This window comes from Amycolatopsis sp. NPDC051061, from assembly GCF_040682935.1.
Lineage (GTDB): Bacteria > Actinomycetota > Actinomycetes > Mycobacteriales > Pseudonocardiaceae > Amycolatopsis.
On record NZ_JBFBBZ010000060.1, the window covers coordinates 1 to 53,084 of the forward strand.

At 71.4% G+C, this 53,084-nt stretch carries 59 protein-coding genes and 3 pseudogenes; 38 read left to right on the top strand and 24 right to left on the bottom strand.

Annotated features, from left to right (window positions below; all coding sequences use genetic code 11):
- Positions 1 to 183: 183 nt before the first annotated feature.
- The gene (locus tag AB0N03_RS44965; protein WP_364386320.1) at positions 184 to 1,158 is read right to left on the bottom strand and encodes a bile acid:sodium symporter family protein; all 975 of its coding nucleotides are present in this window, start codon (positions 1,156 to 1,158) and stop codon (positions 184 to 186) included.
- A 95-nt stretch (positions 1,159 to 1,253) separates the two neighbouring features.
- Here AB0N03_RS44965 and AB0N03_RS44970 point away from each other — a divergent pair, with 95 nt between their 5' ends.
- On the top strand, positions 1,254 to 2,087 hold the full coding sequence (locus AB0N03_RS44970; protein ID WP_364386322.1) for a LysR substrate-binding domain-containing protein: 834 nt from the start codon (positions 1,254 to 1,256) through the stop codon (positions 2,085 to 2,087).
- On the opposite strand, the gene shbA is transcribed toward AB0N03_RS44970, so the two are convergent.
- Both shbA and AB0N03_RS44980 read right to left on the bottom strand, forming a co-directional pair.
- Entirely contained in the window at positions 2,084 to 2,680 is a 597-nt protein-coding gene (gene shbA / locus AB0N03_RS44975) for an RNA polymerase sigma factor ShbA (protein WP_364386424.1), read from the bottom strand. The two genes, AB0N03_RS44970 and shbA, sit on opposite strands and share 4 nt — an antisense overlap.
- 146 nt (positions 2,681 to 2,826) lie before the next feature.
- Positions 2,827 to 3,315: a sigma-70 family RNA polymerase sigma factor gene (locus AB0N03_RS44980; protein ID WP_364386324.1), complete on the bottom strand. Its 489-nt coding sequence runs from the start codon at positions 3,313 to 3,315 to the stop codon at positions 2,827 to 2,829.
- 159 nt (positions 3,316 to 3,474) lie between these two features.
- Here AB0N03_RS44980 and AB0N03_RS44985 point away from each other — a divergent pair, with 159 nt between their 5' ends.
- Positions 3,475 to 4,107 carry an endonuclease gene (locus AB0N03_RS44985; protein WP_364386326.1) on the top strand — a complete coding sequence of 211 codons (633 nt, stop codon included), beginning with the start codon at positions 3,475 to 3,477 and terminating at the stop codon, positions 4,105 to 4,107.
- 193 nt (positions 4,108 to 4,300) lie between these two features.
- Positions 4,301 to 4,564, top strand: coding sequence for a WhiB family transcriptional regulator (locus AB0N03_RS44990; protein ID WP_364386328.1), 264 nt, complete (start codon positions 4,301 to 4,303; stop codon positions 4,562 to 4,564).
- Between the two features lie 206 nt (positions 4,565 to 4,770).
- On the opposite strand, the gene AB0N03_RS44995 is transcribed toward AB0N03_RS44990, so the two are convergent.
- On the bottom strand, positions 4,771 to 5,757 hold the full coding sequence (locus AB0N03_RS44995; RefSeq protein ID WP_364386330.1) for an RNA polymerase subunit sigma-70: 987 nt from the start codon (positions 5,755 to 5,757) through the stop codon (positions 4,771 to 4,773).
- Between the two features lie 175 nt (positions 5,758 to 5,932).
- On the opposite strand from AB0N03_RS44995, the gene AB0N03_RS45000 reads away from it, so the two are divergent.
- Positions 5,933 to 6,673: an SDR family NAD(P)-dependent oxidoreductase gene (locus AB0N03_RS45000; RefSeq protein ID WP_364386332.1), complete on the top strand. Its 741-nt coding sequence runs from the start codon at positions 5,933 to 5,935 to the stop codon at positions 6,671 to 6,673.
- Between the two features lie 198 nt (positions 6,674 to 6,871).
- On the top strand, positions 6,872 to 8,071 hold the full coding sequence (locus tag AB0N03_RS45005; RefSeq protein ID WP_364386334.1) for an LCP family protein: 1,200 nt from the start codon (positions 6,872 to 6,874) through the stop codon (positions 8,069 to 8,071).
- A gap of 4 nt (positions 8,072 to 8,075) precedes the next feature.
- On the opposite strand, the gene AB0N03_RS45010 is transcribed toward AB0N03_RS45005, so the two are convergent.
- From AB0N03_RS45010 to AB0N03_RS45040, 7 genes are all read right to left on the bottom strand, one after another.
- Positions 8,076 to 9,266, bottom strand: coding sequence for an acyl-CoA dehydrogenase family protein (locus AB0N03_RS45010; RefSeq protein WP_364386336.1), 1,191 nt, complete (start codon positions 9,264 to 9,266; stop codon positions 8,076 to 8,078).
- Position 9,267: 1 nt separating this feature from the next.
- A complete protein-coding gene (locus tag AB0N03_RS45015) occupies positions 9,268 to 10,179 on the bottom strand; it encodes a 3-hydroxyacyl-CoA dehydrogenase NAD-binding domain-containing protein (RefSeq protein ID WP_364386338.1) in 912 nt (303 codons plus the stop codon).
- On the bottom strand, positions 10,176 to 10,922 hold the full coding sequence (locus AB0N03_RS45020; protein WP_364386340.1) for an acetoacetate decarboxylase: 747 nt from the start codon (positions 10,920 to 10,922) through the stop codon (positions 10,176 to 10,178). Before AB0N03_RS45020 ends, AB0N03_RS45015 begins: the two co-directional genes overlap by 4 nt.
- A gap of 1 nt (position 10,923) precedes the next feature.
- Positions 10,924 to 11,670: a crotonase/enoyl-CoA hydratase family protein gene (locus tag AB0N03_RS45025; protein WP_364386342.1), complete on the bottom strand. Its 747-nt coding sequence runs from the start codon at positions 11,668 to 11,670 to the stop codon at positions 10,924 to 10,926.
- A 13-nt stretch (positions 11,671 to 11,683) separates the two neighbouring features.
- On the bottom strand, positions 11,684 to 12,838 hold the full coding sequence (locus AB0N03_RS45030) for a CoA transferase (protein ID WP_364386344.1): 1,155 nt from the start codon (positions 12,836 to 12,838) through the stop codon (positions 11,684 to 11,686).
- Positions 12,839 to 12,955: 117 nt separating this feature from the next.
- Positions 12,956 to 13,861: a LysR family transcriptional regulator gene (locus AB0N03_RS45035; RefSeq protein ID WP_364386346.1), complete on the bottom strand. Its 906-nt coding sequence runs from the start codon at positions 13,859 to 13,861 to the stop codon at positions 12,956 to 12,958.
- Between the two features lie 130 nt (positions 13,862 to 13,991).
- Entirely contained in the window at positions 13,992 to 14,528 is a 537-nt protein-coding gene (locus tag AB0N03_RS45040; protein WP_364386348.1) for a helix-turn-helix domain-containing protein, read from the bottom strand.
- A gap of 80 nt (positions 14,529 to 14,608) precedes the next feature.
- Between AB0N03_RS45040 and AB0N03_RS45045 the strand changes: the two genes are divergently transcribed.
- Positions 14,609 to 15,013: an ester cyclase gene (locus tag AB0N03_RS45045; RefSeq protein WP_364386350.1), complete on the top strand. Its 405-nt coding sequence runs from the start codon at positions 14,609 to 14,611 to the stop codon at positions 15,011 to 15,013.
- 116 nt (positions 15,014 to 15,129) lie between these two features.
- Here AB0N03_RS45045 and AB0N03_RS45050 read toward each other — a convergent pair whose 3' ends face one another.
- The 5 genes from AB0N03_RS45050 to AB0N03_RS45070 form a co-directional block, all read right to left on the bottom strand.
- A complete protein-coding gene (locus AB0N03_RS45050; protein ID WP_364386352.1) occupies positions 15,130 to 16,518 on the bottom strand; it encodes a HAMP domain-containing sensor histidine kinase in 1,389 nt (462 codons plus the stop codon).
- Positions 16,515 to 17,201 (bottom strand): response regulator transcription factor, encoded by a 687-nt coding sequence (locus tag AB0N03_RS45055; RefSeq protein ID WP_364386354.1) that lies wholly within the window; start codon positions 17,199 to 17,201, stop codon positions 16,515 to 16,517. Before AB0N03_RS45055 ends, AB0N03_RS45050 begins: the two co-directional genes overlap by 4 nt.
- 45 nt (positions 17,202 to 17,246) lie before the next feature.
- Positions 17,247 to 17,441 (bottom strand): hypothetical protein, encoded by a 195-nt coding sequence (locus AB0N03_RS45060; protein ID WP_364386356.1) that lies wholly within the window; start codon positions 17,439 to 17,441, stop codon positions 17,247 to 17,249.
- Positions 17,438 to 17,842: a hypothetical protein gene (locus AB0N03_RS45065; protein WP_364386358.1), complete on the bottom strand. Its 405-nt coding sequence runs from the start codon at positions 17,840 to 17,842 to the stop codon at positions 17,438 to 17,440. Before AB0N03_RS45065 ends, AB0N03_RS45060 begins: the two co-directional genes overlap by 4 nt.
- 65 nt (positions 17,843 to 17,907) lie before the next feature.
- Entirely contained in the window at positions 17,908 to 18,459 is a 552-nt protein-coding gene (locus tag AB0N03_RS45070; protein ID WP_364386360.1) for a TetR/AcrR family transcriptional regulator, read from the bottom strand.
- A 23-nt stretch (positions 18,460 to 18,482) separates the two neighbouring features.
- Between AB0N03_RS45070 and AB0N03_RS45075 the strand changes: the two genes are divergently transcribed.
- The 7 genes from AB0N03_RS45075 to AB0N03_RS45105 all read left to right on the top strand — a co-directional run bounded on the left by AB0N03_RS45075 (position 18,483) and on the right by AB0N03_RS45105 (position 23,332).
- On the top strand, positions 18,483 to 18,923 hold the full coding sequence (locus AB0N03_RS45075; protein WP_364386362.1) for an SRPBCC family protein: 441 nt from the start codon (positions 18,483 to 18,485) through the stop codon (positions 18,921 to 18,923).
- 66 nt (positions 18,924 to 18,989) lie between these two features.
- Entirely contained in the window at positions 18,990 to 19,565 is a 576-nt protein-coding gene (locus AB0N03_RS45080) for a TetR/AcrR family transcriptional regulator (protein WP_364386426.1), read from the top strand.
- A 40-nt stretch (positions 19,566 to 19,605) separates the two neighbouring features.
- The gene (locus tag AB0N03_RS45085; RefSeq protein ID WP_364386364.1) at positions 19,606 to 19,977 is read left to right on the top strand and encodes a helix-turn-helix domain-containing protein; all 372 of its coding nucleotides are present in this window, start codon (positions 19,606 to 19,608) and stop codon (positions 19,975 to 19,977) included.
- Positions 19,978 to 20,062: 85 nt separating this feature from the next.
- On the top strand, positions 20,063 to 20,782 hold the full coding sequence (locus AB0N03_RS45090; RefSeq protein WP_364386366.1) for a M50 family metallopeptidase: 720 nt from the start codon (positions 20,063 to 20,065) through the stop codon (positions 20,780 to 20,782).
- A 44-nt stretch (positions 20,783 to 20,826) separates the two neighbouring features.
- Positions 20,827 to 21,591 carry an isocitrate lyase/phosphoenolpyruvate mutase family protein gene (locus tag AB0N03_RS45095; RefSeq protein ID WP_364386368.1) on the top strand — a complete coding sequence of 255 codons (765 nt, stop codon included), beginning with the start codon at positions 20,827 to 20,829 and terminating at the stop codon, positions 21,589 to 21,591.
- A gap of 30 nt (positions 21,592 to 21,621) precedes the next feature.
- Positions 21,622 to 22,623, top strand: coding sequence for an aminotransferase class V-fold PLP-dependent enzyme (locus tag AB0N03_RS45100; protein ID WP_364386370.1), 1,002 nt, complete (start codon positions 21,622 to 21,624; stop codon positions 22,621 to 22,623).
- A 112-nt stretch (positions 22,624 to 22,735) separates the two neighbouring features.
- Positions 22,736 to 23,332 carry a hypothetical protein gene (locus AB0N03_RS45105; protein WP_364386428.1) on the top strand — a complete coding sequence of 199 codons (597 nt, stop codon included), beginning with the start codon at positions 22,736 to 22,738 and terminating at the stop codon, positions 23,330 to 23,332.
- A gap of 359 nt (positions 23,333 to 23,691) precedes the next feature.
- Here the strand turns inward: AB0N03_RS45105 and AB0N03_RS45110 are convergent, their stop codons facing one another.
- Positions 23,692 to 24,624 carry a ferritin-like domain-containing protein gene (locus AB0N03_RS45110; RefSeq protein ID WP_364386372.1) on the bottom strand — a complete coding sequence of 311 codons (933 nt, stop codon included), beginning with the start codon at positions 24,622 to 24,624 and terminating at the stop codon, positions 23,692 to 23,694.
- Between the two features lie 108 nt (positions 24,625 to 24,732).
- On the opposite strand from AB0N03_RS45110, the gene rimP reads away from it, so the two are divergent.
- The 7 genes from rimP (at position 24,733) to AB0N03_RS45145 (ending at position 31,463) form a co-directional block, all read left to right on the top strand.
- Positions 24,733 to 25,266 carry a ribosome maturation factor RimP gene (gene rimP / locus AB0N03_RS45115; RefSeq protein ID WP_364386374.1) on the top strand — a complete coding sequence of 178 codons (534 nt, stop codon included), beginning with the start codon at positions 24,733 to 24,735 and terminating at the stop codon, positions 25,264 to 25,266.
- A complete protein-coding gene (gene nusA, locus AB0N03_RS45120) occupies positions 25,263 to 26,309 on the top strand; it encodes a transcription termination factor NusA (RefSeq protein ID WP_364386376.1) in 1,047 nt (348 codons plus the stop codon). Before rimP ends, nusA begins: the two co-directional genes overlap by 4 nt.
- Before the next feature lie 140 nt (positions 26,310 to 26,449).
- Positions 26,450 to 26,701 carry a YlxR family protein gene (locus AB0N03_RS45125; protein WP_364386430.1) on the top strand — a complete coding sequence of 84 codons (252 nt, stop codon included), beginning with the start codon at positions 26,450 to 26,452 and terminating at the stop codon, positions 26,699 to 26,701.
- 77 nt (positions 26,702 to 26,778) lie between these two features.
- Entirely contained in the window at positions 26,779 to 29,766 is a 2,988-nt protein-coding gene (infB, locus tag AB0N03_RS45130; protein WP_364386378.1) for a translation initiation factor IF-2, read from the top strand.
- Positions 29,767 to 29,846: 80 nt separating this feature from the next.
- Positions 29,847 to 30,140 carry a DUF503 domain-containing protein gene (locus AB0N03_RS45135; RefSeq protein ID WP_155545954.1) on the top strand — a complete coding sequence of 98 codons (294 nt, stop codon included), beginning with the start codon at positions 29,847 to 29,849 and terminating at the stop codon, positions 30,138 to 30,140.
- Positions 30,141 to 30,149: 9 nt separating this feature from the next.
- Positions 30,150 to 30,635 carry a 30S ribosome-binding factor RbfA gene (gene rbfA, locus AB0N03_RS45140; protein ID WP_364386380.1) on the top strand — a complete coding sequence of 162 codons (486 nt, stop codon included), beginning with the start codon at positions 30,150 to 30,152 and terminating at the stop codon, positions 30,633 to 30,635.
- Between the two features lie 3 nt (positions 30,636 to 30,638).
- A complete protein-coding gene (locus AB0N03_RS45145) occupies positions 30,639 to 31,463 on the top strand; it encodes an alpha/beta hydrolase-fold protein (protein ID WP_364386382.1) in 825 nt (274 codons plus the stop codon).
- On the opposite strand, the gene AB0N03_RS45150 is transcribed toward AB0N03_RS45145, so the two are convergent.
- Together AB0N03_RS45150 and AB0N03_RS45155 are read right to left on the bottom strand one after the other, a co-directional pair.
- Positions 31,455 to 32,078, bottom strand: coding sequence for a class I SAM-dependent methyltransferase (locus AB0N03_RS45150; RefSeq protein WP_364386384.1), 624 nt, complete (start codon positions 32,076 to 32,078; stop codon positions 31,455 to 31,457). The genes AB0N03_RS45145 and AB0N03_RS45150 overlap by 9 nt on opposite strands.
- Entirely contained in the window at positions 32,075 to 32,617 is a 543-nt protein-coding gene (locus AB0N03_RS45155) for a helix-turn-helix domain-containing protein (RefSeq protein ID WP_364386386.1), read from the bottom strand. The genes AB0N03_RS45150 and AB0N03_RS45155 overlap by 4 nt, the downstream gene beginning before the upstream one ends.
- Positions 32,618 to 32,785: 168 nt before the next feature.
- Between AB0N03_RS45155 and AB0N03_RS45160 the strand changes: the two genes are divergently transcribed.
- Both AB0N03_RS45160 and AB0N03_RS45165 read left to right on the top strand, forming a co-directional pair.
- Complete coding sequence (locus AB0N03_RS45160) at positions 32,786 to 33,013, top strand: hypothetical protein (protein WP_364386388.1); 228 nt, start codon at positions 32,786 to 32,788, stop codon at positions 33,011 to 33,013.
- A gap of 20 nt (positions 33,014 to 33,033) precedes the next feature.
- Positions 33,034 to 34,182 carry an SPFH domain-containing protein gene (locus AB0N03_RS45165; protein WP_364386390.1) on the top strand — a complete coding sequence of 383 codons (1,149 nt, stop codon included), beginning with the start codon at positions 33,034 to 33,036 and terminating at the stop codon, positions 34,180 to 34,182.
- 27 nt (positions 34,183 to 34,209) lie between these two features.
- Here AB0N03_RS45165 and AB0N03_RS45170 read toward each other — a convergent pair whose 3' ends face one another.
- Complete coding sequence (locus AB0N03_RS45170) at positions 34,210 to 35,241, bottom strand: SAM-dependent methyltransferase (RefSeq protein ID WP_364386392.1); 1,032 nt, start codon at positions 35,239 to 35,241, stop codon at positions 34,210 to 34,212.
- A 25-nt stretch (positions 35,242 to 35,266) separates the two neighbouring features.
- Between AB0N03_RS45170 and AB0N03_RS45175 the strand changes: the two genes are divergently transcribed.
- Together AB0N03_RS45175 and AB0N03_RS45180 are read left to right on the top strand one after the other, a co-directional pair.
- Entirely contained in the window at positions 35,267 to 36,256 is a 990-nt protein-coding gene (locus AB0N03_RS45175; RefSeq protein ID WP_364386394.1) for a bifunctional oligoribonuclease/PAP phosphatase NrnA, read from the top strand.
- 193 nt (positions 36,257 to 36,449) lie between these two features.
- The gene (locus tag AB0N03_RS45180; RefSeq protein WP_364386432.1) at positions 36,450 to 37,769 is read left to right on the top strand and encodes an MATE family efflux transporter; all 1,320 of its coding nucleotides are present in this window, start codon (positions 36,450 to 36,452) and stop codon (positions 37,767 to 37,769) included.
- An 88-nt stretch (positions 37,770 to 37,857) separates the two neighbouring features.
- Here the strand turns inward: AB0N03_RS45180 and AB0N03_RS45185 are convergent.
- Positions 37,858 to 38,499 (bottom strand): annotated as a pseudogene (locus AB0N03_RS45185) (SDR family NAD(P)-dependent oxidoreductase).
- A pseudogene (locus AB0N03_RS45190) lies at positions 38,447 to 38,686 on the bottom strand (SDR family NAD(P)-dependent oxidoreductase); the annotation flags it as partial. The pseudogenes AB0N03_RS45190 and AB0N03_RS45185, both read right to left, overlap by 53 nt.
- Positions 38,687 to 38,816: 130 nt before the next feature.
- Here AB0N03_RS45190 and AB0N03_RS45195 point away from each other — a divergent pair.
- The 12 genes from AB0N03_RS45195 (at position 38,817) to AB0N03_RS45250 (ending at position 49,894) form a co-directional block, all read left to right on the top strand.
- Positions 38,817 to 40,142 carry an MFS transporter gene (locus AB0N03_RS45195; RefSeq protein ID WP_364386396.1) on the top strand — a complete coding sequence of 442 codons (1,326 nt, stop codon included), beginning with the start codon at positions 38,817 to 38,819 and terminating at the stop codon, positions 40,140 to 40,142.
- A gap of 44 nt (positions 40,143 to 40,186) precedes the next feature.
- Positions 40,187 to 41,092, top strand: coding sequence for a tRNA pseudouridine(55) synthase TruB (gene truB, locus AB0N03_RS45200; RefSeq protein ID WP_364386398.1), 906 nt, complete (start codon positions 40,187 to 40,189; stop codon positions 41,090 to 41,092).
- 28 nt (positions 41,093 to 41,120) lie between these two features.
- Entirely contained in the window at positions 41,121 to 42,104 is a 984-nt protein-coding gene (locus AB0N03_RS45205; RefSeq protein ID WP_364386400.1) for a bifunctional riboflavin kinase/FAD synthetase, read from the top strand.
- A 184-nt stretch (positions 42,105 to 42,288) separates the two neighbouring features.
- A complete protein-coding gene (locus AB0N03_RS45210; RefSeq protein WP_364386402.1) occupies positions 42,289 to 42,762 on the top strand; it encodes a helix-turn-helix transcriptional regulator in 474 nt (157 codons plus the stop codon).
- Positions 42,762 to 43,262 (top strand): 2'-5' RNA ligase family protein, encoded by a 501-nt coding sequence (locus AB0N03_RS45215; protein ID WP_364386404.1) that lies wholly within the window; start codon positions 42,762 to 42,764, stop codon positions 43,260 to 43,262. Before AB0N03_RS45210 ends, AB0N03_RS45215 begins: the two co-directional genes overlap by 1 nt.
- A 143-nt stretch (positions 43,263 to 43,405) precedes the next feature.
- Positions 43,406 to 43,675, top strand: coding sequence for a 30S ribosomal protein S15 (rpsO, locus tag AB0N03_RS45220; protein WP_155545968.1), 270 nt, complete (start codon positions 43,406 to 43,408; stop codon positions 43,673 to 43,675).
- A gap of 233 nt (positions 43,676 to 43,908) precedes the next feature.
- A complete protein-coding gene (locus tag AB0N03_RS45225; protein ID WP_364386406.1) occupies positions 43,909 to 46,152 on the top strand; it encodes a polyribonucleotide nucleotidyltransferase in 2,244 nt (747 codons plus the stop codon).
- Positions 46,153 to 46,244: 92 nt separating this feature from the next.
- Positions 46,245 to 47,609, top strand: coding sequence for a pitrilysin family protein (locus tag AB0N03_RS45230; RefSeq protein ID WP_364386408.1), 1,365 nt, complete (start codon positions 46,245 to 46,247; stop codon positions 47,607 to 47,609).
- On the top strand, positions 47,606 to 48,352 hold the full coding sequence (dapB, locus tag AB0N03_RS45235; protein WP_364386410.1) for a 4-hydroxy-tetrahydrodipicolinate reductase: 747 nt from the start codon (positions 47,606 to 47,608) through the stop codon (positions 48,350 to 48,352). Before AB0N03_RS45230 ends, dapB begins: the two co-directional genes overlap by 4 nt.
- A complete protein-coding gene (locus tag AB0N03_RS45240; RefSeq protein ID WP_364386412.1) occupies positions 48,349 to 48,795 on the top strand; it encodes a tetratricopeptide repeat protein in 447 nt (148 codons plus the stop codon). Before dapB ends, AB0N03_RS45240 begins: the two co-directional genes overlap by 4 nt.
- Before the next feature lie 74 nt (positions 48,796 to 48,869).
- The gene (locus AB0N03_RS45245; protein WP_364386414.1) at positions 48,870 to 49,703 is read left to right on the top strand and encodes a Scr1 family TA system antitoxin-like transcriptional regulator; all 834 of its coding nucleotides are present in this window, start codon (positions 48,870 to 48,872) and stop codon (positions 49,701 to 49,703) included.
- Positions 49,704 to 49,711: 8 nt separating this feature from the next.
- Complete coding sequence (locus AB0N03_RS45250; RefSeq protein WP_364386416.1) at positions 49,712 to 49,894, top strand: DUF397 domain-containing protein; 183 nt, start codon at positions 49,712 to 49,714, stop codon at positions 49,892 to 49,894.
- Here the strand turns inward: AB0N03_RS45250 and AB0N03_RS45255 are convergent.
- Positions 49,859 to 50,377 (bottom strand): hypothetical protein, encoded by a 519-nt coding sequence (locus tag AB0N03_RS45255; protein ID WP_364386418.1) that lies wholly within the window; start codon positions 50,375 to 50,377, stop codon positions 49,859 to 49,861. The two genes, AB0N03_RS45250 and AB0N03_RS45255, sit on opposite strands and share 36 nt — an antisense overlap.
- A gap of 244 nt (positions 50,378 to 50,621) precedes the next feature.
- On the opposite strand from AB0N03_RS45255, the pseudogene AB0N03_RS45260 reads away from it, so the two are divergent.
- Positions 50,622 to 50,924 (top strand): annotated as a pseudogene (locus AB0N03_RS45260) (GtrA family protein); the annotation flags it as partial.
- Positions 50,925 to 50,996: 72 nt separating this feature from the next.
- Here the strand turns inward: AB0N03_RS45260 and AB0N03_RS45265 are convergent.
- Positions 50,997 to 51,554 carry a GNAT family N-acetyltransferase gene (locus tag AB0N03_RS45265; RefSeq protein ID WP_364386420.1) on the bottom strand — a complete coding sequence of 186 codons (558 nt, stop codon included), beginning with the start codon at positions 51,552 to 51,554 and terminating at the stop codon, positions 50,997 to 50,999.
- A 58-nt stretch (positions 51,555 to 51,612) separates the two neighbouring features.
- On the opposite strand from AB0N03_RS45265, the gene AB0N03_RS45270 reads away from it, so the two are divergent.
- Positions 51,613 to 52,827: a crosslink repair DNA glycosylase YcaQ family protein gene (locus AB0N03_RS45270; protein ID WP_364386422.1), complete on the top strand. Its 1,215-nt coding sequence runs from the start codon at positions 51,613 to 51,615 to the stop codon at positions 52,825 to 52,827.
- Positions 52,828 to 53,084 lie beyond the last annotated feature (257 nt).

Below are 53,084 nucleotides of genomic sequence, written 5' to 3' on the forward strand. Positions count from 1 at the left end.
TGGTGTTCCCTAGACAAGAACAATCATCCCAGGTCAGAGGGCATCTGCGCGTCTACGACATACCACCGGCCAGCACATTCACCGGTGGATCCAGGTCGTGATGTGGTACAGAACCTTGGCCATGGTGGCGCCTTCCGTAGGAGTCACCACGTACCGACGGGAGCGGCCCGGAGAACTCATCGGTCAAGCCGGGACGAGCTCCGGTGAAGCCGTAAGCGCGTACCGGCGGGCCAGCGTCGCGCACACGATGAGCTGGATCTGGTGGAACAGCATCAGCGGCAGCACGATCAGCCCCACCTGTGCGTGCCCGAACAGCACCGTCGCCATCGGCAACCCGCTCGCCAGGCTCTTCTTGGACCCGCAGAACACGATCGTGATCCGGTCGGCGCGGGCGAAGCCCAGCAGCCGGGCGCCCCAGCCCGTCGCGCCCAGCACCGCCGCGAGCAGCACGCAGCAAACCGCGACCAGCACGAGCAGGTGGCCGACGTCCAGCCGGTGCCAGATGCCTTCGACCATGCCCGCGCTGAAGGCCGTGTAGACGACCAGCAGGATCGACCCGCGGTCGAACAGCTTGAGCGGCGCCGAATTCCGCGTGATCCACTCGCCGATCCAGCGCCGCGCGAGCTGGCCCGCGACGAACGGCGCGAGCAGCTGCAGCACGATCCCGAGCACGGCCGAACCGTCGACGCCGGCGCCGTCCCCCGACAGCAGCAGCGCCACCAGCAGCGGCGTCAGCACGATCCCGGCCAGGTTGGACAGCGACGCGCTGCAGATGGCGGCCGCGACGTTGCCGCGGGCGATCGAGGTGAACGCGATCGACGACTGCACGGTCGAGGGCAGCACGGCCAGGAACAGCACCCCGGCGGCGAGCTGGGCGGGCAGCACCGACGGCGGCAGCAGGAACAGCGCCAGGCCGAGCAGCGGGAACAGGACGAACGTCGCGGCCAGCACGACCGCGTGCAGCCGCCAGTGCCGCAGCCCCTCCAGCGCCTCCTGGGTAGACAGCCGGGCGCCGTACAGGAAGAACAGCAGCCCGACGGCGATCGTGGTGGCGGTGCTGAAACCGTCGGCCGCGACGCCCGAGGCGGGCAGCAGCGTGGCGACCCCGACGGTGGCGAGGATGGCGACGACGAACGGGTCGGGACGAAACCGGGACATGGATCTCCTTCCACGGCAATTCTCGGCGACGCCGCGCTCTTGTGAACCCCGATGACCGGACTGACTGTCATCGCGAATCGCGATAAAGTGCCGGAGTGCTGGATCCGCGCCTGTGCCGTTCGTTCCTCGCCGTCGCCGAGACGCGCAGCTTCACCGCGGCCGCGCGGCGGCTGGGGGTCGGCCAGCCCACGGTCAGCCAGCACGTCCGGCGCCTGGAGCGCGATTCGGGCGGGTTGCTCTTCGCGCGCGACACCCACACCGTCGAGCTGACCGCGCGCGGTCAGGCGATGCTGGGGTTCGCGCAGACCGTCATCGACACCGAAGAGCGGGCGGAGCGGCACTTCCGCGGCGCCGAGCTGCGCGGCCGCGTGCGCTTCGGCGTCTCGGAGGACTTCGCGCTCGGCGAGCTGCCGGAGATCCTGCACCGGCTACGCCGCAGCCACCCGCTGGTGGACGTCGAGCTGACCGTCGAGCTGTCGGACGTCCTCGCGCAGCGGCTGCGCGCCGGTCAGCTGGACCTGGTGCTGGGCAAGCGCCGCCCGGGCACCCACCACGGGCGGCTGCTCTGGCGGGAGCCGCTGGTCTGGATCGGCTCGGCGGCGACGGTGCTGGAGCCCGGCCAGCCGGTGCCGCTCGTGCAGTACCCGATGCCGTCGATCACCCGGCAGCTCGCCGTCGAGTGCCTCGAGCGCGCCGGGCTGGAGTGGCGGGCGGCGTGCCAGACGTCGAGCCTCACCGGCCTGCGGGCCGCGGCGGCGGCCGGGCTCGGCGTCACCCTGCACGCGCGCAGCCTGGTGCCGGGTGACCTCATCGAGCTCGACGGCCTGCCCGAGCCGGGCGACATCGAGTTCATGCTGCTGGCCCGCGAAGCGATGGAAGGGCCGGCGGCGGCGTTGGAGGAGTTCGTGCTGGACCGCGTGCGGCGTTAGTCCTCTTCCCCCGTCAACAGTCTTCGCAGCCGCGCCAGCGCGCGGTGCTGGGCGACGCGGACCGCCCCGGGCGTCGAGCCCACCGCCGCGGCCGCCTCCTCCGCGGACAGCCCGACGACCACCCGCAGCACGACGATCTCGCGCTGCTTCGCCGGCAACACGTCCAGCAGCCGCGCCAGCCGTTCGTTCAGCTCGAACCGCAGGGCGCGCTGCTCCGGGCCGTCCGCTTCGGACACGCCGTCGGGGACCTCCGGGACGGGGTCGGAGCGGTTGCGGGCCGCCGCGCGGTGGGCGTCGGCGACCTTGTGCTGGGCGATGCCGTAGACGAACGCCAGGAACGGGCGGCCCTGGTCGCGGTAGGACGGCAGCGCGGTCAGCACGGCCACGCACACCTCCTGGGCAACGTCGTCGGCCGAGGCGAACGAGCGCTCGTGCCGGCCGACGCGGGCCCGGCAGTAGCGCACCACCAGCGGCCGGATGGTGGCGAGCAGGCGGGCGGTCGCGGCGCCGTCGCCGGCGATCGCGTCGGCGACCGGCTCGTCGTGGTGGCGCCAGTGCGCGGGGAACGCCTCGGGAGGCTGTGTCGCGGCTATCTCGCGGACGAGGGCGCGGCTGCGCACCCGGAGCAGGGTGCCCTCCACGTCGAGGCCGACGCGCAGCGAGTCGTGCAGCGCGGAGTTGGACTCCCGCAGCAGCTCGGTGATCGCGGGGTCCCCGTACTCGGTTGCCGGCATGGTGCTCACCCTTCCCTGTCCCGCTGGTCGCCGGGTCGTGCGGCCCGGTGGCGCCTGAGGCGTTCCCGCACGTGGCGGAGGTTGGATCGGACGGTCGCGGGGGCGATGCGCAACGCCGTCGCGATCTGTGTGGGCGTGAAGCCGTCGAGCGACCAGGCGAGGACCATCCGCTGCTGGCCGGGGAGGGACGCGAGCAGGTCGATGAGCCCGGAGTGCTGGTCGACCAGGACGGCCAGCTTCTCGTCGTCCTGCGGGTCGCCGCCCGGCGACCAGTCCGAGCGCGCGTCGTCCACCGCGTCGAGCAGCCGGCCGGCGACGCGGCGGACCCAGGCCCGCGGGTCTTCGAGGGTCGGCCACGCCTCCAGCGCGCGCAGCATCGCCTCGGCGGCGATGTCGCGGGCCAGCTCGGCCTCGAACCCGGCCTTGCACAGGAACGCCACGAGCGGGGGGAAGTCGGCGCGGAAGAACGCGTCGAAATCGTCGCCAGCGCACACGGACCCCTCACCACCCCTCGCCTCCACTGGAACAGGTGCGCTGAGGTGACCGCTACGTGTAACGATTCGATCAAGACTACTCGATAGGAGTAATGGTCTGCGCCGGATCGGTGACGACCGGTGACGAATGGGTGCGGGCATGTCGGGTACCCGATCCCGATGACCCAGCGAGACAAGGTCCGGCGCCTGCTGGCGGAGGCCGGACCGACCTACGCCGCCGAGGCCGGGATCAAGCTGGCCGATCAGCCCGCGCCGCTGTACCGGCTGCTGGTGCTGTCGGTGCTGCTCTCGACCCGGATCAAGGCGGGCATCGCCGTCGACGCGGCCCGGGAGCTGCGGGCCGCGGGGATGGGCACGGCCCGGGCGATGGCCGGTGCGACGTGGCAGGAGCGGGTGGACGCGCTCGGCCGCGCGCACTACAAGCGCTACGACGAACAGACGGCGACCGCGCTCGGCGAAGGAGCGCAGTACCTCCTCGACGAGTACAGCGGCGATCTGAGACGCGTGCGCGAGGCCGCGAACGGCGAATTCCGGACACTGGCCGGGCTCCTGAGGAAGGTGCCGAGACTCGGGCCCGTCGGGGCGGAGATCTTCGCCCGCGAAGTGCAACTGGTCTGGCCGGAGTTTCGTCCGCACCTGGACCGGAAAGCCTTGCAGGGGGCCGAAAAGCTCGGCCTGCCGAAGCAGCCGGGGCGGCTTGCGAAGCTCGTCGACCCGGACGAGCTGGCCGCCCTCGCGGCGGCTCTCGTGCGGGTCACGCTGGAGCGCGATCTCGCCGATCGGGTGACGTGATCGACATCGAGATCCCGGGAAGAAAGGCGTACTCTCAGGTGTTGCAGTCTTGGTTGCCCGGAGGGTGAGCCGGGGACCGAAGCCAAAACCCCCTTGACCGACGCGGATACGCTCGCGCGTCCGCCGCGGTGAAGTCGGTTGACGCGTCACGACAATGGGAAACAGTAGAAGCAGAGGGAGGTGAACGAAGAAAATGGAAGCCACGATGACGGGCTGGGCGGAACTCGCGGCCTGCAAGGACGAGGACCCGGAACTGTTCTTCCCGATCTCCGCGACAGGCCCCGGCGCCCGGCAGACGGCGCAGGCCAAGGCCGTGTGCGCGCGCTGCCCGGTGCGCGCCGAATGCCTCGGCTACGCGCTCGACAACGGCCTGGACCACGGTGTTTTCGGCGGGACCACCGCCGAGGACCGACGCCGGCTGGTGCGTACCGCGCCGCAGCGGCACCGAGCTGCTTGACCCGCTGCCCGGTGACCTCTTCCCGGCGGCCAGGAAGCCGAACACCGAAATCGGAAGAATTTCTTTCCGGCTGGTGTGCGCCCGGGCGGGTGATTCCCCGTGAATCACCCGCCCGGGCTTTTTTCACGTCCTTGGCGGGTGAGCGACGCACTACCGAATGCGTGCACCGGTCATCGGTGCGCGGTGCCGGCCGGGGCCACCCTCGGTCATCGTGCGTACTCGTCGTGCCAGGTTTCCGGCAGTCCCCACGCCGCCGCCGGGACGGACTCGAAGGCGGCCATTTCCGTGACCAGCCCGCGCTCGACCGTCAGCAGGGACACCCCGAACCAGCGGTACTCGTCCTCGCCCGGGCGCCGGAGCCAGGTCGCGACCGCGGGCTGGCGGTTGGCCCGCGTCGCCCGCATCCGGAACCGGCCGACGCAGTGTGGTGACGCGGGGTCGAGCGAAAGCGACAACGCCCGGACGATCGACGCCGCACTGGCGAACCACAGCTCGTACGGCGGCATGACCGCGCGGGCCTCTTCGTGCAGCAGCCGGGCGACCGCCTGCGGGTCGCCCTGTTCGTAAGCCGCGATGAACCGCTTGAGCAGCGCGGTTTCCTCGGCCGTCGGATCCCCGGCCGTCCACTCGGCACGGCGCGCGGGCAGCCGTTCACGCAGGGTCGCCCGGGCCCGTTGCAGCGCGCTGTTCGCCGCCGCGACGCTCGTCTCCAGCAGGTCCGCGGTCTCCTTGGCCGACCAGCCGAGGACGTCCCGCAGGACGAGCGTCGCCCGCTGCCGCGGCGGCAGGTACTGGACGGCGGCGAGGTAGGCGAGCTCGATGGTCTCCCGCTCGACGACGGCGGCGTCCGGCCCCGCCTCGTCCAGCAACCGGTCCGGGCAGGGCTCCAGCCACGGCAGATCGACGGCGGCGATGGGGCCGTCGGGCTCCCCGGCGGGCCCGAGCTGATCGGGCAGCACCCGCCGCGGCCGCCGAGCGAGAACGTCGAGGCAGGCGTTGGTCGCGATCCGGTACAGCCAGGTCCGCACGCTCGCCCGGCCTTCGAACCGGTCGCGGGCCTTCCAGGCGCGCAGGAAGGTCTCCTGGGCGAGGTCTTCGGCATCGCTCAGCGAGCCGAGCATCCGGTAGCAGTGCACCTGGATCTCCCGCCGGTGCCGCGCGACGACCGTCTCGAAATCCGGAGCGTGACCCACCCGGGCACGCTAGCGCACGCGAGCGGCGAGGGTCAGGTTCCGCGGCGGCCACCCCGGACGTCGCGAATGACTCATTCGCGGCTCCGGAGGTCCCGAATGAGTCATTCGCGACGTTCGCCGGACGGGAGCGGCAGGCGCCCGCACCTCGGTCACCTCCAGCTGGGAGACTGCCTCCGTGAGCGGAACGGTGCTGGTGCTGGGCGGACGCAGCGAGATCGGACTGGCCGTGGCGCAACGCCTGGCCGGCGACCACCGGCGGTTCGTCCTGGCCGCTCGCCCGGGCGCGGACCTGACCGCCGCCTCGGCGACCCTGCGCGAAGCCGGCGCCGAGACCGTCGAGACAACCGAGTTCGACGCCGACGACCTCGCCGCCCACGGCTCCTTCCTCGAGAAGGTCGCCACCGGGCACGGGCCACTGGAAGTCGTCGTGCTCGCCTTCGGCATCCTCGGCGACCAGGCTCGCGCCGAAGAAGACGCCGCCCACGCCGCCGCGATCGTCCACACCGACTACGTCGCCCAGGTCGGTCTCCTGACCCACGCCGCGAATCTGCTGCGCGCCCAAGGCCACGGCAGCCTCGTCGTGTTCTCGTCCGTCGCGGGGGTCCGTGTGCGGCGCGCCAACTACGTCTACGGCTCGGCGAAGGCCGGCCTCGACGGCTTCGCGAGCGGCCTCGCCGACGCGCTGCAAGGCTCCGGCGTCCACCTCCTGCTCGTCCGCCCCGGGTTCGTGATCGGGCGGATGACCGAAGGCATGAGCCCGGCGCCGTTCTCGAGCACCCCGGACCAGGTGGCCGACGCGACTGTCGCCGCACTGCGCAAGCGCCGCGGGGTCGTCTGGGTGCCCGGCGTACTCCGTCCGGTCTTCTTCGGGATGCGCTTGCTGCCGCGCGCGATCTGGCGCCGGCTACCGCGCTAGCTGTGGCCACGGCCACAGCACGTTTTCGTGTGCGTGCCGGTACTTTCCGTCGCGAAATCGGCCGATCGGCTCGATTCAGCTCGGCCGATCGGGCAGCGTCACAGCATTTCGACAACTTTCTCAGCTGATTCCCAGCTAACCCGGTGATCCTCGAAGGCGGGGTCGGAGGTTCACCACAGGGAAGCAAGGGGAAGTGTCGTGCTGCTGTCGTCCCGGGGGCGTCGCATCGGCGTGCGGGTCGCGCTGGGCGTCGTGTCGGCGCTCGTGCTCGGCGCCACCGGGTACGCCTGGTCGCAGCTGAGCAAACTGGACCACGGTCTCGTGACCGCCAACGTCATTTCGCCGTCGGGTCAGGTCGAGGACGAAGACACCATCCCCGGCGAACCGCTCAAGGTCGCGCAGAACGTCCTGCTCGCCGGGATCGACGCGCGCACCGACACGTACGGCAACCCGTTGCCGCAGAACGTGCTCGACGCCCTCCACGCCGGCAGCGGCGACGACGGCGGCGACACCACCGATACGATGATCGTGGTCCACATCCCGGCGGGCGGCGCCGCGGCGACGGCGATCTCGATCCCACGCGATTCCTATGTGGACATCGCGGGCGGCTACGGCAAGCACAAGATCAACTCCGCCTACAGCCGCGGCAAGAACGCCTCGATGTCCGGGCTGCGGGCCCAAGGCCTCTCCGGCGCGCAGCTGGAGGTGGCGGCGAACGAGGCCGGCGCGAAGACCGCGATCCAGACGATCGAGAAGTTCACCGGACTGACGATCAACCACTACGCGGCCATCAACCTCGCCGGTTTCGACGCGCTGTCGCAGGCCGTCGGCGGCGTCGAGGTCTGCCTCAACGCGCCGGTGCACGACAAGTACTCCGGCGCGGACTTCCCGGCCGGGACGCAGACGCTGTCCGGGGCGCAGGCACTCGCGTTCGTCCGGCAGCGCCACGGCCTGACCAGCGACCTCGACCGGATCGCGCGGCAGCAGGCGTTCCTGTCCGGGATGGCCGAAAAAGTACTGAGCGCGGGCACGTTCACCAGCGTGTCGAAGCTGTCCGCGCTGGTCGACGCGGTGCAGGGGTCCGTGGTGCTGGACCAGGGCTGGGACGTGCTGAGCTTCGCGCAGCAGCTGCGGGGGATGAGCTCGGGGGCGATCGCGTTCGCCACGATCCCGGTGCAGAGCCTGTCGCTGGCCACGCCGTCCGACGGCGACGCGGTGAAGGTCGACCCGGCGCAGGTCCAGCAGTTCGTGCGCACGGCGATCAGCACGCCCGCGGTCCAGGCCTCGGGCGACGACACCGCCGGCGGCGTCAAGCCGGTCGCCGCGACCACCACCGGCACCCCGTCTTCGAACACGAAGCAGCCGGCGACCAGTACGGCCGCCGGCTGCGTGAACTGACTTCTTACACGAACGCGCTTTGTCCCGTGATCGCCTTCCCGACGATCAGGGTGTTCATCTCGCGCGTGCCTTCGAACGAGTAGATCGCTTCGGCGTCGGCGAAGAACCGCGCGACGTCGTAGCCGAGCACGATCCCGTTGCCACCGAAGATCTCCCGGCTCCAGGCGACGACCTCCCGCATCCGCGAGGTGACGAACGCCTTCGCCAGCGACGAGTGCTCGTCCTTGAAGATCCCCGCGTCCTGCAGCCGGGCGAGCTGCACGAGCATGCCCCACGACGCGGTGATGTTGCCGAGGCTCTTCACGAGCAGGTCCTGCACCAGCTGGAACCGCGCGATCGGCCGCCCGAACTGCTTGCGCTCCTGCGAGTAGGCGAGCGCGGCTTCGTAGGCGCCGATCATCACGCCGAGCGCCTGCCACGCGACGCCGCCGCGGGTGGCGCGCAGGATCTCCGCGACGTCCCGGAAGCCGTTGATGCCCTGCAGGCGGTTCGCCTCCGGCACGCGGACGCCGGTCAGCGTGATCTCGGCGTTCTCGACGATCCGGAACGCGGTCTTGCCCTGGATCTTCTCCGGCACGAACCCCGGCGTGCCCTTCTCGACGACGAAGCCCTTGACGTGGTTGTCGTCGACGTCCCGGGCCCACACCACGACGTAGTCGGCGAAGGTCGCGTTGCCGATCCACTTCTTGGCGCCGTCGAGGATCCAGCTGTCCCCATCTCGCTTGGCCGTCGTGCGCATGCCGCCGGCGACGTCGGACCCGCCGAGCGGCTCGGTCATCGCGAACGCGCCGATCTTGTTCATCGCGGCCATCTCCGGGAGCCAGCGGTCGCGCTGCTCCTGGCTGCCACCACTGTGGATGGAGTACATCGCGAGTCCGTTGTGGACACCGAAGAACGTCGCCACCGACGCGTCGGTGCGGCTCATCTCCATCGCCATCATGCCGGTGAGCAGGTGGCTGACCGCCGGCTGGTGCTCGCCGTAGCCCTCGTAGGGCAGACCCGCGAGGCCGGACTCGCGGAACATCCCGATCAGTTCGTGCGGGAAGGTCCCGGCTTCCCAGTTTTCGTTCACCAGCGGCTTGACGTCGTTCTGCATGAACTCGCGCGCCTTGACGAGCAGCTTGCGCTCGTCGTCCGGCAGCAGCGCTTCGAAGTCGTAGAAGTCGGCGGTGAGCTTGTCCTTGAGCGGTTCCATGTCAGTTCTCCTCCACTGCGTGCAGAACGGCGAGCTGCTTGCGGTCGCGGGTCTCGGCGAGTTCCGAGTACGTGGAGGAGCCGTAAGCCTGTTCGACGGCCTCGATGAGCCGTTCCTGCTCTTCCGGGCTCTGGCTGGGGTTTCCCAGCCCGGCCCACATCTTCTTCATGGACTTGCCGATGTGCTCGGCCATGTGCCGGTAGCCGCCGGGGCCGCCACCGAGGTGCGAGCCGAGGAACGGCCCGACGGTCGCCCAGCGGATGCCGAGCGAATTCGTGATCACCGCGTCCAATTCGGACGGAGTCACGACACCTTGTTCGACGAGGTAGATCGCCTCACGGCTCAGCGCGTTCTGCAGCCGGTTGCCGACGAACCCGGGGATCTCCTTGCGCTCCACGACCGGTGTGCGGCCGAGGGAGGTGTAGAACTCGACGGCCTTTTCCACCGACTCCTCGCTGGTGCGCTCGCCGGGGACGACCTCGACCAGGGGGATCAGGTGCGGCGGGTTGAACGGGTGTCCGATGAGGACCCGGCTGCCGTCGATCTCGCCGGTGAACGCCGTCGAGGGGATGGCGCTCGAAGAGCTGAGCAGCAGCGCGTGCTTCGGGGCCTCCTGCTCCAGGGTGGCGAACAGGTCCTTTTTGAACTCGACGTTCTCGGGTCCGTTCTCCTGCACGACATCCGCGTCGCGCACGGCTTCGGTGACGTCAGCGGCGACCTGCACCCGGCTCGCCAGGTCCTCGGCCGTGGTGCCGAGGTGCGGGGCGAACGTCTTGAGGGCGTCGGCGATGGCTTCGGCGAGGTCCGGGCGCGGGTCGGTGACCCGGACGGTGAGGCCGTGGTGGGCGAACAGCGCCGTCCAGGACAGGCCGATGGTGCCCGCGCCGATCACCGCTGCGGTGGTGAACTTCATGACTGGGCTCCCTTCAGGTAGTCGAAGACCGGCTTGACCGGGGCGAGCGTCAGGTCGGTGCGGATGTGGCTCGCGGAGACGACCTCGAGCACCGGCAGGTCGGCCAGCGGGGCGAGGACGTGCTGGAACAGCTGCAGCCGCGCGGGGCCGGTGTAGGCCTCCTTGACCACGACGTCGGTGATCTCGGTGCGGACCAGCTCCTGCACGCGCGGGGCGCCGTCGTAGCCGGGGACCGTCTTGAGCATGAACGTCGGGACGGTGATCTCCTTCTCGGCCTCGCGGACGTCCAGCTCGTGGTGCTTGTAGCCCATGGTCGCGGTCGCCACCCGCAGCGTCCCGTAGTCGAGCGTGCCCACCAGAACGCCGTTGTCGACGTAGAGGTTCGGGCTGCCGACGGTCTTCGGGTACGCGCTGACCTCGCGCCCGGACGCCGTGGCCGGGAAGTTGTCGAGGTACATCGCGTGCAGGTACTCGCCGCGCTCGCCGTCGAAGCTGACCTCGATCGCTTGGCCGGACTCGGTGTACGGTCCGTAGCCGGAGACGTCGCCCATCTTCATGACCTCGAAGCGCACCAACGGTTCTTCGACCTGGAGCGGCTCCGGCACGACGGCGCGCAGGGCGTCGGCGTCGGTGCGGTAGACGATGTTCAGGTATTCGCGGTCGGTGAACCTCGGGACCACGGGCGCGAACGCCGGGGCGGTGAGGGGAGTCGTCACGTGCCTGCGGACTTCGTCGATCTTCATGTCACTCACCGGTCCATTTCGGAGCGCGGCGCTCGGCGAAGGCGGTCATGCCCTCGCGGACGTCGGCGGACTGCATCAGTTTCTTGGTCTCGTCGCGCTGCAGCGCGAACGCTTCGGCTTCCGAGCCGCGCACGATCTTCTTCACGGCGGCCAGCGCGAGCGGCGCGTTCTCCGCCAGCTTCTCGGCCAGCTGGAGGGCCACGGCGGCGGCGTCGCCGTTCGGCGTCACGCGGTTGACCAGGCCCAGCTCGCCGGCGCGACGGCCGGTGACGGGCTCTCCGGTCAGCAGGAACTCCATCGCCAGGTGGTGCGGGATCCGCTTCGGCAGCCGGAGCACGCCGCCGCCCGCGGCGATCAGGCCGCGCTTGACCTCGGGCAGGCCGAACTTGGCGTCTTCACCGGCGACGATGAGGTCGCAGCCGAGGGCGAGTTCGAACCCGCCGCCCATGGCGAACCCTTCGACGGCGGCGATCAGCGGCTTGGACAGCTCGGCTTCGGTCAGGCCGCCGAACCCACGTCCCGGGATTTCCGGGGATTCACCCTTGAGCGCGGCCTTGAGGTCCATGCCGGCGCTGAAGGTGTTCTCGGCGCCGGTCAGGACGCCCGCCCGGAGCGTGGGGTCGTTCTCCAGCTCGTCCAGGGCGGCGGCCAGCTGGGTCGCGACGGCGGCGTTGACCGCGTTGCGGGCTTGCGGCCGGTCGATCGTGATCAGCAGGGTGCTGCCGATGCGCTCGGTACGTACGTCCATCGTCTTGCTTCTTTCAGTTCAGTTCCGCGAGGACTTCGGCGGTGTCCTGGCCGGCCAGCGGGGCCAGGCGGCGGATCGAGCCGGGCGTCGCGGAGAACTTCACCGGGATGCCGACCGTGCGGATGGCGCCCTCGCTCGGGTGCTCGACGGTGTCCAGCAGGTGGCCGTCGCGGACGTAGGAGTCCTCGTGCGCCCGGTCCAGTTCCAGCACCGGCGCCATCGGGATGCTGTGCTTCGCGCAGACCTCGGCCCACTCGTCGGTGGTCAGCGCCGGGGCGCACGCCGCGATCTGCTCGGTCAGCCACTCGTTGTCGACGCGGTCGATGGCTTCGCCGTTCACGCGCGGGTCCTCGGCGAGGTCGGGGCGCTCGGCCGCGGCGAAGAAGTCACGGAAGTTCTTCGGGTTGTACGGGATCACGCAGGCGAGGCCGTCCTTGGTGCGGACCGCGGCGTGGCCCTTCGTCATCGACAGCGCGAACCCGGTGGGGCCCTCGGCCGGCTCGTAGGTGTGCCCGGCGAGGTGTTCGACCAGGGTGAACGTGAGCAGCGTGTCGGTCATCGGGATCTCGATCTGCTGGCCCTGGCCGGTCTTGTCGCGGTGGACCAGCGCGGCGAGCACGCTGTAGGCGATGGTCAGCGACGACACCTTGTCGCCGATGATCGTCGGCAGGTAGACCGGCTCGCCCAGCGCGCGGTTGGCCACGTCGACCAGGCCGGAAGAGGCCTGCACGGTCTCGTCGTAGGCGGCGTTGCCGGCGCGGTCGGAGTCGCCGCGGAAGCCTTGCGCGTGGGCGTAGACCAGCCGGGGGTTGCGCTCGGCGACGTCGGCGTAGTTCAGGCCGAGCCGGCTCAGGGCGCCGGGGCGCATGTTGGTGATCAGCACGTCGGCCGTGTCGATCAGCTTCAGCGCCTGCTCGCGCTCGGTCTCGTCCTTGAGGTTGAGGGCCACGCTGCGCTTGTTGCGGTTCACGTTGAGGTTCAGCGGGGTCATGCCCGGCGTGGTGCGGTACTGGCCCACCCGGACGGTGTCCGCGGGAGACTCGATCTTGATCACGTCGGCGCCGAGGTCGCCGAGGATCTGCGCCGCGTACGGGCCCATGACCACGGTCGAGAGGTCGATCACGCGCACGCCGTCCAGCGGGCCGGCCGCGGTGCTGATGTCCGTCATCATTCGTCCTTTCGCGCCTTGCTGTTTCGCTCTACTTACGAACGTAGGCGCGTGCGACGCGAAAGGGAATGATCATGATGCGCACAATGGTGTGACCGCGGCGGTCATACCATTCCTCTAAGTGGTGATCGCGTCGTTGAAGACGTCTTTCGCGGCTTCGACCAGTTCGCGCAGGTCGCCGTCGGTGCGATCGCGGCGCCAGAGCAGGCCGGTATCCAGTTGGGGGCGGAAATCGGTGAAGGGTAGGACGATGACGTTGTCGAGCCGGTAGCCGTGCATCGGGCTCTTTTCGTCCAGCATGGAAATGGAAAATGCCTCGCCGCTGGAAATGATTTCCGACGTCCCGCCGTAACCGGTGTTGGTCAGCCGGATGCGTTTCTTGATGCCCAGTTCGTTCAATTGGTGGTCGAGCTGGTCGAAGTACGCCGGCGTGATCTCCCCAGGTGAGGCCACGTACGGGAATTCGGTCAGCTCGGCCAGGCTCACCGAGTCGCGCCCGGCGAACAGGTCGGCCGGGACGACCGCGCCGAGCCGTTCCGACATCACCGGCACCTGCTCCAGCGCCGGGTCGGTCACCGGCAGCCGGGCCAGCGTGAGGGCCAGCTTGCCCTCGTGCACGCCCTGGACGAGGTCGGCGGTGGTGCCGGGCCAGCGCTTGAGCTCGTACTTTTCGCGGACGCGCCCGGCGAGGGCGTTGACGCGTTCCCGCAGGTCGGGGTGAACGCCGGCGGGCATGCCGAGGAAGACGGTGCTGCGCTGCGGCTCGGTCGCCTCCTTGAGCCGCCAGGGGATGGCGCTCACCTGCTCGAGGACGTCCCGGGCGAGCGGCAGCAGCGCGGTCCCGGCGGCGGTGAGCGTGACGTGGTGGGTGCTGCGGTCGAACAGCTGCTGCCCCAGTTCGTGCTCGAGGTCCTTGATCCGCTGGGACAGCGGCGACGCGGCCATGTGCAGCTTCCGCGCGGCGGCGGAGAAGTTCAGTTCCTCGGCGACCGCGACGAAGTAGCGCAGGTGCAGCATCTCCATGGCTCGACCCTACGGCCCACTTTGTGTCGTCCACCCAGGCCCGCGTGTCGTCCCTTCAATGACGCGAGTCGACCCTCCAGGCACGCAAGCCGACCCTCCAGGCACGCGAGCCGACTCTCCAGGTACGTGCTCAGAGGGTGGACGCGCCGCGGCGGACCAGGGCGAGCAGCCGGCCGGGCTCGCCACCGGACAACGCGATGCCGGTGGCGAGCAGGAGGAGGTCCAGTTCGGTGACGTCGACGGCCACCGCGCCGGCGGCTCGCGCGCGGCCGAGCAGGGCGGCGGCGGTCGTGTTCATCGCCGCGTGCCAGCCGGCGAACAGGCTCTCGTGCTCGCCCGCGGGATCGGCCAGCGAAAGGGCGAGGGCGCGCTTCGTCCGCACGTGCTCGACGAACAGTCCGAGCCAGGCGAAGAGCGCTTCGCCGGGGTTGTCGGCGTCGAGGTCCGCGCGGCTTCGCAGCTCCGCGACTTCGTCGGCGTATACGGCGACGACCAGCTCGCGCCGGTTCGGGAAGTGCCGGTACAGGGTCGCGTTGCCGACGCCGGCGCGCCGGGCGATGCGGTCGAGCGGCGCGTCCGGGCCGTCTTCGGCGAAGACCTCCCTCGCCGCGGCGAGCACGATTGCCTGGTTGTCCCGCGCGTCCGACCTGCGGGCCCGTGCGGTCATGCTGCTCCTTGCCAAGTGGGGACATCCCCGGTTAGCGTAGCCGAACACTAACCGGGGAAGTCCCCACTTAAGGAGTGAGCATGGACGCCGCCGAAGTCCACCGCCGCCTGATCGCGTTGACGCCGTTCACCGCGGAGAGCGTCGCCGAAGGCCTGCGCTACATCGACCCGCAGGTGGTCGACCACCGCGGCGGCGCGGGCGGCGACCACCACGGCATTGACGCCTGGCGCGCGAAGTGGGAGGCCATGCTCGGCGGCGAGTTCTTCGCGGACTTCCGCGACGTGGGCGTGCGGGTCGAGCAGAACGTCGCCGACGGCGATTTTTCGGTCAACCGCTACACGAGCACCGGAACGCAGCTCTCGACCGGCCGCAGCTACGCCGTGACCAGCATGGACATGATCCGCGTCCGCGACGGCCGGGTCGTCGAGCACTGGGCCCTGATGGACGTGACGCACCGCGCGGCCCAGTTGGCCCCGCCGGCGTGACCGACGCGCACCGCAACGGTCGGTTCGCGTACCCAGACGGTCGGTTCGCGTACCTGGAGGGTCGGCTCGCGTGATTGGAGGGTCGACTCGCGTGATTGGAGGGTCGACACGGGGGCTCAGCCCAGGGGGAGGGGGACCGTGGCGTCCGACGCGGCCAGGGGGAGGGTGATCGTGAAGGCTGCGCCGCTCTCCGGGGCCGGGCCCGCCGTCAACGTCCCGCCCATGCGGGTGACCAGGCCGTGGACCAGGGCCAGCCCGATGCCCGACCCGACCGGCCGCCGGTCGCGGTAGCGCGCGTTCAGCACCCCGCGCTCGAACGCCACCGGGTAGTCCTCCGGGGCCAGGCCGGGACCGCCGTCCCGCACCGATAACAAAGCACCGGCCCTGGACACCGACAGCGAAAACACCATCGGCGCCCCGCCCGGCGTCACCCGCAGCGCGTTCTCGGCCAGCCCGTCGACCACTTGACGCAGCCGCCGCGCGTCCGCCAGGACGGGGACCGGAGCCGACGGCGCCGAAACGGACAGCCGCACGTCCTCTCGTGCGCACCGCAGCTGCCAGACCTCGGCGCAGTCGCGCAGCAGGGCACCCAGATCCAGCGACGCGACGTCCAGCCGGAACTCGTCGGCCCCCAGCCGCGCCAGCTCCAGCAGGTCGGAGACCAGCCGCTCCAGCCGGGAAGCCTCCCGCTGGATGGTCTGCCCGGCCCGGACCGCGTCGTCCCCGGAAGCGACGCCGTCCGCGATCGCCTCGGCGAACCCCGTGACGGCGGTCAGTGGCGTCCGCAGCTCGTGCGACACCGACAGCAGGAAGTCCCGCTGCCGCGCCTCACTGACCGCCAGCGCGTCGGCCAGCGCGTTCAGCGACCCGGCCACCTCCGCCACCTCACGCGGCCCCTGCACCGGCACCCGGACGTCCCGTCTTCCCGCCCGCAGCGATCCCGCGGCAAGAGCGGCCCGCCGCAGGGGACGGCCCAGCAGCCGGCCCGAAACCCAGCCCGCGAGAGCCGCCACCAGCAGTCCGATGCCCAGCGCCAGGGCGATGTTGCGCACCAGCGCGCGCTGCGTCGCTTCGGCGCTGCGGGCCGGCTGCACCAGCGCGAACGCCGCCCCGCGCGTGCCCACCACCCGCGTCTCGACGAGGTACTGCGCGCCGCCGGCCGTGACGCGCCCGGAGTGGTTCGCGCCGAGCCCGAGCTTGCCCGCGGCCTGGACGGCGACCGCGTCCCCGGCGGCCGGGCCGCCCGCGCGCCGGACCACCACGGAGATGCCCTGCCCGCGCACGACGTCGGCCACCTTGCCCACGCCGAGCCGGTTCCCGATGCCGGTGTCGTCGAGCTGCGAAGCGACGACGTCGGCCTGCGCGGCCAGCGACGACTGCAGCACGTTGTCCGCCGTGGTCCGGATCAGCCGGGCCGCGACGAGCCCGGCGACGATCACCGCCACGCCCGCGACGGCCAGGCACACCAGCGTGATCCGCCCGGCCAGGGTGCCGCGGTACCTCATGCCGGGTCCGCCGCGTAGCCGATGCCGCGCACCGTCCGGATCGGACTCGACGCCCCCAGTTTCGCCCGCAGCTGCGCCACGTGGACGTCCACCGTGCGCGTGCCCGCCGCCGCGGCGTAGCCCCAGACGGCGCTCAGCAGCTGGTCGCGCGAAAGCACCTGCCCCGGGTGCCGGAGCAGGTGCGTGAGGAGGTCGAATTCGGTGGACGTCAGGGAGATCTCCGTCTCGCCCGCCCAGGCCCGGCGGCTGGTGAGGTCGACCCGCGCGCCACCGACGGTCAATGCCGAGGGGGCCGCGGCCGCGCCGGACGCGCGGCGCAGCACCGTCCGGACGCGGGCGGCCAGCTCGCGCGGGCTGAACGGCTTGGTCAGGTAGTCGTCGGCGCCGATTTCCAGGCCCAGCAACCGATCCAGCTCGTCGTCGCGGGCGGTGACGAACAGCACCGGCGTCCAGTCCCCGGCCGCGCGCAGCGCCTTGCAGATCTCGATACCGTCCATTCCGGACAGTCCGATGTCGAGCACGATCGCCACCGGCTTGAGCCGGCGGACGGCGTCCAGCGCCCGGCCGCCGTCGGCCTCGACGTGCACGCCGAAGCCGTCACGCTTGAGGTAGAGCGCCGCCAGCTCGGCGATCGCGGCCTCGTCCTCGACGACGAGGACGAGGCCGCGTCCCGGTGACCCCATGCCTGCTCCCGTCTCCGCCGTCGTCAGAGGGGAAACGCTAGCCGGTCAGGGCGAGCCATCGCTGTTCATGTCGGATTCGACGCCGTTCAGCGTCGACTCGATCCCGCTCAGCTCGGACGACGCCGGGGCCGCCGGGCTCCCGGAGTCCGGCGAGCCCATCAGGTTGTCGCGGCAGCCCGAGCAGCCGAGCGCGATGAGCGCGGCGGCCCCGACCGCCGCCGCGACCCTCGCGCCCCTCACTTGGCCGGCTTGCAGTGTGCCGCCGCGAAGGCGTCCAGCTTCTGCTTCGCCGTGTTCAGCTCGCCGACCTTGCCTTGACGCTTGGTGGCGCGGTCGTCGAGTTTCTTGGCGCGGTCCTCGTGCCCGGCGGTGCGCTGGTCCTGGGCCCGGGCCTTGAGGTTGGCGACCGAGCCGGCCACCTCGGGGCCGCCGTTGATCCGCTTCTGCAGGTTGTCGGCCCGCTTCTGCAGCTTCGGCACCCAGTCGCCGCAGACCTGCTGCGACTCCTCGGGGCTGAGCGTGATCGGCGCGACCGGCGCCGGCGACGTCGTCTGGGCCGAGGCCAGCGGCGCCGCCACCAGCAGGCAGGCGGCGCTCCCGCAGCCCGCCAGCGCCAGCCGAGTCCAGGTGGTTCCTCGCATCGTGTCTCCCTCGTGTCGTGCTTACGAGGAGAACTCTGGCCGGGCGGTGTACGGAGGGCGTCCGCCTAGTGTTCGGGCTTTGTAAGGCCGTGCGGTTCGTACATCGCCAGGAACTGCTCCATCGCGGCGTTCACGGCGTCGCGGTCGCCGGTCGTGACGAGGTCGAGCAGCAGCCCGCGCGTGACGGCCAGGCCGAGCCGGGCGTGGGCGGGCCGGTCGGCTTCGGGAACGCCCCGCTCCTTCAGCAGCGCCTCGACCGGGCCGAGCCAGTCGTGGATGACGCCGTCGAGGAACTCGGTGGTGCCCGGGGTGCCGCCGAGGGCCTGGCCGTAGAGCTGGAAGAAGAGCTTTTCGTTGGCGCGCAGGTCGTCCGCGGTGAGCCGGCGCCAGAACTCCGCCGGGTCGAGATCGGCCAGCGCCGCCCGCTGCCTGGCCTCGACCTCCCGCGCCACCGCCGTGAGCAGGCCTTCCTTCGAGCCGAAGTGGTAGATCAGCATGCGGTGGCTGGTGCCGAGGTCCGCGGCCAGCGCGCGCAGGCTCCGGCCCGCGCCGCCGTGGTGGGCGATGTGGTCGATCGCCGCATCGAGGAGCTTCGCGCGCGGGCTTGCGTCGATCATGTACCAAATGGTACACGTACCAAATGGTACAGAGAATCTCGGTCCGCGGGGTGACGGCGGCGGACGCCGACACCGTGTACGCGTTGCTGCGGGACGGCGCGAGCTGGCCGCGCTGGTCGCCGCTGGGGTCGTTCGAGCTGGTCCGCGAGGGTGCGGGCGAACCCGAAGGACTTGGCGCCATCCGGCTGTTCCGGACCGGCGGCCTCCGCTCGTACGAGGAGATCGTCGCGCTCGAACCCGGCCGCCGGTTCGGCTACGCGCTGGACCACGGCCTGCCGCTGCGGGACTACGTCGCCTACGTCGACCTCTCGCCGGTGGACGGCGGCACGGAGATCCACTGGCACTCGACGTTCACCGCGAAGATCCCCGGCACGGGCTGGTTCTACCGCTGGTTCCTCGGCCGTTTCATCGGGCGGGTGGTCGCCGGGCTGGTCGACGCGGCCGGGGTGCGCGCGGCCCCATAAAGTGGGCGCATGTCAGCGCCACGACGGGGATCGACCGGCCGCACCCAGGAGGAACGCAGCGCGGCGATGCGCGTCCGGCTGCTCGACGCGACGATCGACTGCCTCGTCGAGTACGGCTACGCGGGCACGACGACCACGCGGGTGGCCGACCGCGCCGGCGTCACGCGCGGCGCGCAGGTGCACCACTTCCGGACCAAGGCCGACCTGGTGACGTCGGCGATCCGGCACCTGGCGGAGAAGCGCACCGAGGTCGCGATGGCCGAGCTCGACCGCCTCCGCGCGTCCAGCGACCCGGTCGGCGACGCGCTGCAGCTGATGTGGGAGATGCACCAGGGGCCGGTGTTCTCGGCGACGGTCGAGCTGTGGGTCGCCTCCCGCACGGACGCCGAGCTGCGGCGGCAGATGGCGGTGGTCGAGCCGATCGCGACGTCCAGCCTGGTCGAGTTCGGCAAGGCGCTGCTGCCGGACCACGCGGCGCACCACGAGTTCCTGCACGCGGTGTACACGGCGATGGACGTCGTGCGCGGCATCCTCATCGCGAGCTGGGCGACCCGGGACCAGGAGGAGCTGGAGGCCCGCTGGGAACGCGGCCGCCGGCACCTGCGACTGCTGTTCACGACCTTGATGGCCGCTACCGCCTGAACGGCGTGTTACTCTCTCCGGGAAAGTGAGGAGAGGTGCCGTGCTGTCGAACCCGTACGACCGCAACTGCCCGACCCGCCAGCTGCTCGACCGCATCGGCGACCAGTGGACGGTGCTGATCGTCGGCGCCCTGAAGGACGGCCCGCTGCGGTTCACCGCGATCGGGCACCGGGTGGACGGGATCTCCCAGAAGGTCCTGACCCAGACGCTGCGCAGCCTGGTCCGCGACGGCATCCTGACCCGCACGGCGTACGCGGTGATCCCGCCGAAGGTGGAGTACGAGCTGACGACGCTGGGCCGCAACCTGTCCGAGCCGCTGGAGATGCTGGACCAGTGGGCCCGGCGGCACATGACGGCGGTCCAGGAGTCCCGGGACGCCTACGACGCGGAGCACACCCCCGCGTCGGCGTAGCTCCGCAGGGCACCGGTGGACAGCTCCTGGACAACTGGTTGTCGCGTGGGCCTGGGACGCCTCCCGGGGCGAGACACTCGTCGGCGTGTTCGCCGTGCTCAACGAGACCGTGCCCGCGCCGGGGTGGGAACTCGTCGGCGTCACCGCGTTGGTGGCGGCCGCGGTGGCGACGCCCTCGTTCGCCGTGCCGGCCACCGGCACCCGGAGCCTGCTGACCGGGACCAACGTCCTGGGCACTCTGGTCCACGAAGGCGGCCACGCGCTGGTGAGCCTTCTGACCGGCGGCGGCGTCGCCCGCATCGCGGTCACCGGCTCGGAGTCCGGCTACACGCAGCCGAGGAACCCGTCGCCGCCGCTCGCGAGCATCCTGACCGTCGCCGCCGGTTACGCGATGCCGCCGCTGGCCGGTCTGGGCGCTGCGGCGCTGCTGCACCGCGGGCTCGTTCCCGCCGTGCTCACCCTGACTGTGGCGGCGATGCTGTTCATCGCGCTGTTCGCCCGGGACCTGCTCACGTTGGCGTCGGTCGTCGTCACCGGGGCGATCGCGTACTCGGCCGTGCGGTGGGCACCGGACTGGTTGCGGAACGGCGTCGCGTACGCCGAAGCCTGGCTGCTGCTGACCAGTGAGATCGGCGGACTCCGCGCGCTCGTCCTCAACCGGTTCCACGGCGGGTTCCGCGGTCAGCGGGACGATGCCGCCCTGCTCGCCCGGTACACCGGAATCCCCGCGTTCGGGTGGATCGCCGCGTGGTTCGCCCTCATCGGCTGGGCGGTGTGGCACGCCGTGCCGTTGCTGTGGCCGTGACCGTTCGGTGCCCGCCGAAGCTTCGCGCGCCTAGGTTCGAAGCCATGGACGAATTCCGTGCCCTCCACCTCCCCGGCACCCCGCTGCTGCTGCCGAACGCGTGGGAGTTCGGCGTCGGCGCCTTCCTTGCCGAGCAGGGGTTCCGCGCCCTCGGCACGACCAGTCTCGGCGTGTCCGCCGCGGCCGGTGAGCCCGACGGCGCGCCTTCGACGCGGGACATCACCGTCGCCCTGGCCCGCCGCCTGGCCCGGCTGGACGTCCTGGTCAGCGTCGACATCGCCGACGGCTTCAGCGCCGACCCCGCCGCGGTCGCCGACCTCGCCGCGGAACTCGCCGACGCCGGCGCGGTCGGCGTCAACCTCGAAGACGGCCGGGCCGACGGCTCGCTCGCCCCGGTCGACATCCAGGCCGCGCTGGTCCAGGCGGTGAAGGAGCGCGTCCCGAGCCTGTTCGTCAACGCCCGCACCGACACCCACTGGTCCGGTGACCACTCCGTCGAGACCGCCGAAAAACGCGTGAAGGCCTACGCGGCGGCCGGCGCCGACGGCGCCTTCGTGCCCGGCCTGGCCGACCCGGCGGACGTCGAGCGGATCGTCGGCCTCGGGCTTCCGGTCAACCTGCTGTTCCTGCCCGGGAAGGTCACCTTCGCCGGGCTGGCGGAGCTGGGGGTCGCGCGGGTCAGCCTGGGCTCCCTGCCGTACCGCGTGGCCCTGCGGGCGGCGGCCGAAACGGCGTCGGCGGTCCGCGACGGCGGTGAGCTGCCACTGGACCCGCCGAGCTACGCCGACGTCGTCGCGCTGCTGCCGTAAACCGGTTGTCCGGTCTGCCAGCCTGAAACCATGAGCGACTTCGCCGTCCCGCCCGGATACCTGAACACGCCCAGCGTCGGCATCCCGCCGGCGCCGGTGGCCGCCGCGGTGGCCGAGTCGGTCGAGCGGTGGCGGACCGGCGCGACCCGGCCGGGGGAGTTCGACCAGTACGTCGACCGGTCCCGGGCGGCGTTCGCCCGGCTGCTCGGCGTCGAACCCGGGCGCGTCGCGATCGGCGCGTCGGTCTCGCAGCTGGTCGCGAACGTCGCCGCCGCGCTGCCCGCCGGCACCCGCGTGCTCGCCGCCGAAGGCGACTTCACCAGCGTGACCTTTCCCTTCGCGGCCCATCCCGGTGTCACGGTGACCGAGGTGCCGCTGGAGCTGCTGCCCGAGCGGGTCGAGGGCCACGACGTCGTCGCGGTGAGCGTCGTCCAGTCCGCCGACGGCCGGCTCGTGGACCTCCCGGCCCTGCGGGCCGCCGCCGAGGCCGCCGGGGCGGCGGTGCTGCTCGACGCCACACAGGCCGTGGGCTGGCTGCCCCTGGACGTCGCGTGGGCGGACTGGGTGGTCGCGGCGGGCTACAAGTGGCTGCTGTCGCCGCGCGGCTGCGCGTGGCTCGCCGTGCGGCCGGACGCGCACGAGCGCACCCGAGCGGTCGCGGCGAACTGGTACGCCGGGGACGACCCGTGGGCCACGGTCTACGGCCTCCCGCTGCGCCTGGCCGGCGACGCCCGCGCGTTCGACCTCTCGCCGGTCTGGCTCGCCCAGGTCGGCGCGGCGGCCGCGCTCGAGTACCTCGGCGGGCTCGACCTCGCGCAGGTCGAGGCGCACAACACCGGCCTGGCCGACCTGCTGCTCGAAAAGCTCGGCCTGCCCCCGCGCGGCACCGCGATCGTGTCGCTCGACGCCGACCCGGAGCGGGTCGCGGCGGCGGGGATCGTCTCGAGCGTCCGCGGCGGCCGGGTGCGCGTCGGGTTCCACCTCTACAACACCGCTGACGACGTCGAACGCGTCTTACACGCATTCGAGTGAACGCCCGCGAGCGAGTGAACTACCGTATGGCCTCGTGGTTGGTGCGCATTTCACCCCAGGCCCGTCCGACACGGCCCCGCTGGGCGCGGTCCCCCCGCAGCCCCGCCCGCCGGTGCCGGGACCGCCGGCTCGCGACACCCGCTCCCTGCTGCTCAGGGGCGCCGGGCTGGTCGCGATCGCTGTCGTCTCCGGGCTGCTGTGGTTCCTGATCCGGCACGACTCGACGTCCGGCGAGCCGGTCGCGCAGCCGCCGGCCCAGAACACCGGGCAGTACCAGTTCACGCTGGTCGCCGGGCCGGCGAAGTCCAACGAGTGCGCCCCGAAGTCCTACGGCAAGACGCGCGACTTCTTCCAGGACAACGAGTGTCAGTCGCTGGTGCGCGCGCTGTACACGACGGAGTCGGGCGGCGCGAAGGCCCTGGTGTCGGTGGTGCTGGTGGGGATGCCGGACTCGACGAAGGCCAAGGCGCTCAAGACGCTGACCGAGCAGGACGAGACCGGCAACGTGACGGACCTGGTGAAGGACAAGACGTTCGCCGGCCCGGGCGTCCCGAGCGTGAGCGGCGCGGACGCGGCGTACGCGTCGAAGGTGGACGGCACGAACACGACGATCGTACTGGCCGACTTCTACGCGAAGCACAAGGACAAGGCGTTGATCGAGAAGATCGCGGACGACGCGCTGCGGCTGTCGGCCGACCTCAAGGGCTGAGGTCCGCCTCGCCCGGCCGGGTGCCCCGGCAGCGATGCGGTGAACGACCCGTTCAGGTCGCCTGACGACCTGAACGAGTCGTTCACCACGTTCGGGACGGCTCAGCGAACCCGCGACCCGGTTCGGCGGCCGGCGAAGGTCGCGAATGACCCATTCGGGACACCCCGCGCCGCGAATGACCCATTCGCGACGCTCGCCGCGCCCGCCAACCCCACGCGCCCCGAGCGCCCCCGAGCGCCCCCGAGCGGCCCCGAGCGCCCCGAGGTGGCCTTCGGTGCGTTGAACGCACCCAAGGTGGCCTTCGGTGCGGTGAACGCACCCAAGGCCGCCTTGGGGCGCTTGCTTCGGCCGGGAGAGGCTCAGCTCGCCTGACCCGGCATGGCGATCGCGACCGGCTTCTCGCCCGCCTCCGACCGCCAAGGCGTCCCGCGCCGCGAAGCCGCCACCAGCGCGTGCAGTGCCGTCGTGCGCAGGGCGGCGTCGTCGGTGTGGTTCACCACCGCCAGCCACGCCGACGCGCAGTCGGCCTCGGCCGTCGCCACCACCAGCGAAGCCGACTTCGCGTCCGTCACCGGCGCCTTCGGCACGTACGCCGCTTCGGGCGCGACAGGCGTCGCCCCCGACGAGGACAGCATCGTCTGCAGCAGGTCGCGACGCACCGCGTGCTCGGCCGTCCCCGCCTTCTCGCCCTCGGCGAAGTCGGCCGGCAGGAACGCGCTGACCAGCCCGTACACCCACACGGCGGCGTGCTCGGCCGCGAGCGCCGTCTGCAGCGGGTCCACCGCCTCCGCGGGCACGGCACCGGCCGGCCCGGTGAACGCGGGGGCGTCCTCGCCGGGGCCCAGCGCCGGGGCCGTGCGCTGCAGCGCCGCGCAGCCCGCCGCCACCGCCGCGACCAGCCCGGCTCGGTAGCGGGGCAGCCCGCCGACGAGGTCTTCGGCCTGCTTGCGCGCCGTCGCCAGCCGCTCCTTGAGATCGCCCAAGGCGGCCGGTGCCGGGGGCGCCGGCGACGACGATGCCCGAGGCCGGTTCAGGCGGTCCACTTCGGACTTCAGCGCGGCCGCGTGGGCCGCGCGCGCGTCGGCGAGCTGGCCGGCGGCGTCGGCGTTCTCGCCCTTGGCCAGCGCCCGCGCGGCGGTGGCGTCCGCCTCGGCGGCGGCCAGCAGCGGTTGCAGGGGGTCGGGGCTCTCGTCGTAGCCGGGCCCGCACGCGGCCAGGGGGACGGCCAGCGCGGCCAGCGCCCCCGCGCGGAGGGCGGCACGACGGGTCAGGTCGGTCGGTCTTCCGGTCACGTCGGCCCATCCTGCCAGGCCCCGGGTCGCCCCCGCCGCTCGCGCGGGCCGAGCGGGCGACCGGATAAGCTGGTCCACCACCACCCGCGCAACCGAGGAGAGCCCCACGTGCCAGGAGAACTCGCCAGCCGGCTTCAGCCGATAGTGGCCGAAGCCGTCACCGCCGCGGGTTTCGACCTCGATTCGTTCGAGGTGCAGCAGGCCGGTCGGCGGCAGCTGGTCAAGGTCGTCGTCGACTCCGACGACGGTGTCGGGCTGGACGAGGTCGCCGAGGTCAGCCGCAAGGTCGCGGCGGCGCTCGACGAAAACGAGCACGTGCTCGCGAGCGCGTACACGCTGGAGGTCACCTCGCCGGGCCTCGACCGCCCGCTCACCCAGCCGCGGCACTGGCGGCGCGCGCGGCTCCACCTGGTGAAGATCTCGCCGGTCGAAGGCGCGCCCTTCATCGGCCGGGTCGGTCACACGGGCGAGGACGCCGCCCGCGTCCTCGAAGGCGGCAAGATCCGCGACGTCCGCTACGCCGACGTGGCGAAGGCGGTCGTGGAGATCGAGTTCAAGCAGCCGCCCGCCGAGGACCTGAAACTGCTCGAAGACGACGCGTCCGGCATGATCGCCGCCGAGACGGAGAAGGGGTCGAAGTGAACGTCGACATCGCCGCGCTGCGGGCGATCGAACGGGACAAGGACATCCCCTTCGAAACGGTGATCGAGGCCATCGAGACGGCCTTGCTGACCGCGTACAAGCACACCGAGGGCCACCAGTCGCACGCCCGCGTCGACATCGACCGCAAGACGGGCCTGGTGCGCGTGCTCGCGCACACGCTGACCCACGACGGCCAGGTCGACGAAGAGTGGGACGACACCCCCGAGGGGTTCGGCCGGATCGCCGCCACCACCGCCCGCCAGGTCATCCTGCAGCGGCTGCGCGACGCCGAGCACGAAAAGACCTTCGGTGAGTTCTCCACCAAGGAGGGCGAGATCGTCGCCGGCGTGATCCAGCGCGACGCCCGCGCCAACGCCCGCGGCATGGTCGTGGTCCAGGTGGGGGACACCGAGGGCGTGCTGCCCTCGGCGGAGCAGGTGGCCGGGGAGTCGTACGAGCACGGCAGCCGGATCAAGGCCTACGTGGTCACCGTCTCGCGCGGCAACCGCGGCCCGCAGATCACGCTCTCGCGCTCGCACCCCAACCTCGTGCGCAAGCTGTTCGCGCTGGAGGTCCCGGAGATCGCCGACGGCACGGTCGAGATCGCCGCCATCGCGCGCGAGCCGGGACACCGCACCAAGATCGCCGTGAAGTCGACCGTGGCGGGCGTCAACGCGAAGGGCGCCTGCATCGGCCCGGTCGGCGCGCGCGTGCGCAACGTGATGAGCGAGCTGGCCGGTGAGAAGATCGACATCATCGACTACTCGGAGGACCCGGGCCGGTTCGTGGGGAATGCCCTGTCCCCGGCGAAGGTTGTTTCCGTACGAGTGGTGGACGAGCGGGCGAAGACCGCCCGTGTCGTGGTGCCGGACTTCCAGCTGTCGCTGGCGATCGGCAAGGAGGGCCAGAACGCCCGCCTCGCCGCCCGTCTGACCGGCTGGCGGATCGACATCCGCAGCGACGCCGCACCGGTCGACGACGAGGGTGATCAAGACCACGCCAGTCCGTCGCGGCCCGCCGCGACAACCGGTTCGGCTGAGTGAATGTCGAAGCGCTAGACTCAGGAGTGGTTCGAAGCCCGCGGCGGGTAGCCGAGCACCAGCCCCACCGAGAATCCCCGGTGCGGACTTGTGTCGGCTGCAAGCGGCGGGCCTTGATCGGTGAGCTGTCGCGCGTGGTCGCGGTGGCCGGACGGGTGGTCGTCGACGGACGTCGTCGGCTCCCCGGTAGGGGAGCCTGGTTGCACCCCGACCCGGACTGCCTGGCCAAGGCCGAACGGCGGCGAGCTTTCCCGAGGGCCCTGCGGGCTCCGGGAGCGCTCGACGTCCAGGAGGTCCGTGAGCACGTCGAGCGCACTAAGCACCACGAAGCCGGGACGTCCCCGGCTTCGGGAGGAACGAAGGAAGCAGGTCGACCCGTCATGAGTCAGCCGTGAAGCTGAAGCCATGAGCGTCAGACAATAAGGACGAGGTCAGCGGGTTCCCGCCTGGCCTCCCCTAGATGAGGAGAGCTGTGCCAGGCAAGGCCCGCGTACACGAGCTCGCTAAGGAGCTCGGCATCACCAGCAAGGACGTTCTCGCCAAGTTGAAGGAACAGGGCGAGTTCGTGAAGTCCGCGTCGTCCACGGTCGAGGCGCCCGTCGCCCGCCGTCTCCGCGACGCGTACGCGCCCAAGGGCGCCAAGAAGCCCGCACCGACCCCCGGCCCGTCGGCGCGCCCCGGGCCCCCGGCCGCCAAGCCGGGCGCTCCCGCGCCCAAGCCCGCGTCGCCCGCTCCCCAACAGCAGGCGCCCGCGGCGAAGGCCGCCCCCGCGGCGGCCCCGCAGCAGCAGGCACCGGCTTCGAAGCCGGCCGCCGCACCGGATGCCCGCCCCACGGGTCCCGGCCCGCGGCCCGGCCCGCGTCAGCAGCCGGCCGCGCCCGCTCCCCAGGAGCAGGTCCCGCCCGCCGCACCCAAGCAGGAGACCCCGGCCGCGCCCTCGGGCAACACCGGTTCGGTCGTCCCGCCGAAGCCGCAGGGCCCCAAGCCCGGCGGCCCGAAGCCCGGTCCGCGTACCCCGCGGGTCGGCAACAACCCGTTCGGCGTCGGTTCCGGCGCCCCGCCGCGTCCGCAGGGCCCGCGCCCGGGTGGCGGCCAGGGCGGCGACAACCGCCCGCCGCGTCCCGGTGGGACCGGTGGCGGCGGTGACCGTCCGGCCCCGCGTCCCGGTGGTGGCGCCGGTGGCAACCGGCCGAGCCCGGGCAACATGCCCCCGCGGCCGAACCCCGGCATGATGCCGGGCCGCACGCAGCGTCCCGCCGGTCCCGGTGGCGGCGCCCGCGGTGGTCCGGGTGGCGGCGCCCGTGGCGGCCCCGGTGGCGGAGCCCGTGGTGGCCCCGGCGGCGGTGGCGGTGGCGGCGGCTTCCGCGGCGGTCCCGGTGGCGGCGGCGGTGGCGGTGGCTTCCGCGGCGGCCCCGGTGGCGGTGGCGGCGGTGGCGGTGGCGGCTTCCGCCCGGGTGGCGGCACCGGTGCCCCGGCCGGCGGCGGCGGTTTCCGCGGCGGCGGCGGTGGCCGTGGTGGCCCCGGTGGCCGTGGCGGCACCGCGGGTGCCTTCGGGCGCCCGGGTGGTCCCTCGCGCAAGGGTCGCAAGTCGAAGCGGCAGAAGCGCCAGGAATACATGGACAACATGCAGGCGCCCAGCGTCGGCGGCGTCCGCTTGCCCAAGGGGCAGGGCGAGACGATCCGGCTGCCGCGGGGTGCTTCGCTGACCGACTTCGCCGAGAAGATCGACGCCAACCCGGCTTCGCTGGTGCAGGTGCTCTTCCACCTCGGCGAGATGGTCACCGCGACGCAGTCCGTGTCGGACGACATCCTCGAGCTGCTCGGCGGCGAAATGAACTACACGGTTCAGGTCGTCAGCCCCGAGGAGGAGGACCGCGAGCTGCTGGGCACCTTCGACATCACCTACGGCGACGACGCCGGTGGCGAAGAAGACCTGCAGATCCGGCCGCCGGTCGTGACCATCATGGGTCACGTCGACCACGGTAAGACCCGCCTGCTCGACACGATCCGCAAGACGAAGGTGCGCGAGGGCGAAGCCGGTGGCATCACCCAGCACATCGGCGCCTACCAGATCGAGACCGAGCTCGAGGGCAACCCGCGCCTCGTGACCTTCATCGACACCCCGGGTCACGAAGCGTTCACCGCCATGCGTGCCCGTGGTGCGAACTCGACCGACATCGCGGTGATCGTGGTGGCGGCCGACGACGGTGTGATGCCGCAGACGGTCGAGGCGATCAACCACGCGCAGGCCGCCAGGGCCCCGATCGTGGTCGCGATCAACAAGATCGACAAGGAAGGCGCGAACCCGGACAAGATCCGGCAGCAGCTGACCGAGTACGGCCTGGTCGCCGAGGAGTACGGCGGCGACACGATGTTCGTCGAGATCTCCGCGCGGCAGAACATCAACATCGACGGCCTGCTCGAGGCGATCCTGCTGACCGCCGACGCCGCTCTGGACCTCCGGGCCAACCCGGACATGGAGGCCCAGGGTGTCGCGATCGAGGCTCACCTCGACCGCGGCCGCGGTCCGGTGGCCACCGTCCTGGTCCAGCGCGGCACGCTGCGCGTCGGCGACTCGGTCGTGGCGGGTGACGCCTACGGCCGCGTCCGCCGGATGGTCGACGAGCACAACGTCGACGTCACCGAGGCGCTGCCGTCGCGTCCCGTCCAGGTCATCGGGTTCACCTCGGTGCCGGGTGCGGGCGACACCTTCCTGGTGGTCGACGAGGACCGCGTCGCCCGGCAGATCGCCGAGCGCCGCGCCGCTCGTACGCGCAACGCGCTCAACGCGTCGCGCCGCAAGCGGGTCAGCCTCGAGGACCTCGACTCCGCCTTGAAGGAGACGAACAGCCTCAACCTGATCATCAAGGGTGACAACTCGGGCACCGTCGAGGCCCTCGAAGCCTCGCTGCTCCAGCTGGACGTCGGCGACGAGGTCGAGCTGAACGTGGTCCACCGCGGTGTTGGTGGCGTGACCGAGTCGGACATCGACCTGGCGACCGCGTCCGACGCGATCGTCCTCGGGTTCAACGTCCGCGCCCAGGGCAAGGCGACCGAGCGGGCCACCCGCGAGGGCGTCGACGTCCGGTACTACACGGTCATCTACCAGGCGATCGACGAGATCGAGCAGGCCCTCAAGGGCATGCTCAAGCCGGAGTACGAAGAGGTCGAGCTGGGCCGCGCGGAGGTTCGCGAGGTCTTCAAGTCCTCCAAGATCGGCACGATCGCGGGTTGCCTGGTCATGTCCGGCGAGATCCGGCGCAACGCGCGGGCCCGGCTGCTGCGCGACGGCACTGTCGTCGCGGAGAACCTGCCGGTCAGCTCGCTGCGGCGGTTCAAGGACGACGTGGTCGAGGTCCGCGAGGGTTACGAGTGCGGTTTGACGCTCGGTTCGTACGGCGACCTCAAGGTCGGCGACCAGATCGAGACGTACGAGCAGCGCGAGAAGCCGCGAGCGTAAGGCATGTGTCCCCGGGTGTGCGGTTTCGACCGCACACCCGGGGCTCGTTTCCCATCCCTACGACACCACCCGACTTGCCTATGTTCGTCGGAGCCCTCGAGCTCGACATCCTGCTCGGCGACGTCCATTCGTTGAAGCAGAAGCGATCCGTGGTCCGTCCGGTGCTGGCGGAGGTGCGCAAGCGCTTCGCCGTGTCGGTGGCCGAAGCCGGTCACACCGACCTGCACCGCCGGACCCTCATCGGGGTGGCCGTGGTCGCCGAAGGTGGCGAGCACGTCCGTGACGTGCTCGACTCGTGTGAGCGGTACGTGGCGAGCCGGCCGGAGTTCGAGCTACTCACCGCACGCCGCCGGCTGCTCGGTCCAGAAGACTAGGAGAAAGACATGGCTGATCCGGCTCGGGCTCGCAAGCTCGCCAAGCGGATCTCGCAGATCGTGGCGTCCGCGATCGAGCACGAGGTCAAGGACCCCCGGCTGGACTACGTGACCATCACGGACACGAAGGTTACCGGCGACCTGCACGACGCCACGGTGTACTACACGGTGCTCGGCGAGAAGCTGGACGTCCCCCCGGACTTCGCCGGTGCGGCCGCCGCGCTCGAATCGGCGCGCGGGGTGCTGCGCACCAAGGTCGGGCAGGGCACCGGGGTCCGCTACACGCCGACCCTGACGTTCATCGCCGACACGATCCCCGAGGAGTCGAAGCGGATCGAAGACCTGCTCGCGAAGGCCCGTGAGGCCGACGCGGAGGTCGCGCGTCGCTCGGCCGGCGCCCAGCACGCCGGCGACGCCGACCCGTACAAGGCGCCTCGCGAAGACACCGAAGACGCCGAAGCCGACGAGTTCGCGGAGGAGGAGAGCCGGGGCTGACCCGTGCTCTCCCGCCGCGGCTTGCTCGCCGGCAGCGCCCTGGCGCTGCTGGCGGGCTGCTCGTCGACGCCGTCCGGGCCGCCGCCCGGCCCGCCCGCGGTGCCGGTGCCGACCGGCCCGTCCCCGCTGCGCGACCCGGTGACGGTCCAGCGCATGCCCTCGGCCGCCCGCGGCACGGACGTCGACCTGGTCCTGATCACGCCCGAGGGTGTCCCGTCGTCGGGCCTGCCGGTGTGCCTGGCCCTGCACGGCCGCGGCGCCCGCGCGCGAACCTTCCTAGAACTGGGCGTCCCCGCGGCGTTGACGGCGGCCGTGCGCGCCGGCACATCGCCGTTCGCGGTGGCCGCGGTCGACGGCGACCACTACTGGGTCGACGTCGGTTCCGGCGACGACCCGCAGCGCATGCTCACCGAGGAAGTGCCGGGGTGGCTGGCGGCCCGCGACCTGCGTCCGGCCTCGGCGGTGTTCGGCATTTCCATGGGCGGCTTCGGCGCTTTGCGCTTCGCTCGAGCGCACCCGGACCTGAAGGCGGTCGCCACGGCGAGCGCGGCGCTGTTCGTCAGCTGGCCGGACGCCCGCAGCCGCAAGGTGTTCTCCGACGAGGACAACTGGCGCGCGGAGGAACCGTTGCTGCACACGGGAGAGCTGCGCGCCGGGCAGCTCGGCGTCTGGTGCGGCGACGCGGATCCGTTCCTGGGCGCGGATCGCAAGCTGGTGAAGGCCGTGAATCCGGCGGTGTCGAAGTTTTCGCCGGGCAAGCACGAGGACGAGTACTGGCGCGGGATCCTGCCGGACGTCCTGAAGTTCGTGGGGCAGCGGCTAAGCTGACGCGCGCGCGAACAGGATTGCCTGCGACACCTGGTTTTCCGGGTTGAGCGCCCACTCCGCCTCGATCGTGAATCCCGCCGCCCGCACCCGCTTCGCCAGCCACCACGGCTGCCGGAGGTGGACGTGGACGCGCATCGGGTGCCCGCCGTAGCCTTCGGTCTTCAGCCGGGTCCCCGCGCCGACGTGGTAGCCGATCACCAGCAGCCCGCCCGGCCGCAGCACGCGCCGGAAGTGCCCGAGGGCCACCGGGACGTCGTCGTCCGGGACGTGGATCAGCGACCAGAACGCCAGTACGCCCGCCGTCGACGCGTCGGGCAGCGGCAGGTCCGTCATCGAGCCGACCTCGAACCGCGGTCCTGGATGCGCCCGGCGCGCGAGGTCGATCATCGCCGGCGACAGGTCGATGCCGATCGCCTCGACGCCCAGTGAACCCAGGTAGGCCGTGAAGTTCCCCGGGCCGCAGCCGACGTCCACCGCCGGCCCGTCGACCTCCGCCGCGAACAGCGTCAGCGCCGCGCGCATGTGCGGGTGCTTCTCGAGGGCGTCCGTCACGAATTCCGCGTAGCTTTCCGCCACCGTGTCGTACGACGTGCGCGTGTCCGCGAGCCAGGTCATCGCGCGCGCAGCCCGTCGAGGACGATGCCGAGCGCGCGCCGCCAGTCGGGGGTCGCCGTCGCCGCGGCGAACACGATCGCCAGGTCTTCACCGCGGAAGTCCGGCCGCAGCGCGCCCGCCTCCTGAGCGCGTCCGATGATCCGGTGGATCCGGGAAGCGTTGGCCTGCTTGGCCTTCTCCAGTCCCGATGCCTGGTCGAACGCGCGCGTGCACACCTGGGTGAAGCCGCGGTCACCCACCTGCATCAGGACCGACCGCTCGAGGAACAGCACGAAGCCGTCCCACGGGTCTTCGCACGCGAGCGCGTCTTCGGCCGCCGCCTGCGCTTCTTCGAGCGTCGGCAGGAACGCGGCCTCGACGAGGTCCGCCCGCGTCGGGAACCGGTTGTAGAGCGTGCCGATCGCGACCTCGGCGCGGCGCGCGATCTCGTCGAGCGGGGCGTCGACGCCCTTGGCGCCGAACACCTCCCGCGCGGCCGCGACCAGTGCCTCCCGGTTGCGCCGGGCGTCCGCGCGCAGGGGGCGTTGCTCGACCGTCACGCTCCGGAGTATAGCCAAGCCGGGCATCTTCACCACGCGCGAGAGACCCGAGTGGTTGCCTCCTGATCGGAACCTCACAGTGGCTGCCGCCCGCGTCCACCGGGAGCACAATGGGGAACAGCGGGGCTCACCCGCACCGAGGCGGTCACCGAGGGAGGTCGGGCACCCGTGCACTCCGACCTTTCGCCGGCCGGCCGGACCGGAGTCCTCCTGGTCGGCACCCGCGGGCAGCGGGGGCCCGGGGAGGTGCTGATCAGGATCCGGGGCGGGTTGGAAACCTTCCTGGCCTGGTCCGACACGGAGCTGCCGAAGGGGACGACCGTCCTGGTCGTCGAAGCCCGGGGACGGCGCACGGTCGACGTCGTGGCGTGGGACGTTTCGGAACCCTCTTCCTAGTGCTCGCGGAAGGACAGTCGATGTTCGGTTATCGCGTGCCGGCCCCCAACGAGGCGATGTTGATTTCGGGCGGCAAGAGCAGCAAGGGCGCGTCGCCGTTCCGGGTGGTCACGGGACACGGCGCGTTTGTCATGCCGGTGTTCCGGAAAGTCCGGTTCCTCACGCTTTCCATGTGTGAGGCCGAAGTGACCGAAGTGTGCGTGACGAAGCAGGCCATCGCCCTGACCGTGCGGGCGGTGATCGCGTTCAAGGTCGGCAACGACACCGAGAGCATCGTCAACGCCGGTCAGCGCTTTCTCTCCGACCAGGACCAGATGTCCGTGCTCACCGGCCGGATCTTCTCCGGGCACCTGCGCTCGATCATCGGGTCGATGACGGTCGAGGAGATCATCACCGAGCGGCAGAAGCTCGCGACCGAGGTGCTGGACGGCTCGGCGGTGGAGATGGCGAAGATCGGCCTGTCGGTCGACGCGCTGCAGATCCAGTCGATCGACGACATGAAGCTCGGCTACATCGCCGCGATGGCCGCGCCGCACAACGCCGCGATCCAGCGGGACGCCCAGATCGCGCAGGCCGTGGCGAACCGGGTGGCGGCCGAGGCCGAGCAGGAGTCGCAGCGGACGCAGGCGGAGTACGCCCGGCAGACGTCGATCGTGCAGGCGCAGTACCGCGCCGAGGTCGACGCGGCGCAGGCCGAGGCCGCCCAGGCGGGGCCGCTCGCGCAGGCGAAGGCCCAGCAGGAGGTCATCGACGCTCGCACCGAGCTGGCCCAGCGCGAGGCCGAGCTGCGGCAGCAGCAGCTGGTCGCCGAGGTGATCAAGCCGGCCGACGCGGAGGCCGAGCGGATCCGGATCCTGGCGCTGGCCGACGCGGAGAAGATGCGCGTGCAGGCGGAAGCGGCGGCGTCGAACAACCGGGTCGCGCTCGACCGGATGCTCATCGACCAGCTGCCGCAGATCGTCAAGGAAGCCGGGCGCGGCCTGGCCGGCGCGAACGTCAACATCCTCAACGGCGCCGACGGTCTCGGCGAGATGGCCGCGGGCCTCGTCGGCCAGGGACTGTCCATCTTGGACTCGGTGAAGCGCGGCCTGACCACGCCGCCGCCGGCTCCGACCGGAGCGCCGGAGGAGAACGGGCAGGCGCCGGTGAAGGGCGAGCTCACCCAATAGCGCTTTGTCGACTCGGGCTGTATCGGCTCAAGACGGGGGCTTCACCGCGACGACCAGGTCACGCAGGATGGCCTGGTCGACCCGGTGGACGAACTCCGCCCACGGCCCGCCTTCGCGGACGTCGAGCCCGGCCCTCCGCAGCACCTCGACGAGTTCTTCGCGCGGCAGCACGGTGGTGTTCCACGAGATGCCGAGCGCCCCGCCGGTCCGCAGCACCCGCGTCCACACCGGGACGGCCGCCGCGAGCAGGTCGCGCGGGCTGCGCTGCAGACCGGCTTCGCGGTGGCTGCCGTGCTGGACGCCGTACGGCGCGTCGGTGACGATCACGTCGCACGAGTTCGCCCGCAGCACCTCGTCGGTCGTCAGCGTGTCGGCCTGGAAGTAGGTGAGCTTGCGGGTGTCGCCGGTTTTGTAGGCTTCCTTGTCCAGCGCGTACTCGATGTCGAGCCGGCGCCCGAGGCGGACCTTGTTGCGCCGCAGCTGTCCCGAGTCGGCGGTGTGCTTGACGCGCTTGTTCCGCAGCCACGTCTTGATGAACGCCTCGTAGGCCTCGAAGTCCTTGGCGTCGACGTCCAGGCCGGTCGCGTGCAGGCCGTACATGATCGCCTGGTTGAGCGTGGTGCCGCGGCCGCACAGCGGGTCGAGCAGGTACTTCGGCCGGTCCGAGAAGGCGTCCGCCGTCGCCAGCAGCGTGACGTTCAGCAGCAGCTTCGTGAACGACTCGTTGGTCTTGCCGGCGTACTTCTGGATGGTCAGCAGGTCGGAGTCGGCCTTCGCCAGCGGCGTCACGGTGACCGGGCGCAGGACGCCGTCACCCAGCTCGAACAGCGCGTACAGCGACGACAGGTTCGACAGCAGCGCGAGGTCGGGCTCGCCCAAGGCGGCCGAACTCGTGAAGCGCACGTAGCCGACGCCGCCGAGCTCGACCTCTTCGATCCCGGACAGCTCGGCCGACAGCGCCGCGCCGAACACCGCCAGCTCGGCGCGCAGCAGCGCGGGGGCGGAGGCGGCGTAGACCCGATTGGCGGACGGGTGGACCAGGATCACGTACTCAGGCATCCCGCAGAGCGTAGCGTGACGCACCGTGACCCCTACTTCGGCGCAGGACATCCGGGACGCGGCCGCGTTGCTCGCGTCGGCCACCGACGTGACGGTGCTCGGCCACGTCCGCCCGGACGCGGACGCTCTCGGCAGCGCGCTCGCCCTCGGCCGGGCGTTGCGCCAGCGCGGCGCGAAGGTGCGGGTCTCCTTCGGCGAGCCCGACGAGGCGCCGGAGACCCTGCGGTGGCTCGACGAGGACGGCCTGCTGACCCACCCGGACGACCTGCCCGACACCGAGGCGCTCCTGGTCTGCGTCGACACGCCGGTGCCGAAGCGGCTGGGCCGGCTCGCCGGGCGCGTCGAGCTCGCCGGCTCGGTGCTCGTGATCGACCACCACGCGACCAACACGTTCTACGGCGGCTGCAACGTCGTCGACGAGTCCGCCGAGGCCAGCGCGATCCTCGTGTTCCGGATCCTGGACGCGATGGACGTCGAGCTCGACGAGCCGATCGCACGCGGGATCTACGCCGGGATCGTCACCGACACCAGCGGGTTCCGCCGCGCGAGCCCGGAGACGCACCGGATGGCGGCGCGGCTGCTGGAGGCGGGCGTCGACGCCGAGCTCGTCGTGCGGAAGATCGTCGACGAGCGGCCGTTCACGTGGCTGCCGATGTTGTCGGCCGTGCTGCGCGAGGCCGAGCTGGAGCCGGAAGTCGCGCGGGGCCGGGGTTTCGTGCACGCGGTGGTCCGCGTCGACGCGGCGCGGACGGTGCGCGGCGAAGAGGTCGAGTCGGTGATCGACGTCATCCGCTCGGTGCGCGAGGCGGCCGTCGCGGCGGTGCTGAAACAGGATTTGGCGAACCCGGCGCAGTGGCAGATCTCGTTGCGCTCCATCGGGATCGACGTCTCGGTGGTGGCGGCGGAGTTCGGCGGCGGCGGGCACCGGCAGGCCGCCGGCTGCACGATCGCGGGCACCGCCGAGGAGGTCCTGGCCGGGTTGCGGGCGGCGCTGGAGCGGGCGCCGCTGCTGTAGGGGCGCGCGGTTTTTGCCGGGGTCGCCTCGGCGTGGGGAGCCGGCGATGTCATGAACGACTCTTTCCTGTCGTCCGGCGTCATGAACGAGTCGTTCATGACATCCGGCGTGGCTTTGCCGGGGCCCTGACCGGCGGCGGGGGAGCTCCCACCGGCCAGGATTGTCGGTGCCGGCGGTTAGAGTCCGGTTCGTGGTGAACGTGGAGGAAGCGGAGCGGATCCCGGCGAAGCGCGTGCTCGGCCTGGCCGTGCCCGCGCTGGGGGTGCTGGCCGCCGAGCCGTTGTACGTGCTGGTCGACACCGCGGTGGTCGGCCACCTCGGCGCGCTGCCGCTGGCCGGGCTCGCGCTCGGCGGCGTCGTGCTGGCCCAGGTGTCGAGCCAGCTGACGTTCCTGTCGTACGGCACGACGTCGCGCACCGCCCGCCTGCACGGCGCCGGCCGCCGGGCCGACGCGGTCCGCGAGGGCGTGCAGGCGACGTGGCTCGCGGTGTTCGTCGGGCTCTTCGTGCTGGTCGCCGGGCAGCTGCTGGCCTGGCCGATCGCGCGGGTGCTCTCCGGCAGTGACGAGGTCGCGGGCGCGGCGGTGTCGTGGGTGCGGATCGCGCTGTTCGGGGCGCCGCTGATCCTGGTCACCATGGCCGGCAACGGCTGGATGCGCGGGGTGCAGGACTCCGCGAAGCCGTTGCGGTACGTCCTGGCGGGCAACGGGATCTCGGCCGTGCTCTGCCCGGTGCTGGTTTATTGGGCCGGGATGGGGCTGGAGGGCTCGGCGATCGCGAACGTCGTCGCGCAGGTGATCTCGGCGGCGCTGTTCATCGTCGCGCTGGTGCGCGAGAAGGTCGGCCTGCGGCCGGACTTCAAGGTGATGCGCGCGCAGCTCGGCCTCGGCCGCGACCTGGTGCTGCGCAGCCTGGCGTTCCAGGCGTGCTTCGTCTCGGCGGCGGCCGTCGCGGCCCGGACGTCGACCGAGGCGGTGGGCGCGCACCAGGTCGTCCTGCAGCTGTGGACGTTCCTGGCGCTGGTGCTGGACTCGGTGGCGATCGCGGCGCAGTCCCTGGTCGGGGCGGCGCTGGGGGCGAACGCGGCGCGGCAGGCGCGCGGGGTGGCGGCGCAGATCACCGGGTACGGGCTGCTGCTGGGGTGCTTCCTGTGCGTGCTGTTCGCGGCGCTGTCGTGGGTGCTGCCGCACGCGTTCACGTCCGACCCGGGGGTGCTGGCGGAGATCCCGCACGCGTGGTGGTTCTTCGTGGCGCTGCAGCCGATCGCGGGGGTGGTGTTCGCGCTGGACGGCGTCCTGCTGGGAGCGGGTGACGCGGCGTTCCTCCGCAACGCGACCCTCGGCAGCGCGGCGCTGGGTTTCCTGCCGCTGATCTGGGCGTCACTGGGCTTCGGCTGGGGCCTGACGGGCATCTGGACCGGGCTCTCGCTGTTCATGGTCCTCCGCCTGGCGGCGGTGCTGGTCCGCTGGCGCTCCGGCAACTGGGCGGTAACCGGCGCGATCCGCCCCGCTTGAACCCCGTAACTCGCGTGATCAGAGCCGTAACTCGCGAGTTACGGGCTCAATCACGCGAGTTACGGCTCCAGACACGCGAGTTACGGCTTCACGCACGGGCTCGGCGGGCGTGGCGGACCCGGCGGTCCACCATCCGACGCAGGAACGGGGCCGCCAGCGGGCCCAGCGCCGCCAGCAGTGCCACCGACCGGTCCGGGTACACCGCGTACCGCTCCCGCTCCACCGCCCGGACGATCGCCGACGCGACGGCCTCGGCCGCCATCGGGCGGATCGTCCCGCTGATCGCCGCCGTCTCCGCCGGCTTCCAGCGGTTCTCCTCCGCCAGCTGCGGGGTGTCGACGTCCGGCGGGTAGACGCACGCGACGTGCACCCCGGCCGGGTTCAGCTCGTCCCGCAGGGCCTCCATCAGCCCCCGCACCGCGAACTTCGCCGGCGCCTACGCCGTGAACCCGTAGATCCCCAGCACCGCGGCCGCCGACGAGATCGCGACGATCGACCCGCTCCGCCGCCGGACCATCGACGGCGCCACCGCCCGCACCGCGTGCAGCGTCCCGAAGTAGTCGACCTCCACCATCCGCCGGAAGACCTCGTCGTCCAGCTCCAGGAATTCGCCCGGCCGCGCCTGGCCCGCGCAGGTCACCAGCACGTCGCACGGCCCCGCCGAAGCCGAACGCCTCCTCCACCTCGGCCTGCGACGAGACGTCGGCGACGGCGGTCCGCACCGAAGCACCGCGTGACTTCAGTGACACCGAAGCCTTCCGCAGCCGCGATTCGTCCCGCGCCACCAGCGAGACGGACGCGCCGCGCGCGGCCAGCGCGGCCGCCGTCGCCAGGCCGATGCCGCTGGACCCGCCCGTGATCACCGCGTGCGACCCGTGCAGACCGGTCACGAAACCACCCCCGAATGTGAAGAACATTCAGATACAACCATGTGGTGAACGCCACCGGGATAACAGCTATGTTTCGTCGTTGCTTAGGCGCTACAAGTAGTAAGGACGGCAGCGCAGGCGTCCGCACGATCCGAACGCCTATTCCCTGGAGGACCTTGTGCCGCCCGCCACCGGCCGCGCCACCGCCCGGTCCTGGCTCATCTGGCTCGCCGCCGTCACCGTCTACCTCCTCGCGGTCTTCCACCGCACCTCCTTCGGCGTCGCCGGGCTGCAGGCGGCCGAGCGCTTCGGCGTCGGCGCGGCCGCGCTCGGGACGTTCACCGTGCTGCAGGTGGGCGTCTACGCCGCGATGCAGATCCCGACCGGCGTCCTGGTCGACCGCTACGGCCCCCGCCGCGTCCTCACCGTCGCGGTGCTGGTGCTCGGCGCCGGCCAGCTCCTCCTCGGCGTCGCCCACACCTACGGCCTCGGCCTGCTCGCCCGCGGCGTGCTCGGCCTCGGCGACGCGCTCACGTTCGTCAGCGTGCTGCGCCTGGTCGCGGCCCACTTCCCGGGCCGCCAGTACGCGCTGCTGACGTCGTTCACCGCGGCCGTCGGCTACATCGGCAACCTCGCCGCCACCGTCCCGCTCTCGCTGGTGCTCGACAGCGCCGGCTGGACCCCGACCTTTCTCGCGGCCGGCGCCGTCACCGTCCTCTACACCGTGGTCGTGACGCTCCGGGTCCGCGACGTCCCCGCCGGAGAGCGACCGTCCGTCCGCGAAGCCGTCCGGCCGCGCCAGCTCGCCCACCAGGTCGCCGAAGCCTGGCGGACGCCGGGGACGCGCCTGGGCTTCTGGGTCCACTTCAGCACGATGTTCGCCCCCAACGCCCTGACGCTGCTGTGGGGCGTGCCCTGGCTGGTGCAGGGCCAGGGGCAGTCGATGGCCACCGCGAGCGCGCTGCTCACCGTGTTCGTCTTCGGCTCGATGGCCGGCGGTCCGCTGCTGGGCGGCGTGATCGGCCGGCACCCGTCGCTGCGGATGCCGCTGGTCGGCGGGTACATCGGCGGGGCCGCGCTGATCTGGGCGGTGCTGCTGAGCTGGCCCGGCCGGGTGCCGGTGGCGCTGCTGGTGCCCGCGTTCGCCTTCCTCGCCCTCGGCGGCCCGGCGTCGATGATCGGCTTCGCGCTCGCTCGCGACTACAACCCGCTGTCCCGCGTCGGCACGGCGACCGGCGTGGTCAACGTCGGCGGCTTCGTCGCGACGACCATCGCGGCCCTCGCCGTCGGCGTGCTGCTGCAGTGGACCGGCGGGAGCTTCCGGCTGTCGCTGCTGGCGATCGTCGCGATCCTGGCGCTGGGCACGTCCCGGATGCTCGTGTGGTGGCGCCGGACGCGCGCCCACCTGTTCCTCGCCGAAGCCCGCGGCGAGGAGCTGCCGGTGCGCATCACCCGCCGCCGCTGGGACGCCGCCTTACCCGAGACGCCGATCGTCGCCGCCTGAGCGCACCTGATCGAACCACGACTGGCGGCCGCTAGGGTGGCCGCGTGTCGAGCCCCAAACCGCCCCGCCGTCCCGCCCCGCCGCCCGGTCTCGTGATCGTCGACAAGCCCGCCGGCATGACGTCGCACGACGTCGTCGCCCGCGCCCGCCGGATCATGGGCACCCGCAAGGTCGGGCACGCCGGCACGCTCGACCCGATGGCGACCGGCGTGCTGGTGCTCGGCATCGAGCGCGCCACCAAGCTGCTCGGCCACCTCGCGCTGGACCGCAAGACCTACCTGGCCACCCTCAGCCTCGGCAGCAGCACCACGACCGACGACGCCGAGGGCGAAGTCCTCACGAGCGCGGACACGAAGGCCGTGGAAGACGACGCCATCGCGACCGGCGTCGCCAAGCTGACCGGCGCCATCCAGCAGGTGCCCAGCGCGGTGAGCGCCGTCAAGATCGACGGCAAGCGCGCGTACGCCCGCGTCCGCGCCGGCGAGGACGTCGTCCTCCCGCCGCGCCCGGTCACCGTCTACCGCTTCGACGTCCTGGCCGTCCGCCACGAGGAAGACCACGTCGAGGTCGACGCCGTCGTCGAGTGCTCGTCCGGCACCTACGTCCGCGCGCTGGCCCGAGACCTCGGCGCGGACCTCGGTGTCGGCGGACATCTCCAAGCGCTCCGACGTACCACGGTCGGCCCCTTCACCCTGGCCAAGGCGAGGACCCTCGACCAGCTCGAGGAGACCCCCGAGCTGAGCCTGGACCTCGACGACGCCGTCGCCGCGGCCTTCCCCCGCCGCGACCTCGACGCGGCATCGGCGAAGGCGGTCCGGCACGGCCAGCGCATCCCGGCCGCCGGCGTCGAAGGCACCTACGGCCTCTTCGGGCCCGACGGCCGGGTGCTCGCCCTGGCCGCCGACGAAGAAGGCGTGTCCCGGGCAGTGGTCGTGTTGCTGCCCGCCTAGGGTGGCGGGTGAGAGACGGGAGTTCGACGTGCTGCGGTGGCGTGGGCTGGGGGACCTTCCCGGCGGCTGGGGCCGGTGCGTGGTCACCATCGGCGTGTTCGACGGTGTCCACCGCGGACACCAGGAGCTGGTCGGCCGGACCGTGGCCGCGGCGGCCGAACGCGGGCTGCCGAGCGTCATGCTGACGTTCGACCCGCACCCGTCGGAGGTGCTGCGCCCGGGGAGCCACCCGGCGCAGCTGACCACGTTGCGGCGCAAGGCGGAGATCGTCGAAGGCCTCGGCATCGACGTCTTCTGCGTGCTGCCGTTCACCTTGGAGCTGTCCCGGCTGCAGCCGGAGGAGTTCGTGCACGAGGTGCTCGTCGACCGGCTGCACGCGGCCGCGGTGATCGTCGGCGACAACTTCACCTTCGGCGCCAAGGCCGCGGGCGACGTCGCGCTGCTGCGCACGCTCGGCCGCCGGTTCGGCTTCGCCGCGTACGGCGCCGAACTGCAGGGCAAGGAACTGTCCGAAGAGGACCAGTCGGCGATCACGTTCTCGAGCACCTACGTCCGGTCGTGCATCGACGCGGGGGACGTCCTCGCCGCGGCGGAGGCGCTGGGCCGCCCGCACCGCCTGGAAGGCATCGTCGTCCGCGGCGACGGCCGGGGCCACGAGCTCGGCTACCCGACGGCGAACCTGTCGACGCCGCGCTTCGCCGCCGTCCCGGCCGACGGCGTCTACAGCGCCTGGTTCACCCGCTCGGCGGACCCGTCGCGCCGCCTGCGCGCCGCGGTCTCGGTGGGAACCAACCCGACGTTCTCCGGGCGCGAGCGGACCGTCGAGGCGTTCGTCCTCGACGTCGACGAGGACTTCTACGGCCAGCACGTGGCGATCGACTTCGTGACGCGGCTGCGTGACCAGGTGCGCTTCGCCGACTCGGCCGGCCTGGTCACGCAGATCGACGACGACGTCGTCGAGACGAGAAAGGCACTGGAGGTGCCCCCCGACGCCTCGACCGGGCGCGATTGAGGGATTTCGCGTTCACGCACGTGACAGCGATGGCAAGATGCTCACGGACGGTGTGCGCGAGCGGGGTTACCAATCCGGCCGAAAGCAGGCGGATACGGTCCGCAGCCAATCCGCACGAGGCGCGGGTTTCCGCCGTGACTGCGGTCGGATTGGTAATGAACGGCACAGTAGGGGAGCGGGACTGGTGGAGGACCACAAGATCGTCCAGCGGAACATCGCGTTGCAGCGCGAGTGGTACGGGGAGCCGCTCGGTGACCGGGTGCGCCGGCTCGTCGTCGCGTTCGACGTTTCGCAGGCGTTCCTGGCCGAGGTCCTCGGGATCAGCGCCCCCATGCTCAGCCAGGTGATGAGCGGGCGGCGGGCGAAGATCGGCAACCCGGTCGTGCTGGCCAGGATGATCATGCTCGAGCGCAAGATCCTGGTGCCCGAGGTCGCCGCGGGCAACCGCGACGCGATGCTGACCGCGATGGAGGACGTCCGCGACTCCCGGCCCACCGTCGGCCGCGACAACATCCCGGTGGTCAACGAATACCAGAAGGTCCTCGCCTACCTGCGCGACGTGGCCGAGGACGAGGACCTGGGCGAGGCCGCCAAGCGGCTCGACGACGAGTTCCCGGCCATCGCCGACCTGCTGCGCCGGGCGGGCAACGGCGCCTGATGGCGGTCCTGTTCAGCGCGCTGGTCCCGCCGGACGACGTCGTCGAAGCGGTGGCCGAGGCTCTCGGAGACCCCGGGGACGGCCTGCGCTGGGAGCCGCCGGAGCGCTGGCACGTGACGCTCGCCTACTACGGGCCGGACGACGTCGGCGCCCGCGCCGCCTGGCTCGCGGACCGGCTGGCCGGGCGGGCGGCGGTCGACGTCCGGCTGGAAAAGGCCGCGACGTTCCCCGGGGTGCTGTGGTTGACTGCCGCCGGAGAAGACCTGACGCCGCTCGCGCTCGCCGCGGGCGCCGGTGCCGAGGCGAGGCCGTACGTGCCCCACCTCACGCTGGCGCGGTTCCCCCGGGAAGAACCGGGGCTCGCCGGGCGTTGGACGGAAAGCCTGTCGGATTTCCGCAGCCGGAGCTGGACAGCCACCGAAGCGGTGTTGATGACCAGCGAACGCGGATCGGGCGGAACCCGCTACCGGGTGGCCCGCGCGTTCGGGCTCGGCGCCTGAAGGCCCTGCTCAGGAGGCCTGCCGAAGTGACTGGTAACCTCACGAGCGGGTCCGGCTGCAGTCCGTGGCGGCCGTGACCGTCTTCCCGGCGTGCATCCACGCCCGGGGCCGCACGGCACTGATCATTTCGAGGAGCAACACAAGTGGCGCTGTCCACCGAAGACAAGAAGTCGATCCTGGCCGAGTACGGCGTGCACGACTCGGACACGGGATCCCCCGAGGCCCAGGTCGCGCTGCTGACCAAGCGGATCGTCGGCCTCACCGAGCACCTCAAGGCTCACAAGCACGACCACCACTCGCGTCGCGGGCTCCTGCTGCTGGTCGGCCGTCGCCGCCGGCTGCTGAACTACGTGATGAAGGTGGACATCGAGCGTTACCGTGCGCTGATCCAGCGCCTCGGCCTGCGCCGATAGCTCGAACCCGAGGGGGAGTGGCCGTCTCACAGGTTGCTCCCCCTCGGTTTACCACCACAGAACGGCGCGAGCGCGCACGAGGGTCCGTCCGCCGGTCCTCGGTAGTGGCTTCCGGGAAGAGTCCCGGGGGCTTCGATCGAAGACCGGCATCACTCCTCGAGCGTCCTGAAGCGAAACGGGTCCCAGGGTGGGAGACTCGCGCCGAATGAAGGAACCAAAGAGGAGAAGCATCTATGACCGACTCCACCGGAGTCACCGTGCACGAGACCGAAGCCGTGATCGACAACGGCAAGTTCGGTACCCGCACCGTTCGTTTCGAGACGGGCCGCCTGGCCAAGCAGGCCGCCGGTGCCGTCGTCGCGTACCTCGACGAAGAGACCATGCTGCTCTCGGCGACGACCGCGTCGAAGCACCCGAAGGACCACTTCGACTTCTTCCCCCTGACGGTGGACGTCGAGGAGCGCATGTACGCGGCCGGCCGCATCCCCGGCGCGTTCTTCCGCCGCGAGGGCCGCCCCTCGACCGACGCGATCCTGACCTGCCGCCTGATCGACCGGCCGCTGCGCCCGTCGTTCACCGACGGTCTCCGCAACGAGATCCAGGTCGTCATCACCGTCCAGAGCCTCAACCCGGACGACCCGTACGACGTGCTGGCGATCAACGCCGCGTCGGCGTCGACCCAGATCGCCGGCCTGCCGTTCTCCGGCCCGGTCGGCGGCGTGCGCGTCGCCCTGATCGAAGACCAGTGGGTCGCGTTCCCGACCTGGTCGCAGCTGGCGAAGGCCACCTTCAACATGGTCGTCGCCGGCCGCATCGTCGGCGATGACGTCGCGATCATGATGGTCGAGGCCGAAGGCACCGAGAACACGCTCGACCTGATCGCCGACGGCGGCAAGGCGCCGGACGAGGTCTCGGTCGCCGAGGGTCTCGAGGCCGCCAAGCCGTTCATCAAGGTGCTGTGCGAGGCCCAGCAAAAGCTGGCCGACGTGTCCGCCAAGCCGACCGGCGAGTTCCCGGTCTTCCTGGCCTACCAGCAGGACGCCTTCGACGCCGTCGCCGCGATCGCGACCGACGACCTGGCGAACGCGCTCCAGATCGCCGGCAAGCAGGCCCGTGACGCCGCGACCGACGAGGTCAAGGCCGCCGTCCTGGAGAAGGTCGGCGTCGGCGAGGGCGAAGCCTTCCAGGGCCGCGAGAAGGAGATCGGCGCCGCGTTCAAGGCGCTGTCCAAGAAGATCATGCGCAAGCGCGTCCTCACGGACAAGATCCGCATGGACGGCCGTGGCCTCACCGACATCCGGTCCCTTTCCGCCGAGGTCGCCGTGATCCCGCGGGCGCACGGTTCGGCGCTGTTCGAGCGCGGCGAGACCCAGATCCTGGGCGTCACCACGCTGAACATGCTTCGCCTGGAGCAGCAGATCGACTCGCTGTCCCCGGAGACGCACAAGCGCTACATGCACCACTACAACTTCCCGCCGTTCTCCACCGGCGAGACCGGCCGCGTCGGTTCGCCGAAGCGGCGCGAGATCGGCCACGGCATGCTCGCCGAGCGCGCCCTGGTGCCGGTGCTGCCGAAGCGCGACGAGTTCCCGTACGCGATCCGCCAGGTCTCCGAGGCCCTGGGCTCCAACGGCTCGACCTCGATGGGCTCGGTCTGCGCGTCCACCATGGGCCTGTACAACGCCGGCGTGCCGCTGAAGGCGCCGGTCGCGGGCATCGCGATGGGCCTCATCTCCGACGAGGTCGACGGCGAGACGCGCTACGTCGCGCTGACCGACATCCTCGGTGCCGAGGACGCCATGGGCGACATGGACTTCAAGGTCGCCGGCACCAAGGACATCATCACCGCCCTGCAGCTGGACACGAAGCTCGACGGCATCCCCTCCGAGGTGCTCGCCGCCGCGCTGAAGCAGGCGAAGGACGCTCGCCTCACCATCCTGGAAGTCATCGCCGAGGCGATCGACGGCCCGGACGAGATGAGCCCGTACTCGCCGCGCGTCACCAGCGTGAAGATCCCGGTGGACAAGATCGGCGAGGTCATCGGCCCGAAGGGCAAGATGATCAACTCGATCACCGAGCAGACCGGTGCCGACATCTCCATCGAGGACGACGGCACGATCTACGTGGGCGCGGCCGACGGCCCGTCGGCGGAGGCGGCGATCGACCTGATCAACGCCATCGCCAACCCGCAGCTGCCCAAGGTCGGCGAGCGCTTCCTCGGCACCGTGGTGAAGACGGCCGCGTTCGGCGCGTTCGTCTCGCTGCTGCCGGGCAAGGACGGCCTGGTGCACATCTCCAAGCTGGGCAACGGCAAGCGGATCAACAAGGTCGAAGACGTGGTCAACGTGGGCGACAAGCTCCGCGTCGAGATCGCCGACATCGACAACCGCGGCAAGATCAGCCTGATCGTGGTCAAGGAAGACGAGGCCGCTCCGGCCGACGCGCCCGCCGCCGACGCCGAGAAGGCCGACGCCTGAGCAAGACAGCTCGTTGTTGGTCCGTGAAGGCCTCCTTACCGGCTCTTGTGGCCGGTAAGGAGGCCTTCACGGCATTCGTGAGTAAGGAACCCATGGCACGGCAGGTTTCCGGGCACGAGCAGCCCGTCGGCACCACCCGCACGCTCGAGTCCACTCCGGACGGTGCGGTCGTCAAGCGCAGCGTCCTGCCCGGCGGTCTGCGGGTGATCACCGAGCACGTCCCGGCGTCCCGCTCGGCCACGGTCGGGCTGTGGGTCGGCATCGGCTCCCGTGACGAGCCGGTCGCCGTCGCCGGGGCCGCGCACTACCTCGAGCACCTGTTGTTCAAGGGCACGAAGAACCGTGACGCCACGCAGATCGCCGAGGAGATCGACGCCGTCGGCGGCGAGTTCAACGCCTTCACGGCGAAGGAGCACACCTGCTACTACGCGCAGGTGCTCGACGCCGACCTCCCGCTGGCCGTGGACCTGGTCACCGACGTCGTGTTCGAGGCGCTCTGCACCGACCGCGACATGGACATGGAACGCAGCGTCGTCCTCGAAGAGATTTCGATGCGCGACGACGACCCCGAAGACCTGCTGCACGAGACGTTCGTGAGCGCGATCCTCGGCGACCACGCGCTGGGCCGCCCGGTGCTGGGCACCGAGAAGTCGATCATCGAGATGTCGCCGGCGGCGCTGCGCGGCTTCTACAAGCGCCGCTACACCTTGCCGCGGATGGTGCTCGCGGTGGCCGGCAACGTCGACCACGGCCAGGTGCTCCGCCTGGTGCGCAAGGCGTTGCGCGACAAGCTCGCCGGTTCGGCGACGCCGGTCGCGCCGCGCGAGGGCCGCGCCCGGATCAAGACCGTCCCGAAGCTGGCCCTGCACACCGACGACACCGAGCAGGCGCACGTGATGCTCGGCCTCCGGTCGCTGTCGCGTCACGACGAGCGCCGCTTCGCGCTCTCGGTGCTCAACGCGGCGCTCGGCGGCGGCATGTCCTCACGGCTGTTCCAGGAGATCCGCGAGCAGCGCGGGCTGGCCTACCAGGTGTACTCGTCGGTCGCGAGCTACGCCGACACCGGGCACATGGCCGTGTACGCGGGCTGCCAGCCGGAGAAGCTCGGCGACGTCGCCGGCGTCATCCGCGAGATCCTGGACAAGGTCGGCGTCGACGGCCTGACCGACGCCGAAGTGACCCGCGCCAAGGGCCAGCTGCGCGGGGGGATCGTGCTGGGCCTGGAAGACACGTCGTCGCGGATGTCGCGGATCGGCAAGAGCGAGCTCAACTACGCCCACTACCTGGGCGTCGACGACACGATCGCCCGCATCGACGCCGTCACCACCGACGAGGTGTGTGCGCTCGCTCGCACTTTGTTCGCGCGGCCGGGCGGGGTCTCGGCGGCGGCGGTCGTGGGGCCGTACGCTCACGCCGACGAGCTTCCGGACGACCTGCACGAGGTGATCGCTTCATGACCATCAACGTCGGTGTGCTCGGCGCGCGCGGCCGGATGGGCGCGACGGTGGTGAACGCCGTCGAAGGCGCTTCGGACATGAAGGTGGTCGCGGCGCTCGACGCCGGAGACGATTTCTCGGCGCTGGCCGAGGCCGAGGCCGAGGTCGTCGTCGACTTCACCCACCCCGACGCCGTCATGGACAACCTGAAGTACCTGGTGGAGCACGACATCCACGCGGTCGTCGGCACCACGGGCTTCAGCGAATCGCGGTTGGTCGAGCTGCGTGCGCTGCTGGAGCCGAAGCCGTCGCTGGGGGTGTTGATCGCGCCGAACTTCGCGCTCGGCGCGGTTCTGGCGATGCGGTTCGCGGCCCAGGCGGCCAAGTTCTACGCGTCGGCCGAGATCATCGAGCTGCACCACAACCGCAAGGCCGACGCGCCTTCGGGCACCGCCGCCCACACCGCGCGGATGATCGCCGCGGCGCGGGCCGAGGCGGGCGTGACGCCGGGCCCGGACGCGACGACGGCCGAGCTGGACGGCGCCCGTGGCGCTTCGGTCGAGGAGGTCCGGGTGCACTCGGTCCGGTTGCCCGGTCTCGTGGCGCACGAGGAGATCCTGTTCGGCGGCGAGGGGGAGACCCTGACCATCCGCCACGACTCCCTCGACCGGACATCGTTCATGCCGGGCGTGCTGCTCGGCGTGCGCACGGTGGTGGCGCGCCCCGGCCTGACGGTCGGCCTGGAGAACGTGCTCGACCTGTGAAGGCTCGCAACATCGCGCTGCTGATGACGGCGGCGCTGGTCGTCTACCTGGTCCTGCTCGCCGACCGGGCGTTCGCGCTGTTCGCGTCCGGCACCGGCGCGGGCGTCGCGCTGGGCGTCGGCGTGCTGCTGCTGCCGATCCTGGGGGTCTGGATCGTGGTGGTGACCTGGCGCAACGGCCTGCAGATCCAGCGGCTGTCCCGCCGGCTCGATGCGGAGGGCGCGCTCCCGGACGTCTCGGACCTGCCGCGCCGCCCTTCGGGACGCGTGGACCGCGACGCGGCCGACGCGTGGTTCCAGGACCGCCGCGCGGAGGTCGAGGCGGACCAGGAGAACTGGCGTGCCTGGTACAAGCTGGCGTACGCGTACGACATCGCGGGTGACCGGCGACGGGCCCGCGAGACGATGAAGAAGGCCGTCGAGCTGGAGGCCGCCGACCGCTGAATTCCGGCGGTGTGGCAATGCGCTGACAGTTGTCGTTCATTCGGGAAATGCCGGGCGTTCGTACTATCGCCCGCATGAAACCGACTTCGTCATCCCCGGGTTTGCGGGCGTTGTCCGCGTCGCTGCGCGAAGTGCGCGAGGCGCGGAAATTCGGCTTGCGCGAACTGGCGCGAGCACTGGAGATCGACCCGCGGTTGCTTTCGCAGTGGGAACTCGGGATGCGGGTGCCGCCGGTGGAGGAGGTCGCGCGCATCCTCGGGTACCTGCGGGCGGACCAGGCGACTGTCACACGGATCCTGTTCCTGGCCAAGCACGCCAAGGATCCCAACTGGCTGGATTCGAATCCCGCGGATCTGCCCGCGGCGCTCACGGCGGTGATGCAGTGCGAGCGCTCGGCGAGCTTGATCACCAACTGGTCGCCGCTGATCATCCCGGGGTTGCTGCAGACTCCCGACTATGCCCGCGCGCTGCTGGCCGCTTCCGACATCAAGGTGGCGGACGTCGACGCGCGGCTGGTAGCTCGCTTGGAGCGGCAGCGGATTCTCACCGGGCATGATCCCGTTCGCCTCAACGTGATCGTCTCGGAGCTGGCGATCCGCGAGGAGGTCGGCGACGCGGACATCATGTCCGACCAGCTCGACCATCTGCTCACCTTAGCTGTTACATCTAACATTTCAGTGCGTATCGTGCCAGCGGACATCGGCTACTACCCGGGCAAGATCGGCATGTTCACCTTGTACGACTTCGCTGATGCGACCTCGATCGTGCTCCTCGAGCACTACCACGCAAGCGGCTTTGTCCACGATTCGGCGGGTACCGCTCCGTATCAGAAGTTGGTTAAGCTGTTGAGCCGCAAGGCTTTATCCGAAGACGCCTCGCAAGCCCTGCTTCGGGAGGCGGCGCGTTAGGGGGCATCGTGTCCACGTGGCGAAAGTCGAGCTACAGCGCGAACGAAGCCGAGTGTGTCGAGGTTCTGCTCGCCAAAACCGTTGGTGTGCGGGACACGAAAGCCCGTCACCTCGGCGAACTCGCCGTCTCGCGTGCCGCGTGGAGCGCGTTCCGCTCAGTGGTGCAGCCAACCCGCGAACATCGCGGGTGAAGCGGCTATCAAACTGAAGCGGATCCACCTTCCGGCCAGGCCCGTGGTCAGGAACGTCGCGAGCCGCATGCGCACGACACCCGCCAGCACGCTCGTCGCCATGAACGGCGGCAGGCCCACCAGGGAGCTGACTCCGTACGTCCCCGCCATCCAGTGCGGGTGCCGGTGGCAGCGCTCGCGCAGGCGGTCGACCCAGCCGCGCAGCCGCTTGGTCCGGAGTTCCCAGCGCACGCGCCGTGCCGTCATCGGCCGCTCGCGGTGGAGGCGGTCGTGCAGCGCCTTCGGCAGCTTGATCGTGCCGCGCGCGGCCAGGAAGTACAGCGATTTCCCGGCGATCTGCCCGACGGCCACCGCCGCGCCGAGCCACAGCCAGTGCAGCCCGGGCTGGCTCGCGCACAGCCCGATCAGGAAGACTTCGGCGTTGATGAGCGGCACGATGGCCGAACCGAACGCGACCCCCAGCGTCAGCAGGATCCAGCTCATCGTGTCACCTCCTGCCGTCATTCGTGTTCTTTCAAGTTATCAGTTCGAAACCTGGAAACACTGGGGTTAACCCCCCTATTCGGTAGGGGGACGCACCAGAAGATCACCTGTCGGTCGGCTGGCCGTCACCTTGCCTTGCCACGCTGACGGGGTGGCCGCCGACCTTTCCCGAACGCCCGCCGACCGATTCGGCGCCCTCTGCCGGACGATCGTGCGGATACTTCCGCTGGGGTTGTCGCGGGTCGTGGCGCCGACGTTTCTCGGCTTCTGTCTCATCAACGGGTTCACGTTCGGCGTCGATCTGGGGCTGTTGACCGTTTTCCACGGCTCGCTCGGCTGGCCCGTGTGGCTCGCGATCACGCTGTCGTACATCTGCGCGTTCGGATTGAGCTTCGTGCTGAACCGGACGTTCAACTTCCACTCCCACGCCGCGGTCGGAATGCAGCTGGTGCTTTACATCGGCGCTGTCGCTGTCAATTACGCGGCGTTTTTGCTGGGTGTGGGCGCGGGATTGACGGCGCTGGGCGTCGAATACCACCTGTCACGGGTGCTCGCGGGCGCGTGCGAGGGCGTGTTCATGTACGCCGTGATGCGATGGGTGATCTTCCGGGACGCCGGCTCAGGCGAGCCCGAGGTCGAGGGTGCCGGTGAGGCGGACCTCGCGGACCATGCGGTCGCCGGTGTCGAGGGTGCGGACCGTGCCGTCGGGGTTCCAGCCGGCCCGGCGGTAGAAGCCGAGGGAGGCGTGGTCGCCCTGGGCGACCCAGGCGATGCCGCGGCCGGCGCCGTCGGCCCGCAGGCCCGCGGCGGCCGTCGCGAGTAGGCGTCCGGCGTGCCCGCGGCGGCCCCACCGCGGCTCGACGAGCAGGGTGGCGACCAGGCCGGTGGCGTCCGCGTCCGCGGGCAGGCTGCCGTCGGCGGCGGCGACCTCGCCTTCGGGCGCGCGGCCCGCGACGCAGAACCCGACGGTGAACTCGCCCTCGGTGGCGACGTAGACCTGGCTGCCCGGGTGGTCGATGGTTTCGGTCCAGGTGCCGACGAGGTCGGCGGCGTCCAGCTCGGCGAGGGCGTTCTTGCCGAGCAGGTCCTCGTAGGCGGCGTGCCAGGTGTCGCGCTGGATGCGGGCGATCTCCGCGGCGTCGGACAGGTCGGCGGGGCGGACGGCGGCGTCGCTCATGCCGCTGAATGTATCGGTGCGCGTTTTTGTCGGTGGTGGGTGGCACCATGACGGGACCATGCAAACGATCAGCGTCACGACGGCCCGGAAGACCTTCCTGGCCGCCCAGGGCTTCAGCGACCCGCGTCCCTCCGGCGAGCCGTCCCGGCGGCACCTGAAACGCGTGCTCTCGCGCGTCCAGCTGCTGCAGCTGGACTCGGTGAACGTCGCGGTCCGGGCGCACTACATGCCGGTGTTCTCGCGGCTGGGAGCGTACGAGCCCGCGCTGCTGGACAACGCGGCGTGGGCGCACTCGGCTCGTCAGCCCCGGATGCTGGTCGAGACGTGGGCGCACGAGGCGAGCCTGCTCCCGGTCGAGGACTGGCCGCTGATCCGTTCCGGAGCGAAGCGCGACGGCTGGTGGAAGCACTACGGGCCGCTGATCGAGAAGTCGCCGGGACTGGTCGAGGAGATCCTCTCGGTGGTGAAGGAGCTGGGCCCGATCGGCGCGGGCGGCATCGAGCGCGAGGTGGAGGCGGACGCGCAGCGGCGCGGCCCGGGCTCGTGGTGGGAGCGCTCGGAGGTCAAGCGCGTCTGCGAGTACCTGTTCGGCATCGGCCAGCTGACCACGGGCACACGCCGCTCGTTCGAACGGCTCTACGACCTCACCGAGCGGGTGGTCCCGCCGGAGATCCTGTCCCGGTCGGTGTCCGCGGAGGAAGGTGCGCGGGGCCTGATCGAGCGGTCGGCACGAGCACTGGGCGTGGCGACGGAGACGGACTTGCGCGACTACTACCGCCTGGGCCCGGCCCCGGCGCGCCAAGCGGTGTCGGAGCTGGTGGAGTCGGGAATCCTGGAGCCCCTGGCGGTCCACGGCTGGAAGGCGACGGCGTACCGCCACGTCGAGGCGCGCACGCCCCGCGCGGTGACCGGCCGGGCGCTGCTGTGCCCGTTCGACCCGCTGATCTGGGAGCGCGCCCGCACAGAGCGGCTGTTCGGCTTCCGCTACCGCATCGAGATCTACGTCCCGGAGCCGAAGCGGGTGTACGGGTACTACGTGTTCCCGTTCCTGCTGGACGGGTCGCTGGTGGCGCGGGTGGACCTGAAGTCCGACCGCGCGGCGGGGGTGCTGCGAGTCCAGGGAGCGTTCGCGGAGGAGGGCGCGGACGTGGCCCGGGTGCTCCCGGAGCTGGCGGCGGAGCTACGGCACATGGCGGAGTGGCTGGGGCTGTCCGGCGTGGCGGTGGGTGCCCGGGGTGACCTGGCCCGGCCATTGGCGAAGCTGGTGCGCTGAAGCGCCCCAAGGCGGCCTTGGTTGCGTTGAGCGCACCGAAGGCCACCTTGGGTGCGTTGAGCGCACCGAAGGCCGCCTTGGGTGCGTTGAGCCGGACCGAAGGCCACCTTGGGGCGCAGGCAGCTGGCCCGGCCGGAGACTTCCGGGCAGATGCAAAGGCGGGGGGTTGGCGGCCCCCCCCGCGGACCACCCCCCCTGCCCCCGAATCCGCCCGGCCCCCGCGGGGCAGAGAGGGGATGGGGGGGGGGGGGGGAGAG

Excerpts from the sequence above, each read along its gene's own strand:
- AB0N03_RS45215 (WP_364386404.1), top strand. The coding sequence starts at position 42,762 with ATGGCGGTCCTGTTCAGCGCGCTGGTCCCGCCGGACGACGTCGTCGAA.
- AB0N03_RS45025 (WP_364386342.1), bottom strand. The coding sequence starts at position 11,670 with ATGGACGTACGTACCGAGCGCATCGGCAGCACCCTGCTGATCACGATC.
- AB0N03_RS44990 (WP_364386328.1), top strand. The coding sequence starts at position 4,301 with ATGGAAGCCACGATGACGGGCTGGGCGGAACTCGCGGCCTGCAAGGAC.
- AB0N03_RS45075 (WP_364386362.1), top strand. The coding sequence starts at position 18,483 with ATGGTACAGAGAATCTCGGTCCGCGGGGTGACGGCGGCGGACGCCGAC.
- AB0N03_RS44985 (WP_364386326.1), top strand. The coding sequence starts at position 3,475 with ATGACCCAGCGAGACAAGGTCCGGCGCCTGCTGGCGGAGGCCGGACCG.
- AB0N03_RS45245 (WP_364386414.1), top strand. The coding sequence starts at position 48,870 with ATGAAACCGACTTCGTCATCCCCGGGTTTGCGGGCGTTGTCCGCGTCG.
- AB0N03_RS45255 (WP_364386418.1), bottom strand. The coding sequence starts at position 50,377 with ATGAGCTGGATCCTGCTGACGCTGGGGGTCGCGTTCGGTTCGGCCATC.
- AB0N03_RS45265 (WP_364386420.1), bottom strand. The coding sequence starts at position 51,554 with ATGAGCGACGCCGCCGTCCGCCCCGCCGACCTGTCCGACGCCGCGGAG.
- AB0N03_RS45230 (WP_364386408.1), top strand. The coding sequence starts at position 46,245 with ATGGCACGGCAGGTTTCCGGGCACGAGCAGCCCGTCGGCACCACCCGC.
- AB0N03_RS45080 (WP_364386426.1), top strand. The coding sequence starts at position 18,990 with ATGCGCGTCCGGCTGCTCGACGCGACGATCGACTGCCTCGTCGAGTAC.
- AB0N03_RS44965 (WP_364386320.1), bottom strand. The coding sequence starts at position 1,158 with ATGTCCCGGTTTCGTCCCGACCCGTTCGTCGTCGCCATCCTCGCCACC.
- AB0N03_RS45095 (WP_364386368.1), top strand. The coding sequence starts at position 20,827 with ATGGACGAATTCCGTGCCCTCCACCTCCCCGGCACCCCGCTGCTGCTG.
- AB0N03_RS45045 (WP_364386350.1), top strand. The coding sequence starts at position 14,609 with ATGGACGCCGCCGAAGTCCACCGCCGCCTGATCGCGTTGACGCCGTTC.
- AB0N03_RS45055 (WP_364386354.1), bottom strand. The coding sequence starts at position 17,201 with ATGGGGTCACCGGGACGCGGCCTCGTCCTCGTCGTCGAGGACGAGGCC.
- AB0N03_RS45070 (WP_364386360.1), bottom strand. The coding sequence starts at position 18,459 with ATGATCGACGCAAGCCCGCGCGCGAAGCTCCTCGATGCGGCGATCGAC.
- AB0N03_RS45150 (WP_364386384.1), bottom strand. The coding sequence starts at position 32,078 with ATGACCTGGCTCGCGGACACGCGCACGTCGTACGACACGGTGGCGGAA.
- AB0N03_RS45015 (WP_364386338.1), bottom strand. The coding sequence starts at position 10,179 with ATGAAGTTCACCACCGCAGCGGTGATCGGCGCGGGCACCATCGGCCTG.
- AB0N03_RS45035 (WP_364386346.1), bottom strand. The coding sequence starts at position 13,861 with ATGGAGATGCTGCACCTGCGCTACTTCGTCGCGGTCGCCGAGGAACTG.
- AB0N03_RS45065 (WP_364386358.1), bottom strand. The coding sequence starts at position 17,842 with ATGCGAGGAACCACCTGGACTCGGCTGGCGCTGGCGGGCTGCGGGAGC.
- AB0N03_RS45225 (WP_364386406.1), top strand. The coding sequence starts at position 43,909 with ATGACCGACTCCACCGGAGTCACCGTGCACGAGACCGAAGCCGTGATC.
- AB0N03_RS45270 (WP_364386422.1), top strand. The coding sequence starts at position 51,613 with ATGCAAACGATCAGCGTCACGACGGCCCGGAAGACCTTCCTGGCCGCC.
- AB0N03_RS45050 (WP_364386352.1), bottom strand. The coding sequence starts at position 16,518 with ATGAGGTACCGCGGCACCCTGGCCGGGCGGATCACGCTGGTGTGCCTG.
- AB0N03_RS45135 (WP_155545954.1), top strand. The coding sequence starts at position 29,847 with ATGTTCGTCGGAGCCCTCGAGCTCGACATCCTGCTCGGCGACGTCCAT.
- AB0N03_RS45040 (WP_364386348.1), bottom strand. The coding sequence starts at position 14,528 with ATGACCGCACGGGCCCGCAGGTCGGACGCGCGGGACAACCAGGCAATC.
- AB0N03_RS45030 (WP_364386344.1), bottom strand. The coding sequence starts at position 12,838 with ATGACGGACATCAGCACCGCGGCCGGCCCGCTGGACGGCGTGCGCGTG.
- AB0N03_RS45165 (WP_364386390.1), top strand. The coding sequence starts at position 33,034 with ATGTTCGGTTATCGCGTGCCGGCCCCCAACGAGGCGATGTTGATTTCG.
- AB0N03_RS45010 (WP_364386336.1), bottom strand. The coding sequence starts at position 9,266 with ATGGAACCGCTCAAGGACAAGCTCACCGCCGACTTCTACGACTTCGAA.
- dapB (WP_364386410.1), top strand. The coding sequence starts at position 47,606 with ATGACCATCAACGTCGGTGTGCTCGGCGCGCGCGGCCGGATGGGCGCG.
- rbfA (WP_364386380.1), top strand. The coding sequence starts at position 30,150 with ATGGCTGATCCGGCTCGGGCTCGCAAGCTCGCCAAGCGGATCTCGCAG.
- AB0N03_RS45170 (WP_364386392.1), bottom strand. The coding sequence starts at position 35,241 with ATGCCTGAGTACGTGATCCTGGTCCACCCGTCCGCCAATCGGGTCTAC.
- AB0N03_RS45020 (WP_364386340.1), bottom strand. The coding sequence starts at position 10,922 with ATGAAGATCGACGAAGTCCGCAGGCACGTGACGACTCCCCTCACCGCC.
- AB0N03_RS45100 (WP_364386370.1), top strand. The coding sequence starts at position 21,622 with ATGAGCGACTTCGCCGTCCCGCCCGGATACCTGAACACGCCCAGCGTC.